Source organism: Enterobacter sp. BNK-13, assembly GCF_048685015.1.
GTDB lineage: Bacteria > Pseudomonadota > Gammaproteobacteria > Enterobacterales > Enterobacteriaceae > Enterobacter > Enterobacter quasiroggenkampii.
This window is the reverse complement of sequence record NZ_JBLQTP010000001.1, coordinates 2,156,635-2,212,672: the sequence shown is the minus strand read 5'-3', so window position 1 is coordinate 2,212,672 and position 56,038 is coordinate 2,156,635. Positions and strand designations below refer to the sequence as shown.

At 49.1% G+C, this 56,038-nt stretch carries 63 protein-coding genes and 2 pseudogenes (2 of these 65 running past the window's edge); 53 read left to right on the top strand and 12 right to left on the bottom strand.

Features of this window, described 5'->3' with window-relative positions; genetic code table 11:
- From ACMGGQ_RS10750 to ACMGGQ_RS10600, 31 genes and pseudogenes are all read left to right on the top strand, one after another.
- Window positions 1-23, top strand: the 3' portion of a protein-coding gene (locus ACMGGQ_RS10750) for a DUF1627 domain-containing protein (RefSeq protein ID WP_420290023.1). 667 nt of this gene lie to the left of the window's left edge; the window shows 23 of its 690 coding nt (coding positions 668-690); the start codon falls outside the window, past its left edge; it ends in the stop codon at window positions 21-23.
- Between the two features lie 3 nt (window positions 24-26).
- The gene (locus ACMGGQ_RS10745) at window positions 27-236 is read left to right on the top strand and encodes a DUF977 family protein (RefSeq protein WP_420290022.1); all 210 of its coding nucleotides are present in this window, start codon (window positions 27-29) and stop codon (window positions 234-236) included.
- Window positions 237-562: 326 nt separating this feature from the next.
- Window positions 563-1,867, top strand: a complete 1,305-nt coding sequence (locus tag ACMGGQ_RS10740) for an N-6 DNA methylase (protein WP_420290021.1) — start codon at window positions 563-565, stop codon at window positions 1,865-1,867.
- Window positions 1,848-4,046 (top strand): sensor histidine kinase, encoded by a 2,199-nt coding sequence (locus ACMGGQ_RS10735; RefSeq protein ID WP_420290020.1) that lies wholly within the window; start codon window positions 1,848-1,850, stop codon window positions 4,044-4,046. Before ACMGGQ_RS10740 ends, ACMGGQ_RS10735 begins: the two co-directional genes overlap by 20 nt.
- 24 nt (window positions 4,047-4,070) lie before the next feature.
- Window positions 4,071-4,703: a hypothetical protein gene (locus ACMGGQ_RS10730; protein WP_420290019.1), complete on the top strand. Its 633-nt coding sequence runs from the start codon at window positions 4,071-4,073 to the stop codon at window positions 4,701-4,703.
- Window position 4,704: 1 nt separating this feature from the next.
- Window positions 4,705-5,331 carry an HNH endonuclease gene (locus tag ACMGGQ_RS10725; RefSeq protein WP_420290018.1) on the top strand — a complete coding sequence of 209 codons (627 nt, stop codon included), beginning with the start codon at window positions 4,705-4,707 and terminating at the stop codon, window positions 5,329-5,331.
- A 154-nt stretch (window positions 5,332-5,485) separates the two neighbouring features.
- On the top strand, window positions 5,486-5,710 hold the full coding sequence (locus tag ACMGGQ_RS10720) for a DinI family protein (protein WP_420290017.1): 225 nt from the start codon (window positions 5,486-5,488) through the stop codon (window positions 5,708-5,710).
- A 106-nt stretch (window positions 5,711-5,816) separates the two neighbouring features.
- A complete protein-coding gene (locus ACMGGQ_RS10715; protein WP_224065701.1) occupies window positions 5,817-6,059 on the top strand; it encodes a hypothetical protein in 243 nt (80 codons plus the stop codon).
- Between the two features lie 39 nt (window positions 6,060-6,098).
- A pseudogene (locus tag ACMGGQ_RS10710) lies at window positions 6,099-6,700 on the top strand (DUF1367 family protein).
- A gap of 207 nt (window positions 6,701-6,907) precedes the next feature.
- Window positions 6,908-7,276 carry a crossover junction endodeoxyribonuclease RusA gene (gene rusA, locus ACMGGQ_RS10705; protein ID WP_420290566.1) on the top strand — a complete coding sequence of 123 codons (369 nt, stop codon included), beginning with the start codon at window positions 6,908-6,910 and terminating at the stop codon, window positions 7,274-7,276.
- Window positions 7,266-8,099 (top strand): antitermination protein, encoded by an 834-nt coding sequence (locus ACMGGQ_RS10700; protein ID WP_420290016.1) that lies wholly within the window; start codon window positions 7,266-7,268, stop codon window positions 8,097-8,099. Before rusA ends, ACMGGQ_RS10700 begins: the two co-directional genes overlap by 11 nt.
- Before the next feature lie 718 nt (window positions 8,100-8,817).
- Window positions 8,818-9,042 carry a class II holin family protein gene (locus tag ACMGGQ_RS10695; protein WP_014884012.1) on the top strand — a complete coding sequence of 75 codons (225 nt, stop codon included), beginning with the start codon at window positions 8,818-8,820 and terminating at the stop codon, window positions 9,040-9,042.
- Window positions 9,020-9,514 carry a lysozyme gene (locus ACMGGQ_RS10690; protein WP_420290015.1) on the top strand — a complete coding sequence of 165 codons (495 nt, stop codon included), beginning with the start codon at window positions 9,020-9,022 and terminating at the stop codon, window positions 9,512-9,514. Before ACMGGQ_RS10695 ends, ACMGGQ_RS10690 begins: the two co-directional genes overlap by 23 nt.
- Entirely contained in the window at window positions 9,511-9,972 is a 462-nt protein-coding gene (locus ACMGGQ_RS10685) for a lysis protein (RefSeq protein ID WP_420290014.1), read from the top strand. The genes ACMGGQ_RS10690 and ACMGGQ_RS10685 overlap by 4 nt, the downstream gene beginning before the upstream one ends.
- 1,622 nt (window positions 9,973-11,594) lie before the next feature.
- Window positions 11,595-12,083 (top strand): hypothetical protein, encoded by a 489-nt coding sequence (locus ACMGGQ_RS10680; RefSeq protein ID WP_420290013.1) that lies wholly within the window; start codon window positions 11,595-11,597, stop codon window positions 12,081-12,083.
- 51 nt (window positions 12,084-12,134) lie between these two features.
- Window positions 12,135-12,386, top strand: coding sequence for a hypothetical protein (locus ACMGGQ_RS10675; RefSeq protein ID WP_420290012.1), 252 nt, complete (start codon window positions 12,135-12,137; stop codon window positions 12,384-12,386).
- 3 nt (window positions 12,387-12,389) lie between these two features.
- The gene (locus tag ACMGGQ_RS10670) at window positions 12,390-13,376 is read left to right on the top strand and encodes a terminase small subunit (RefSeq protein ID WP_420290011.1); all 987 of its coding nucleotides are present in this window, start codon (window positions 12,390-12,392) and stop codon (window positions 13,374-13,376) included.
- The gene (locus tag ACMGGQ_RS10665) at window positions 13,354-14,661 is read left to right on the top strand and encodes a terminase large subunit domain-containing protein (RefSeq protein WP_420290010.1); all 1,308 of its coding nucleotides are present in this window, start codon (window positions 13,354-13,356) and stop codon (window positions 14,659-14,661) included. Before ACMGGQ_RS10670 ends, ACMGGQ_RS10665 begins: the two co-directional genes overlap by 23 nt.
- A 1-nt stretch (window position 14,662) precedes the next feature.
- A complete protein-coding gene (locus ACMGGQ_RS10660) occupies window positions 14,663-16,051 on the top strand; it encodes a DUF4055 domain-containing protein (RefSeq protein ID WP_420290009.1) in 1,389 nt (462 codons plus the stop codon).
- 1 nt (window position 16,052) lies between these two features.
- The gene (locus ACMGGQ_RS10655) at window positions 16,053-17,150 is read left to right on the top strand and encodes a phage minor head protein (RefSeq protein WP_420290008.1); all 1,098 of its coding nucleotides are present in this window, start codon (window positions 16,053-16,055) and stop codon (window positions 17,148-17,150) included.
- 80 nt (window positions 17,151-17,230) lie between these two features.
- The gene (locus ACMGGQ_RS10650; RefSeq protein WP_024907199.1) at window positions 17,231-18,001 is read left to right on the top strand and encodes a hypothetical protein; all 771 of its coding nucleotides are present in this window, start codon (window positions 17,231-17,233) and stop codon (window positions 17,999-18,001) included.
- 11 nt (window positions 18,002-18,012) lie between these two features.
- The gene (locus ACMGGQ_RS10645; protein ID WP_038419633.1) at window positions 18,013-18,966 is read left to right on the top strand and encodes a major capsid protein; all 954 of its coding nucleotides are present in this window, start codon (window positions 18,013-18,015) and stop codon (window positions 18,964-18,966) included.
- The gene (locus tag ACMGGQ_RS10640) at window positions 18,948-19,247 is read left to right on the top strand and encodes an Ig-like domain-containing protein (protein ID WP_165602943.1); all 300 of its coding nucleotides are present in this window, start codon (window positions 18,948-18,950) and stop codon (window positions 19,245-19,247) included. Before ACMGGQ_RS10645 ends, ACMGGQ_RS10640 begins: the two co-directional genes overlap by 19 nt.
- Before the next feature lie 36 nt (window positions 19,248-19,283).
- Complete coding sequence (locus ACMGGQ_RS10635) at window positions 19,284-19,766, top strand: DnaT-like ssDNA-binding protein (protein ID WP_177317563.1); 483 nt, start codon at window positions 19,284-19,286, stop codon at window positions 19,764-19,766.
- Window positions 19,766-20,116, top strand: coding sequence for a hypothetical protein (locus ACMGGQ_RS10630; RefSeq protein WP_420290007.1), 351 nt, complete (start codon window positions 19,766-19,768; stop codon window positions 20,114-20,116). Before ACMGGQ_RS10635 ends, ACMGGQ_RS10630 begins: the two co-directional genes overlap by 1 nt.
- Before the next feature lies 1 nt (window position 20,117).
- Window positions 20,118-20,702, top strand: coding sequence for a hypothetical protein (locus tag ACMGGQ_RS10625; RefSeq protein WP_320732675.1), 585 nt, complete (start codon window positions 20,118-20,120; stop codon window positions 20,700-20,702).
- Entirely contained in the window at window positions 20,699-21,109 is a 411-nt protein-coding gene (locus ACMGGQ_RS10620) for a DUF4128 domain-containing protein (RefSeq protein ID WP_420290006.1), read from the top strand. Before ACMGGQ_RS10625 ends, ACMGGQ_RS10620 begins: the two co-directional genes overlap by 4 nt.
- A 66-nt stretch (window positions 21,110-21,175) precedes the next feature.
- The gene (locus tag ACMGGQ_RS10615; RefSeq protein WP_420290005.1) at window positions 21,176-21,847 is read left to right on the top strand and encodes a phage tail protein; all 672 of its coding nucleotides are present in this window, start codon (window positions 21,176-21,178) and stop codon (window positions 21,845-21,847) included.
- A gap of 64 nt (window positions 21,848-21,911) precedes the next feature.
- Entirely contained in the window at window positions 21,912-22,223 is a 312-nt protein-coding gene (locus ACMGGQ_RS10610; RefSeq protein ID WP_420290004.1) for a phage tail assembly chaperone, read from the top strand.
- Window positions 22,115-22,534, top strand: coding sequence for a DUF1799 domain-containing protein (locus ACMGGQ_RS10605; RefSeq protein ID WP_420290565.1), 420 nt, complete (start codon window positions 22,115-22,117; stop codon window positions 22,532-22,534). The genes ACMGGQ_RS10610 and ACMGGQ_RS10605 overlap by 109 nt, the downstream gene beginning before the upstream one ends.
- Entirely contained in the window at window positions 22,531-25,443 is a 2,913-nt protein-coding gene (locus ACMGGQ_RS10600) for a phage tail tape measure protein (RefSeq protein WP_420290003.1), read from the top strand. Before ACMGGQ_RS10605 ends, ACMGGQ_RS10600 begins: the two co-directional genes overlap by 4 nt.
- A gap of 64 nt (window positions 25,444-25,507) precedes the next feature.
- Here ACMGGQ_RS10600 and ACMGGQ_RS10595 read toward each other — a convergent pair whose 3' ends face one another.
- Entirely contained in the window at window positions 25,508-25,768 is a 261-nt protein-coding gene (locus ACMGGQ_RS10595; protein WP_045371007.1) for a hypothetical protein, read from the bottom strand.
- A gap of 696 nt (window positions 25,769-26,464) precedes the next feature.
- Between ACMGGQ_RS10595 and ACMGGQ_RS10590 the strand changes: the two genes are divergently transcribed.
- From ACMGGQ_RS10590 to ACMGGQ_RS10550, 9 genes are all read left to right on the top strand, one after another.
- A complete protein-coding gene (locus tag ACMGGQ_RS10590; RefSeq protein WP_047958735.1) occupies window positions 26,465-26,812 on the top strand; it encodes a phage tail protein in 348 nt (115 codons plus the stop codon).
- Window positions 26,809-27,564, top strand: a complete 756-nt coding sequence (locus tag ACMGGQ_RS10585) for a phage minor tail protein L (RefSeq protein WP_420290002.1) — start codon at window positions 26,809-26,811, stop codon at window positions 27,562-27,564. Before ACMGGQ_RS10590 ends, ACMGGQ_RS10585 begins: the two co-directional genes overlap by 4 nt.
- Before the next feature lies 1 nt (window position 27,565).
- Complete coding sequence (locus ACMGGQ_RS10580; protein ID WP_047652156.1) at window positions 27,566-28,288, top strand: C40 family peptidase; 723 nt, start codon at window positions 27,566-27,568, stop codon at window positions 28,286-28,288.
- Window positions 28,288-28,878, top strand: coding sequence for a tail assembly protein (locus ACMGGQ_RS10575; protein WP_063440014.1), 591 nt, complete (start codon window positions 28,288-28,290; stop codon window positions 28,876-28,878). The genes ACMGGQ_RS10580 and ACMGGQ_RS10575 overlap by 1 nt, the downstream gene beginning before the upstream one ends.
- Before the next feature lie 60 nt (window positions 28,879-28,938).
- Window positions 28,939-29,505 carry a hypothetical protein gene (locus ACMGGQ_RS10570; protein ID WP_420290001.1) on the top strand — a complete coding sequence of 189 codons (567 nt, stop codon included), beginning with the start codon at window positions 28,939-28,941 and terminating at the stop codon, window positions 29,503-29,505.
- A gap of 62 nt (window positions 29,506-29,567) precedes the next feature.
- Window positions 29,568-32,756 carry a host specificity protein J gene (locus tag ACMGGQ_RS10565; protein ID WP_420290000.1) on the top strand — a complete coding sequence of 1,063 codons (3,189 nt, stop codon included), beginning with the start codon at window positions 29,568-29,570 and terminating at the stop codon, window positions 32,754-32,756.
- Between the two features lie 357 nt (window positions 32,757-33,113).
- Window positions 33,114-33,785, top strand: coding sequence for a hypothetical protein (locus ACMGGQ_RS10560; protein ID WP_046092072.1), 672 nt, complete (start codon window positions 33,114-33,116; stop codon window positions 33,783-33,785).
- 107 nt (window positions 33,786-33,892) lie between these two features.
- Complete coding sequence (cor, locus tag ACMGGQ_RS10555; RefSeq protein ID WP_046092073.1) at window positions 33,893-34,126, top strand: phage exclusion lipoprotein Cor; 234 nt, start codon at window positions 33,893-33,895, stop codon at window positions 34,124-34,126.
- A 61-nt stretch (window positions 34,127-34,187) separates the two neighbouring features.
- The gene (locus ACMGGQ_RS10550; protein ID WP_420289999.1) at window positions 34,188-35,396 is read left to right on the top strand and encodes a tail fiber domain-containing protein; all 1,209 of its coding nucleotides are present in this window, start codon (window positions 34,188-34,190) and stop codon (window positions 35,394-35,396) included.
- On the opposite strand, the gene ACMGGQ_RS10545 is transcribed toward ACMGGQ_RS10550, so the two are convergent.
- Window positions 35,371-35,934 carry a tail fiber domain-containing protein gene (locus tag ACMGGQ_RS10545; protein ID WP_420289998.1) on the bottom strand — a complete coding sequence of 188 codons (564 nt, stop codon included), beginning with the start codon at window positions 35,932-35,934 and terminating at the stop codon, window positions 35,371-35,373. The genes ACMGGQ_RS10550 and ACMGGQ_RS10545 overlap by 26 nt on opposite strands.
- 196 nt (window positions 35,935-36,130) lie before the next feature.
- On the opposite strand from ACMGGQ_RS10545, the gene ACMGGQ_RS10540 reads away from it, so the two are divergent.
- The 4 genes from ACMGGQ_RS10540 (at window position 36,131) to ACMGGQ_RS10525 (ending at window position 39,949) form a co-directional block, all read left to right on the top strand.
- The gene (locus ACMGGQ_RS10540) at window positions 36,131-36,688 is read left to right on the top strand and encodes a recombinase family protein (protein ID WP_420289997.1); all 558 of its coding nucleotides are present in this window, start codon (window positions 36,131-36,133) and stop codon (window positions 36,686-36,688) included.
- A 171-nt stretch (window positions 36,689-36,859) separates the two neighbouring features.
- Window positions 36,860-37,279: a translesion error-prone DNA polymerase V autoproteolytic subunit gene (locus ACMGGQ_RS10535; RefSeq protein WP_420289996.1), complete on the top strand. Its 420-nt coding sequence runs from the start codon at window positions 36,860-36,862 to the stop codon at window positions 37,277-37,279.
- Between the two features lie 2 nt (window positions 37,280-37,281).
- Window positions 37,282-38,550: a Y-family DNA polymerase gene (locus ACMGGQ_RS10530; protein WP_420289995.1), complete on the top strand. Its 1,269-nt coding sequence runs from the start codon at window positions 37,282-37,284 to the stop codon at window positions 38,548-38,550.
- Window positions 38,551-38,785: 235 nt separating this feature from the next.
- Window positions 38,786-39,949 carry a RelA/SpoT domain-containing protein gene (locus ACMGGQ_RS10525; RefSeq protein ID WP_420289994.1) on the top strand — a complete coding sequence of 388 codons (1,164 nt, stop codon included), beginning with the start codon at window positions 38,786-38,788 and terminating at the stop codon, window positions 39,947-39,949.
- Window positions 39,950-40,152: 203 nt separating this feature from the next.
- Here ACMGGQ_RS10525 and ACMGGQ_RS10520 read toward each other — a convergent pair whose 3' ends face one another.
- From ACMGGQ_RS10520 to ACMGGQ_RS10505, 4 genes and pseudogenes are all read right to left on the bottom strand, one after another.
- Window positions 40,153-40,824: an SOS response-associated peptidase gene (locus ACMGGQ_RS10520; protein WP_420289993.1), complete on the bottom strand. Its 672-nt coding sequence runs from the start codon at window positions 40,822-40,824 to the stop codon at window positions 40,153-40,155.
- A 312-nt stretch (window positions 40,825-41,136) separates the two neighbouring features.
- Window positions 41,137-41,226, bottom strand: a pseudogene (locus tag ACMGGQ_RS10515) (hypothetical protein); the annotation flags it as partial.
- A 38-nt stretch (window positions 41,227-41,264) separates the two neighbouring features.
- Window positions 41,265-41,675, bottom strand: a complete 411-nt coding sequence (locus ACMGGQ_RS10510; RefSeq protein WP_420289992.1) for an ASCH domain-containing protein — start codon at window positions 41,673-41,675, stop codon at window positions 41,265-41,267.
- Window positions 41,669-41,974 (bottom strand): hypothetical protein, encoded by a 306-nt coding sequence (locus ACMGGQ_RS10505; protein ID WP_420289991.1) that lies wholly within the window; start codon window positions 41,972-41,974, stop codon window positions 41,669-41,671. Before ACMGGQ_RS10505 ends, ACMGGQ_RS10510 begins: the two co-directional genes overlap by 7 nt.
- Before the next feature lie 405 nt (window positions 41,975-42,379).
- On the opposite strand from ACMGGQ_RS10505, the gene ACMGGQ_RS10500 reads away from it, so the two are divergent.
- The 8 genes from ACMGGQ_RS10500 (at window position 42,380) to ACMGGQ_RS10465 (ending at window position 47,952) form a co-directional block, all read left to right on the top strand.
- A complete protein-coding gene (locus tag ACMGGQ_RS10500; RefSeq protein WP_420289990.1) occupies window positions 42,380-43,903 on the top strand; it encodes an EAL domain-containing protein in 1,524 nt (507 codons plus the stop codon).
- A gap of 440 nt (window positions 43,904-44,343) precedes the next feature.
- Window positions 44,344-44,688, top strand: a complete 345-nt coding sequence (locus ACMGGQ_RS10495) for a DUF1294 domain-containing protein (protein WP_252073226.1) — start codon at window positions 44,344-44,346, stop codon at window positions 44,686-44,688.
- Between the two features lie 72 nt (window positions 44,689-44,760).
- A complete protein-coding gene (locus ACMGGQ_RS10490) occupies window positions 44,761-45,201 on the top strand; it encodes a VOC family protein (RefSeq protein ID WP_420289989.1) in 441 nt (146 codons plus the stop codon).
- A gap of 152 nt (window positions 45,202-45,353) precedes the next feature.
- Window positions 45,354-45,803 carry a hypothetical protein gene (locus ACMGGQ_RS10485; RefSeq protein ID WP_048029806.1) on the top strand — a complete coding sequence of 150 codons (450 nt, stop codon included), beginning with the start codon at window positions 45,354-45,356 and terminating at the stop codon, window positions 45,801-45,803.
- Window positions 45,804-46,061: 258 nt separating this feature from the next.
- Entirely contained in the window at window positions 46,062-47,093 is a 1,032-nt protein-coding gene (locus ACMGGQ_RS10480) for a methyltransferase (protein ID WP_420289988.1), read from the top strand.
- Between the two features lie 89 nt (window positions 47,094-47,182).
- Window positions 47,183-47,380 (top strand): hypothetical protein, encoded by a 198-nt coding sequence (locus tag ACMGGQ_RS10475; RefSeq protein ID WP_023616678.1) that lies wholly within the window; start codon window positions 47,183-47,185, stop codon window positions 47,378-47,380.
- 3 nt (window positions 47,381-47,383) lie between these two features.
- A complete protein-coding gene (locus ACMGGQ_RS10470) occupies window positions 47,384-47,806 on the top strand; it encodes a GFA family protein (RefSeq protein WP_262808360.1) in 423 nt (140 codons plus the stop codon).
- A gap of 68 nt (window positions 47,807-47,874) precedes the next feature.
- On the top strand, window positions 47,875-47,952 hold the full coding sequence (locus ACMGGQ_RS10465; protein WP_223239581.1) for a hypothetical protein: 78 nt from the start codon (window positions 47,875-47,877) through the stop codon (window positions 47,950-47,952).
- A gap of 337 nt (window positions 47,953-48,289) precedes the next feature.
- Here the strand turns inward: ACMGGQ_RS10465 and ompC are convergent, their stop codons facing one another.
- Entirely contained in the window at window positions 48,290-49,429 is a 1,140-nt protein-coding gene (gene ompC / locus ACMGGQ_RS10460) for a porin OmpC (protein ID WP_420289987.1), read from the bottom strand.
- A 388-nt stretch (window positions 49,430-49,817) separates the two neighbouring features.
- Window positions 49,818-53,342 carry a pyruvate:ferredoxin (flavodoxin) oxidoreductase gene (gene nifJ / locus ACMGGQ_RS10455; RefSeq protein WP_420289986.1) on the bottom strand — a complete coding sequence of 1,175 codons (3,525 nt, stop codon included), beginning with the start codon at window positions 53,340-53,342 and terminating at the stop codon, window positions 49,818-49,820.
- 271 nt (window positions 53,343-53,613) lie between these two features.
- Between nifJ and ACMGGQ_RS10450 the strand changes: the two genes are divergently transcribed.
- A complete protein-coding gene (locus ACMGGQ_RS10450; RefSeq protein WP_023312003.1) occupies window positions 53,614-53,880 on the top strand; it encodes a DUF333 domain-containing protein in 267 nt (88 codons plus the stop codon).
- Here the strand turns inward: ACMGGQ_RS10450 and hslJ are convergent, their stop codons facing one another.
- From hslJ to ACMGGQ_RS10430, 4 genes are all read right to left on the bottom strand, one after another.
- Window positions 53,881-54,318, bottom strand: coding sequence for a heat shock protein HslJ (gene hslJ, locus ACMGGQ_RS10445; protein ID WP_048029814.1), 438 nt, complete (start codon window positions 54,316-54,318; stop codon window positions 53,881-53,883).
- 129 nt (window positions 54,319-54,447) lie between these two features.
- Complete coding sequence (locus ACMGGQ_RS10440; RefSeq protein ID WP_008501283.1) at window positions 54,448-54,576, bottom strand: DUF2474 domain-containing protein; 129 nt, start codon at window positions 54,574-54,576, stop codon at window positions 54,448-54,450.
- Window positions 54,576-55,586 (bottom strand): cytochrome d ubiquinol oxidase subunit II, encoded by a 1,011-nt coding sequence (gene cydB, locus ACMGGQ_RS10435; RefSeq protein ID WP_048223450.1) that lies wholly within the window; start codon window positions 55,584-55,586, stop codon window positions 54,576-54,578. Before cydB ends, ACMGGQ_RS10440 begins: the two co-directional genes overlap by 1 nt.
- A protein-coding gene (locus tag ACMGGQ_RS10430; protein ID WP_063621811.1) for a cytochrome ubiquinol oxidase subunit I crosses the window boundary here: on the bottom strand, window positions 55,586-56,038 show its end. It continues 948 nt past the right edge of the window; 453 of the gene's 1,401 nt are visible here — the last part of the coding sequence; its start codon lies beyond the right edge, outside the window — the gene reads right to left on this strand; the stop codon is at window positions 55,586-55,588. Before ACMGGQ_RS10430 ends, cydB begins: the two co-directional genes overlap by 1 nt.

Here is a 56,038-nt window from a genome sequence, read left to right as displayed (position 1 = left end):
AGCAGCTGATAGGGAGGGAATAACCTATGGCCAGAAAGAAAACCGACAAAGAACGCGCCCTGATCATCAACCGGATTATCGAGATGGTGAAAGAGCAGGGGAGTATCACGACGAAAGAGTCGTTGCGATGTTCGACCTTACCGCAGCACTGCAGAGAAATATCTGCGCATCGCTGTAGAACAGGGCGGCCTGGTTCGTTAAGGTCGCTGCGGCATGTACCGCGACCAGCGGAATAATCGACTTTAACTTGTTAGGGCTTGGGATGGTGCCAAAGGCAGTGTCAGGGATGAATTACAGCTTGCTTGGTAGCCCTGCATTTCAGCATTTCCTCGATATTCAGGAAGCCATTTTTTACCTACCTGCCAACATCGTCAAGCCGGTAGCATTATGTCAATCGCAAAAAATGAGTGAGGACATTCAAAAGAAGAGCATAAACACTCGCATTCTAATTTATTGATTTTTTTGCGATTTTATGATTGTATTTTACTTGTTGATAAGGACCGTACTTGGTAAGATCCTAAGATCTTTCAGCTCTATCACATGGTAACGCAGGCAATTATTGATGAATAGTTTTATTAAATACAATGAACAACTAAGAAACTTATATTCATCATATATTAATGAAGCAAATACAGACCATTTTGAAAAATTTTTTAAAGAAAATGATCCGCATGAGTATTTGCGGTTGAATGAAAGTATTAACTCCTTAAGAGATTTGGGGATTTTCTTTACAGGAGAAGAACTGTCAGCAGAATGTGCGAAGATTATAGCAAGTACTTTGAATGAGCATTCAAAAGTCATTGACCCATGCTGTGGTGCTGGAAATTTGTTAGTTGCACTCACAAAGTTTTTGCCAGTTTGCAAAACACTTACAGAAACTCTTGCGAAATGGAATGTGCTGCTCCATGGATTTGATTTGATTGAAGATTTTGTCGATGCCGCGAAAATAAGGATAATATTTCAGGCATTAAATCGTGGTGTTCATATTGATGAAAAAAATCTTCAAGAAAATATGAAAATCCTCACCAATATAAAATGTAAAAATGGTTTGGATGATGATGTTTCGCTGGATGCTTTTACGCATATTCTTATTAATCCTCCTTATAATCAATCTCTTTTGAATGAGTATAAATATTGGAGTGGCGGTAAAGTAAACCTTGCAGCAGTGTTTGTTGATAAGTATATAACTGATGCTAAAAAAGGTATGCATATTGTTGCTATACTTCCTGATGTTCTAAGAAGTGGTACACGCTATGAAAAGTGGCGTTGTGCGATCGATCAGTTAGTATCTGGTGAAATAAAATTAAAAGGGAGATTTGATAAAAAGACTGATGTTGATGTGTTTATTTTAAATGGTTTAATTAATGATATTAATTTAGGCTTAAATTGGGTTTCAGAAAAGAAGAAATACCAGCAATTATCTGATTATTTCTCTGTTTCAATTGGAAAAGTTGTTCCATATAGAGATCCGCAAGTGGGTGAACCCCATGCCTATATATACCCTGGATTATTAAATTCTTGGGATGAAATTGATAGCAGTGATATCGTTTCAATCAGGAGACATAGAAGTATACCTATTTTGCCACCTTTCATTACCATTAAACGAACCTCTTCACCGAAAGATAAAAATAGGGCCGGGGCGCATTTAATTTATGGTTCAAAACCTGTTTTTGTTGAAAATCATCTTATCGTTGTAAAAGCTAATGATGACAATATAAGTAAATACAAGAAATTACTAGACCACTTGAAATCAGACGAAGTTAATTTTTTCCTTAATGATGTCATTAGATGTAGACATCTTACGGTAAAGGTTGTTAAGGAAATTCCATTTAAATTAGAGGAATATGATGAAGAAACTCTTAAATAGTTATGCCTTTGATTTGTCACCGAGAGTTCCATTGCAACTTGGCCGAGAAAGTATTGCGAATTCCACAACAGCAATTACTGAATTGGTAAAGAACTCATATGATGCAGATGCATCTAAAGTAAATATAAAAATTTTCAAATTAGATAAACCAATATCCGTCATGATGATAGAGGATGACGGAAATGGAATGAATCCTGAAACATTGATATCATCTTGGTTGAAGATTGGCACCGATAATAAGGTTTATAATAAAAAATCTTCTAATGGGCGAGTCTTAACAGGCGCTAAAGGGCTCGGAAGGTTAGGTATTGATCGTTTATGCAGGAGATTGATTTTACAAACTAAAACAGCTGATTCTGAACAATTATTACAGTTGGATATCGACTGGAAAAAATATGAAGTAAGAGATAAAAGTTTTTTTGATATTAAGCACAATGTTTTTACATTAGATTATCCAAATGCAGACAAGTACGGTCAAATCTTACCTGGAGGGCACGGTACTAGAATGATTTTACTTGGTTTGAAAGATGATTGGGGAGGGTATTTATATAAAGATTTAGCTAAAGAATTACGACTTTTAGTGTCTCCATTTTTTGCTAATGATGAATTTAAAATTGAAATGGCAAGTGATACCAATGAAACTCAAGATCTAAATTCATCGGAAATTTTAGATTATTCGAGATGGTCTGCAGAAGCAAGTATAAATGATGATGGCAGCGTTAGTGCAGTGTATCGATATAAAAGTGAATTGATCGATTCATTTACGCTGCCATGGGTCGAATGTATTAATAATAGAAATACATTACCCACTTGTGGTCCTTTAGATTTTAAATTTTACTATATACCTCGAGAATCTGTATCGGATTTAGATCTTAAAATCAAACAAATAAGATCATTCCTTGACGCTAATCAAGGCATTCGCATATATAGAGATAATTTTAGAGTTAGACCATATGGCGAACCCTCAGGGAAAGGTGATTGGTTAGACTTGGGTTTAAGAAAAGTAAGAAATCCAGAAGGTATGAAACAAGGGAATTGGAAAGTAGGACCCAACCAGGTAGTTGGTGCAGTATTTATTAATCGTGATAAAAATAGCAGTCTAAACGATCAAGCTAACCGGGAAGGAATTGTTGAAAATGATTCTTTCTATGATCTGAGAACGTTCATTTTAAAAGTGATAGAAAAATTTGAGAGTTTAGCAGTACTTCAGGCTAGAAAAGAAAGTGCGCCCGAAAAAAAGATAGTTATTGATGAGCTCAAAGAAAAAAATAATAAAACTAGTGATGTAATTTTAGAAATACAGAAGAGACTTAATGTTAACATAAAAAATAAAAGCACTAAAAAAAGTGACTTAAAACACATCGCAAAAAACATGTTGAAAGTTGTTGAACAACAAAAATTGGAAACTGAAAAAGTTGATCAATTATTAGTACAGGTCGAACAATTAAAAGATACTATGGCAAATTTAGCCTCGTTAGGTATCTTAACCGTCTGTTTAGGACATGAGACTAAACAGCATACAAGCATGTCGGCAACTAATATTTTAACGTTAAGAGAAATGCTTGAGGACGATATTGATAATTTTAATGCTGCCAATGCATTGAAAAGAATCGATTTACTTGAAAATAGCATAAAGTATATTTCTGATTTTGCTGGGTTTGCTTTGAGTAATGTCAGGCCTGATAAAAGAAATATGAATAAAATCCAACTTAACAATGTAATTAATGATGTAATTAAAATATTTAATCAGTCTTTGGTTAAAAGTAATGTGGTGGTTACTAAAGAATGGGATGCTAATATAACCTATCCTATACGAGGTTACAGAATACATTGGGAAAGTATAATAATAAACTTCCTAACAAACTCTCTTTGGGCTCTTGAATCAACTAAAGAGGGTGATAGGGAAATTAAAATCAAGTTATCTTTAGATCGTGAAGTAAATAGAGTCGAAATGCGTTTTTTAGACAGTGGTCGCGGAATCGAGACTGGTACTGAAAACAGAGTGTTTGACACTGGATTTAGTACAAAAACTGATGAGAAAGGAGATCAGGCAGGTACCGGTATGGGTTTGTCGATTGTCAAAAATTTTGTTATTGATAACCATAAAGGTGATTTGCAAGTGATACCTAAAGGTGAACTCGGTGGCGCTGAGTTTGTCATTACGGTGCCTGTATATTGATATTCAAGGTTAGAGGTGGTGAAAATGAAAACTGTAATTTATATAGATGATGATTTTGAGGCGAGAGAAACGTATCTAGAACCATTGCAAAAGTTATTTGGTAATGATTTTGATTTGATAGCTATAGAGCCTGAATTCGAAATAGAAGATATGATGAAAAGCTTACAACAATATAATGATGTTGTGGCATTTATTCTTGATGAGAAAATGAATCAACTTGGGAAAGCAAAATATCTTGGTCGAAATCTTGCGGAGCAATTAAGAGTAATTAATTCTAAAATACCTATTTATATATTTACTGCATATAATGATGAGTTTGATAGTTTATATGGTCCGGCTGATGTTGAATATATTATTGCAAAGGAGTGTTTGTCTGATCGAGAAAAAAGGAATTCGCTATCTGCCAAAATTAGGAGACACCAAGATATTTTTTCTGATATCAAAACACAGAGGGCTCAAAGATTAGACGAATTATTGTTGAAATCAATGACAGAAGAACTCGACGAACAAGAGGCGGAGGAGTTTAGAATGCTAAATTATTTGAGAACTAAGAGTGTAAATCTACAGGAAGCGGAATTTGTTGAAGAGTTATCTGAAAAAATAAAAGAAAATGATAGTAAGATTTCTCATATAGAAAAGCTATTTAAGGAATTATAATATGTTTTATCCAAAATTAGTTAGGAGACAAAATTATTTAAAGAAAAAAAATGGTGAGTATTATAGATATTCTCACTACAAAGACGAGATTTTAAGTGATTGTCAAAATCGTTGTGTTTACTGTGATCTATTACTTGAAGAACATGCATATGAGGGAATGCATTTAGACCATTTTAGACCTCAGGATTATTTCAAAGCAATAATTAATGATCCTACCAATCTGGTTATCAGTTGTCCTAAGTGTAATATATTAAAATCTAATCACTGGCCTTGTGATAAACTGCTTGTTAATGCGCCAAGCTATAATGGCAAGGTTGGATTTGTAGATCCATTTACAGAAAACCTCTCTGATTATTTCACAGTAAGTTTAGATGGTGTATTAAAACCATTGAAAGACCCTGCGCTATATATGATGAAAATATTTGATTTGAATCGTCAAGCTCGCGTGTTTTCAAGACAAAAAAGAATACAGCAAAATACTTTGAGAAGCCTATTTAAAAAACTTGATGATAAAACTGATGAGTTGTTCCAACTTATGATAAAGAAGGAGATTTCTGAAGAGATGGCAAAAGAAAAATATAATATACTATTGAATATAAGGGAAAGTCTTAGGGAGTTGTTAAAATAATATTAAACACTCATGTCCAATTTTTCAATCCCGCTACGGCGGGTTTTATTTTTAGTGACTGACATGGAATTAGCATTTTGTGCTCTTAAGGCGTTGACCATTTTTCCATGTAGGTATACTGTATAAAAACACAGTATATGCAAAGGAGGCCACCATGAAAGTTGAATTAACCATTGATCGCATGAAGAAACTTCCTGATGGAGCTATACCTGCGCTCGAGTCAGAACTGCTCAAAAGACTCAGCAAACAGTTAGATGATTGCCAGCTTACGATTAAGCGTGCCGGCAATGATGGGTTGACTGTTTTCGGAGGCGACAAGAAAGAGGTCGAGCAGATACTTCAGGAGACCTGGGAAAGCGCGGACGAGTGGTTTTATTAATCGCGTAATTTTAACTGGAGCAGTTTCAAAGAGTATCGCTGTTTGCGTTCCCCTGGCTGTTCCCGATTACTGTTTACCGCGTCAATAAGTCGCTCTGGGGGAAATAGTGTGTAGTGCAGATGCCTTTAATGCAGATGATCAATGGTACGACGTGGTCAGAAGGGCCGATAAAGCAGTTATCTATAGCTTCCCGGCGGAAGGGAGATATCTGGTTTATCGAGTAAATGGAATAGTTTCATTACGACCGTTACTCGAAGAGGAAGAAATATTCACTCTCAACGGGTTTATGCAATTTGCAAAACGACTGGGGTACCGAGTTACACCACCGTCTGATATTATTCTTTCATAGGCCTGAACAACCTATACCTGATGCGCCACGGAGATAACCATGGCGCTAGAATTACAACTTATAAAACACCACTCAGGAATACTGATCCCGGCTACGCCCGAGACCAGCAATATCCTGCAATCCAAAACCCGGCTCGGCGATGTTCTTGTTGCCGAGTTCAGGCGGGTACGAAACCCGGCATTTCACCGGCGCTTTTTCGCGCTTCTCAATCTCGGTTTTGAATACTGGGAACCAACCGGCGGGGCTATCTCTAGCAACGAGCGGAAGCTGATTACCGGCTACGCCAAGTACCTCGCTTCTTATGGCGGGAATGAGGGCGCGCTGATTGATGCTGCTGAGCAGTATCTTGAGCAAGTTGCACACCGGCGCGTCACGAATGGCATTAGCCTGTGCAAATCCTTCGATGCTTACCGTTCATGGGTGATTGTTGAGGCAGGGCACTTTGATGCCATTCAACTGCCAGACGGAACACTCAAAAAACATCCTCGAAGCATCTCGTTTGCCAACATGGACGAACTCGAGTTTCAGCAGCTCTATAAAGCTGCGCTCGATGTCCTCTGGCGCTGGGTCCTGTCCCGTTCATTCCGCAGTCGCGATGAGGCCAAAATGTCGCCGCGCAGCTGCTTGGCTTTGCGGGGTGATGGAATGAAGAAGACCTGGTTCCACCACACCAATTGCAGCACCGAACAGGCCGACGAACTGGTTAAGCGTTACAAAGCGCGCGGCGTTCGGGTTGAGCGCAGCCTTAACCCGGATTATGTGACATGGACTGTCAGTGCATTCTTGCCGACCTCAAATACACCAGCGCGCCCGGACAGCCGCTGGCGAAACCGGATGTGGGGGTGAACGTGAAGACATATCAAATCACTTTGCCCTGGCCGCCGAGCAACAACCGGTATTACCGGCACAACCGCGGGCGCACTCACATTAGCGCTGATGGCGTAGCGTATCGCTATGCGGTCGCCAGTGTCATTCGAAGCGCCCGGCTTAATATCCGCACGGCCGCACCACTAAAAATCCGAATTGAATGTCACATGCCCGACCGCCGGCGCCGCGATCTGGATAACCTGCAGAAAGCTACATTCGACGCTTTAACCAAGGCGGGATTCTGGCTGGATGACTGTCAGGTTGTCGACTATCGCGTTGTGAAAATGCCTGTCGTTAAGGGCGGGAAATTAGAACTCACCATTACCGAGCTGGAGACCCATGAATCTTGAAAACACCCTCAAATATCACTTCGCCAAATCGACAATGATTAGCGACTCTCCGCGTGCTACTGCGTCAGACTCATTAACCGGAACGGATATCATGGCCGCTATGGGCATGACGCAGGAACGGGCAGCCTTGGGTTACAGCGCTTTTCTCGGGAAGATGGGTATCAGCAAGAATGACCGGGAGAGGGCGATCGAATTGCTTGCCCAGTATGCGCTGACCAGGTGCGACCATGTTGCGGCATTACGTAAGCTTAATGCAGAGATTAAACCACTGGTGATGCACCAGCTGGCCTCTTTCGCGTTTGAGGACTATTCCCGCAGCGCCGCCAGCGTGAAGCATTGCGATGGCTGCAATGGGGAAGGGTTTATTGACGCTGAGGTTTTCAGCATGAAGTCTCACACTCCGGCAAAAGAGAAGAAGTTCGTGAAGATGTCTTTGCATATGGGCGCAGAGGATATTCGTCCTTCTGAGTATGAGGTGCGCAGGCATGTCAGGGAGGTTGCACGCGTTGTCTGCCCTCAGTGTAAGGGCAAGAAGGTTGTAAGTTGCGCCTGTAAAGATTGCCATGGACGCGGGACAGCCGTTAATCAGGCCCTTACAGAACAGCAGGGTGTTCCGGTTATGGCCGATTGCAAGCGCTGCAGCGGGCAGGGGTATGAACGAATTCCTTCCACTGAGGCTTACGCCGCGGTGTGTCAGATAACGGATGCAATCAGCCTCGATACTTGGAAGAAGTCTGTTAAGCCATTCTACGATCAGCTAATCACCAAGTTTGATATCGAAGAAGCTTGGGCTGATGCGCAGCTCAAGCAGATAACAAAATAGGGTATGAATTTATCGTGAGCTATTTACTTTTCCCGAATCTGTGGTAATTTTGCCCTAACGATGGGTTATTGCCTTCGTTTAAAGCCCTGCGGTTAACCCCGTGGGGCTTTTTGCTTCTGGCGATTTATGAATTATTGAAGAGCTAGCGCTGTAACGGAAAAAATAAGCGATGCTTCGCCAGCTGCGAGCCTTTTAGTATCCATGGAAGAAGAAGCGAATCTTCAAACCGATAAACTTCAACACTGGCCAGACATAATGCTGGATTAAATATAGGACCGGTGGAACAACCAATGTCGCACCAGTTGCGCAGAGTGCGTATACCGCCGAGTCCTTTGCGATTAATGAATAATTTAGGTTAAGCGTTTCAAGATTAATTGCATTGGCTGTACTCGAACCTACAAATCCAGAGCCAAAAACAACCAGAAACACATAAAGTGATACTGTTATGAGCTTTAAAATTAACCGAATGTATTTCACGATAAACACCTTCTGATTGATGTCATCGTTTTACACAAATGCCATCTGTTTAGCTAGCTTATAGGTCGCTTGGTTCTAAATAATATCCTGTTCATTGCCTTACCCTCACATCGCCAGCCTGTCGCTGGCTTTTTAATTTCAGGCTCCAGGAACCATCATCGACACGCCTTCTTGTTAAATCGTCCCGACGGACAGACCCTTTTCAAACACACAGCACCCGCTAACTACGCGAGGTGAGAGTATGTATCGCATGGACAAACTAACCACCGGTGCTGCTTACGGCGCTTCAGCCGGTAGCATCCTAAACGGCATGCTGAATGCCTACAGTCCCGAGCAGTGGAACGCTATCGGCGTGCTGGTGGGCATCATCATCGCTGTACTGACGTATCTGACGAATCTCTATTTCAAAATCCGCGAAGACAACCGCCGCAGCAGGAGCCGAGATGAACCCGACACTCCGAAATAAGCTGGTGGGCGCCGTTGTTGGCGGAGTCAGCGCAATCACTATTGCAGCTGTGATGCTGGGCAATGCGGATGGACTTGAAAGAAGACGCTATTACGCTTATCAAGACGTCGTTGGTGTCTGGACTGTTTGCGATGGGCATACCGGCGCTGACATTCGCCGCGGTCACAGATACACCGATAAAGAATGTGACGCTTTGCTTCAATCCGACCTGCGCAAGGTAGCTGCAGCTATCGACCCGCTGATTAAAGTCCATATTCCCGAAACCACTCGTGCCGCACTTTACTCTTTCACCTACAACGTAGGAGCTGGAGCGTTTAGCAGATCGACGCTGCTGAAAAAATTAAATTCCGGCGAGGTTCCGGGTGCATGCAAAGAACTGCAGCGCTGGACGTATGCCGGTGGCAAACAGTGGAAGGGGCTGATCACTCGGCGCGAGATTGAGCGTGAAGTTTGCGAGTGGGGCCAGAAATGAACCGATTAACAGCCATCATTTGCGCTGTCGTTATCTGCCTGCTTGGTTCCATGGCCTGGGCGGTTAACCACTACCGTGGCAACGCAATCATCTACAAAGACCAGCGCGATAAAGCAACTGAACAGCTCAGCCTGGCGAACGCCACCATCAAAGATATGCAGGTGCGTCAGCGAGATGTGGCTGCGCTGGATGCCAAATATACGAAGGATTTAGCTGATGCGAAAAAGCAGCTTGAGGATCTGCAGCGTTGTGTTCGCGATGGCAAGTGTGGGCTGCACGTCAACGCCAGATGTTCCGCTAATGGAACGGCCAGCACCGGCGGCCTGGGCGATGCTTCCAGCCCCCGACTTACTGACTCCGCTGAACGGGATTATTTCACCCTCAGAGAACGAATCGTCACAGTGACGAAGCAGGTTGGCTATCTGCAGGACTACATCAAAGAGCAGTGTCTTAATTAACAAATATTGTTAAGGAAACCTCCATCTTTGCCGATATTTCCATGGAGCAAAATTGAGAGGTCAACATGCAAGTAGATATTTACAAAATTCACCACTCTAAATGGGGCTACATTATCGTACCAGCGGGCAGCGACATTAAATCTACCATAGCCTCCCTGCCTGGTTTCTATAAGTCTTCATTCACTACTCATCGAAGGGTGCCAGGTCCACACGATACCTTTAGCCCGAACTCTGCCCTAAACAGTGATGTGGTGCGTGATGATTTGAGAAATAATGGTTACAGATTTGCATTTAAAATAAGAAAACCCTAAATCGCCTACGGGCGGTTTTTTTATTCCCATATGAATCGTGTCGTTTGTGGGGTGAAAGTTATAGTGGCTTGGTTCCAGTTTTTTCCGGCAAGAATTTTCTCTATGCATTGTGTAGCGTAAAGGGCATCTGGTGGAGTGAAAGATATATAGTCGCTTTCGCTGGTTAACTTGAAGTCATGTATAGCTGCGATTGCTGTACGTCCGTCATAATCAATTCTCCGAAAACAGGTAATCCTCGCTTCGTAAAACGTGTCGGGTAAACCCTCTAGCATGCATCCAGTGGCCCATTGCAAAAGCTGTTCATCTGAATACTCCGGCTGAATGGTGGGAGCTTCATGCTGCTTACTTATGAGCCGCTTAAATGTATTGAGAAAGGAAAACATGTCACCTCCGTGGTTTTTATAACAAGCATACTATTGCAATCCACCCGGAGAGATCCATCTTTAGGGTAACATCCATGATAAGGGATAACGACAATGATATCCCCACATGAGGATAAGCCCATGAAGCACTGAAGCGGATAGTCCGTAGCCGAAAGGCAATGCAGCATTCATTAAGCTGCCCCGAGTCGCGTAAAGGCGAGCAGGTATAGCAGACCGTTGTGAGGGTTAATTAAAGGATATGCTTTGGTAAGGCAGCGCGAAGGCCAGACGCGCACTGGTTATGAACGGCGATGATGCGGCAGCTACCCAAGGGCATGAGCGCAGCCATTGCGAGAGTGTGGCTGGCATTACAGCAGGCATTCATGAGTGCCTGTGATATGGCCTTACTTCTGGTTATATCCAGGGAAGTGCTCATCAAAAACGGTTTGGGGAACTCTTTCTTTTGCAAACTCAGCGATTCGTTGATTTGTTAGCATGAAGCTACTCCCATGGGGCAACTTCAACAGATCACTGGCCGCAACCCTTCTAACATTGCTGCCTTGTAAAAACAGGACTGTTACTTGTCTAATGAAATATCGCTCGCACATAGGGCAATCAATCATCCATGAGGTATCCCGATTCTGCCATGTGGCATTTGAGCTGCAGACAGGACAGTCTTTTTCTTCAATGTGACCAATAACCATTTTTTGCACTCACGCTGCGAAAATTAACGAAATCATAGCTGATGCGGAAAAATCATCCATTCAATAACACTCACTATTAGATCGATAATGCCTTAACTGCATCGACAGCGCCCCATAGTTGACAGCGGACGTCTGTGGATTTCGAGCAGGAGGAACAGAACCGCTTGGAGAGGGTGTTTGGTCGATAGGGTATCGGCAGTTAAGTGTTTGCCAGGTTAGAATGACCACCTTACTCAGGAGGTGTTATGAATCTGGCAGCATTTTGGGAGAATTGGTTAAGTGGTAAATTTTCTAATATTTTTCATGCGATAGCATATGCCACTTGGGCAAATGTTTGGTCTGCGGTTACAGGAATCTCAACCTTTCTGGCTGTAGTTTTTGCAGTATGGGCGATGATACGCTGGCGAAAGCAGGATGAGCTGAAGGTTAAGCTAGCGTTTAAACAAGCCATCTCTCACTATGCATACTGCCTCTACAATATGCCTGGCATGCTTCAATCAAACACGGATGATGTGCTAATCAGAGACAAAAAAGCAAAATTGGAGTCGGCTTTGGAAGCCTGTAGTTACGCGTGGTTTAACATGGAAGGGCTTTTAGCTAAAAATGAAACAATAAAAGTTGCGTGGCAGTCGATAAACGACAAGCATCCCAAGTACTTAAACGGGCAACTTCCAGCAAAAGATATTGGTGGACACTGTGCAACTATTATGACGGCAAAGTTCATTTTCAAATAAAAGCCGGGTTTCCCCGGCTCTGCATTAGAACCTGTCTAGCTGCGGTGTGGCGTGGGGATTATACTCTTCAACAGTAATCCCCAACTCCTTCCTGAACCACCGCGCAACTGGCTGCCGATGGCGAAACTCTCCCGGTGGCTCCCAGCACAAGAGTACAGGCTCACAGCCTGTCAGCAGAAGCAGTTCATTCCATGTCTGCTCAGGATTCAGTTTCGCCAGTATTTCGCGCTCTACAAACTCGCCCGGGAAGGTGATGCGTTTGCGCTGCGCGGACAGCTGAAAGTGGAGAAGAACCAGGAATAGCAAATGAGTAAACCGGATTGGGGATCACTACAGCAACAGTACATCGCTGCACACTCCCGGACCGGCATATCTCCGGCGGACTGGTGCGAAGAGAACGGACTGAAATACGCCACAGCCCGTCGATATATCAAAAAACCTTCTGCGCAAACTTCGCAAAAACCTGCGCAGAAAAAAATGCGCACTGCGCAGAAAGATAAAAGCGCAGAAGAGCTGGTGGACATAAAGCTAAGCGCGAAGGTAAAGCGCTTTATTGCTGAATATCTTAAGGACAATAACGCCACCGCAGCCGCTGCACGTGCTGGTTATAGCGACCCAAATTATGGTCGTCAGCTCATAGCGAATCCTAACGTTGCGCAGGCTATTGCGCAGCAGCAAAAAGCGTCCATTGTGCGCACGCTTGGCAGTGCCGATGAAGTCCTCGCGCAGATGTGGCAGCTCGCCACCTTCGATGCAAACCAACTCTCACAATACCGCCGCGGCGCGTGCCGTTATTGCTGGGGATTCGGCCATCAGTACCAGTGGCGCGATGCCGTTGAGTTCGAAGAGAAAAGACTCGAGGCGCTTGAGCGTGACAGACGTGAACCCGAAGATTCCGGCGGTTACGGTTACAACCACACCCGAGAGGCCAATCCAGAATGCCCGCGCTGTAATGGTGACGGCATCGGCCAGCCTTATTTCCCTGATACGCGCAAACTCCCGGCTGCTTCCAGGCTCGCATATTCAGGCGTGAAGGTCGGCAAAAATGGCGTCGAAATTACAGCAATCAGCCGTGAGCGCATGTTCGAAGCTGTTATGAAACGGCTTGGCCTAGCTGATAGCGAGTTCGCGCAGCGCCTGCAGCAGATTGAAATCGAACGCCGGCTGCTGGAGGTTGAGAAACTCCGCAAGGAGCTGGCCGGTGATGGTGATGACGATGAACCAACCCCAGTGCAGATCAGTATCAACGTAGTGGATGCGAGGGCAGACGATGGGGATCAGCCCGACACTTAACATTCCTCAGGCGCGTTTCCTCGCGATGCAGTACAAATTCAAAGCCTATGTTGCCGGATTCGGTTCCGGTAAGACGTGGGTGGGTTGTGGCGGTATCTGTAAGGGAATGTGGGAGCACCCTAAGATTAACCAGGGCTATTTCGCGCCAACATATCCACAGATCCGTGACATCTTCTACCCGACGATTGAAGAGGTAGCCTTCGACTGGGGGCTGAGCGTCAAAATCAACGAAGGGAACAAAGAGGTTCACTTCTACGAAGGACGGCGCTACCGCGGGACAACCATCTGCCGCTCGATGGAGAAGCCCGGCTCGATAGTCGGTTTCAAAATCGGTAGCGCGATGGTGGATGAGCTGGACGTCATGGCGGCTGCTAAAGCACAGCAGGCATGGCGAAAAATCATCGCTCGTATGCGTTACAACATCCCGGGCCTGAGGAATGGAATTGATGTAACGACCACACCAGAAGGGTTCAAATTCGTCTACCAGCAGTTCGTGAAGGCGGTACGTGAAAAGCCAGAGCTTGCGGCCCTGTACGGTTTGATACAGGCCAGCACATTCGATAACGCTAAGAACCTTCCGCCTGATTACATCCCGTCGCTGATGAGTTCTTACCCTGACGAACTGATTCAGGCATACCTGCGAGGAAAGTTCACCAACCTTAACAGCGGGACCATTTACCACACCTTTAGCCGCAAGCTAAATAACTGTTCTGACGAGATTCAGGACGGGGATCCGCTATTTATTGGTATGGACTTCAACGTAGGGAAAATGGCCGCGATTGTTCACGTAAAGCGTAATGGCCTGCCGCGTGCGGTTCGTGAACTCGTGAAGGTCTACGATACTCCGGCGATGATTAAGCGCATCCAGGAAGAGTTCTGGCGCTACGAGGATGGACGCTACGTGATGAGCCGGGAGATTTACATCTATCCGGATGCCTCTGGTGACTCACGCAATTCGCAGAATGCCAGCAAAACCGATATTGCTCAGCTCAACGATGCCGGATTCAACGTCATTGTTGATGATGCCAACCCGCCGGTTAAGGACCGTATCAACTCGATGAATGCCATGTTCTGTAACGCCAACGGCGAACGCCGCTATCTGGTGAACGTCCAGAACTGCCCGGTTTATACCGAAAGCCTCGAACAGCAAATCTGGGCGGCCAATGGAGAACCGGATAAAACAGCAGATAACGATCACCCCAATGATGCTGGTGGGTACTTCATCGTGAAGGATTATCCGATCGTGAAGCCGGCATACTCAATCACAATGGACACAACTTTCTGATATGGCAAACGACGATATCACCTGGGTTCGACCAGAACACCGGGCGGCTTCTGCTGCCTGGCGGAAATACAGGGACTTTTGCAAAGGAGCTGAGGCCGTAAAAGCGGCGGGTAATAAGTATCTGCCTTATCTCGACCCAGCCGATAAATCCACACGTAACCGCAAACGCAACGAAGATTATCTGAGCCGAGCGGTGTTCTACGCCATTGCCGGCAATACGAAGATCGGCATGCTTGGGATGGCGTATCGCAAAGACCCCACATTTAACGGTCCGGACAAGCTGAAGTACCTGCTGGACAACGCTGACGGGGCCGGAACCAGCATCTATCAGCAGTCGCAACTGGTGGCCGAGAATGTGCTGGAAGTTGCGCGAGAGGGGCTTTATGTCGATTACGCTGAAGCCTCCGATGAAGCGATCATCCTCCGCTATCCGGCAGAGAACATCATTAACTGGCGAACTAAGCGAATTAACGGACGCGATCAGCTGGTGCTGGTGGTCCTGCGCGAATGCGTAGAAGAGCCGGATGGTTATGCTTACAAGGATGAAATACAGTACCGCGAGCTGGCGCTGGAAGAAGGGCGGTTCATATGCCGCGTATGGCGCCGGGCTGGTGGCACTGCAAGCGGAACCTACACCGTTGACAGTGAATATCATCCGAAGCCTAAAGGAAAGGACTACTGGGATGAAATTCCGTTTACCTTCGTCGGCGCTCAGAACAACGATCCCACTATCGATGATTCACCGCTGGCTGCACTGGTGGAGATAAACCACGGTCATTACCGAAACAGTGCTGACTATGAGGACAGCGTGTGGTTCTGTGGCCAGGTGCAGCCGTACATGACTGGACTCGATACCGGCTGGCGCGATCACCTCGAGAAGAAGGGCGTGAAAATTGGTTCCCGATCACCGCTTTTGCTTCCCAAGGAGGGCTCGTTTGGTTATGCCCAGGCACAGCCGAACATGCTGGCTAAAGAGGCCATGGATAGCAAACGTGATTATATGGTGCAGCTTGGCGCCCGGCTGATTGAGCAGAACGCCACGGCTAAGACGGCGACGCAGGCTAGCGGTGAGCAAACATCATCAACCTCTGTGCTCGGTATCTGCGTTTCAAACGTTTCTGAGGCCTATACGCTGGCGCTTGGCTGGTGTACGAAATACCTCGGCATCAAGGGCGAAACGACGAGTTACACCATCAATCAGGAATTCATAGCTAAGGTTGCCGAGTCGGGCATGGTGACGGCAATCGTCAATGCCTGGCAGTCCGGTGCGCTGCGCGATAGCGATATGATTCGCGCGCTGCAGAAGCTCGATCTCATTGACCCGGCCGACAGTCCGGACGAGGTTATTGATGCGCTTCGCAATCAGGCACCAACGTTGACGGGAGGCTGATATGCCCACCATTAACGAAAGCCTGCGTGATGAATCGATCGCACATTCCGTCTGGTTAAGCCGCTTCGCCACTGGCGTGGCAAACCGGATGGTCAAGTTGCTTAACGAGACGGACGCGGACCTTTCGGCGCGGCTACTGGATGCGCTGGATAGATTGCCGCCGGAGAGCTTCACAGTTAATCGCCTGCAGAGTTTATTGGGCAGCGTGCGTGAGCTTAACCATCAAGCCGTAGCGTCCATGCAGGCAGGGCTCGAGAGTGAGCTGGTGGCGCTGGCAAAGAACGAAGCAAATTATCAGCTGAGCCTGTTCGATTCCCTTTTGCCATCACAGGTCCTGTCTCACTATCCGTTGCAGGGCATCACCGCCGATATGGTGTATGCCGCGGCGATGGCGCAACCCTTTCAGGGGCGGCTGCTGAGTGAGTGGGCGGAGAATCTGGAATCGGACAGGCTGGCGCGTATCGTGAACGCCGTCCGCAGGGGGTATCTTGCTGGCGACACGGTAGAAACTATCGCGCGCAGTGTTCGTGGCCACGCCAACAAAGACTATAGCGACGGGGCGCTGCAGATGAGCAGGGCAAACGCCGCCAGCATCGCTAAAACAGCTGTGAATCATCTGGCTGCCACAGCGCGCAACAGCTTCACCAGTGCCAACAGCGATATCGTGAAAGGCAAACAGTGGCTGTCTACGCTGGACAATAAAACCAGCCACGACTGCATTATTCGTGACCTGCTGCGTTACACCCTGGATAACAAACCGGTCGGGCATAAGGTGCCTTACCTGCAGGGACCCGGGAAGATTCATTTCTGCTGCCGTTCTACTGAAACTCTGATTCTCAAGTCTTGGCGCGAACTCGGCATTGATATTGATGAGATGGACGAGGGCACTCGTGCCAGCATGGATGGCCAGGTACCGGGGAAAACTTCGTATCTGGAATGGCTCGCGCGCCAGCCAGCACAACGCCAGGATCAGGTTCTGGGTGCCGAGCGTGGCCGTTTGTTCCGCGCGGGTGAAATCGACCTGGCTGATATGTTCACTGACAAAGGCGAATGGATATCCCTGGAACGTCTGAAGCAACTCTCAGGCACTGACAACTAACAACCACTTCTTACTTCACGCCTTGGCATCCGCCGGGGCTTTTTTATGGGCGAGGCCCGGCAAAATCCCGAGGGGAAAATATGTTAATTCGAAACATGCTTCTGAAATTCTATGCACCAGAAAGCGGCGGAGAGGGCAGCGGTGGCGGTGGTATCGAAATCACTCCTGAAATCCAGAAGCTGATTGATGAGCGTGTGACCAGCGAAGTCACTGGCCTGAAATCAAAAAACTCAGAACTGCTGGGCACCATCAAGCAACAAAAAGAAAACCTGTCTCGCTTTGATGGTATCGATCCTGATGCAGTGCGCGGGATCCTCCAGCGTTTTTCCGACGACGAAGAGGCAAAGCTGATTGCCGCCGGAAAAATCGATGAGGTGCTCGATAAGCGCACCGAGCGTCTGCGTGCTGATGTCGATAAGCAGATTAAAGCCGCAAATGAACGCGCGGACAAAGCCGAAGCGTTCTCCAACAAATTCCGGGATCGAGTTCTGGGCGATGCAATCCGTGCAGCAGCGTCCAAAGCTGGCGCGCTGCCGGAAGCATCCGACGATCTGATTCTGCGTGCCAAAGGCACATTCCAGCTCAACGACGAAGGCGAGGCCGTAGCAGTTGATGCAAATGGCGATGTTCTGTTCGGTAAAGACGGCAAAACTCCACTAAGCCCGCTTGAGTGGGCTGAGTCTCTTAAGGAGACGGCTCCGCATCTGTTCCCACGCGCAGAAGGCACCGGCGCGGGCGGACACAAACCAAACGGCGGTGGCAGCCTGAAACGTTCCGAAATGAGCGCCAGCGACAAAGCGGACTACATCCGCAAGCATGGCCAGCAGGCCTTCCTCAAACTTCCGAAATAAGGGATTAACCCATGCCTACCACTGTTAATAGTGACCTGATCATTTATGACGACCTGGCGCAGACTGCTTTCCTCGAGCGCCGCCAGGACAACCTGGCTATTTTCAACGCGTCCTCCAACGGAGCGATCTTGCTGGATAACGAGCTGATTGAAGGCGACTTCCGCAAGCGTGCTTTCTACAAGGTGGGCGGCTCTATTGAATCGCGTGACGTTAACTCCACCGAAAAGGTGACGGGTAAGAAGATTGGCGCCGGTGAAGCCGTATCCGTCAAAGCGCCGTGGAAATACGGTCCATACGAAACTACTGAAGAAGCGTTCAAACGCCGCGGCCGCTCGGTTGACGAGTTTTCCGAAGTGATCGGCACTGACGTGGCTGACGCGACGCTGGAAGGCTACGTGAAATACGGCCTGAAGGCGCTGACGGCTGCTATTGGCGCTAACGCTGACATGGTTGTCACCGCTGATATCGAAACTGACGGTAAGAAGACCCTGACGCGCGGTCTGCGTAAGTACGGCGACAAGTTCAACCGTGTCGTGCTTTTCGTTATGCACTCCGCCACTTACTTCGACATCGTGGATGAGGCGATCGCCAACAAAATCTACGAAGAAGCTGGCGTGGTGGTTTACGGTGGGCAGCCGGGCACGTTGGGTAAACCTGTACTGGTGACCGACACCATGGACGCAGATGCGATTCTTGGGCTGGTAGCCGGAGCGGTTACCGTCACCGAGTCTCAGGCGCCGGGGTTCCGTTCCTACGACATCAACGATCAGGAAAACCTGGCGATCGGATACCGTGCTGAAGGCGTAGTGAACGTCGACTTGCTGGGCTACAGCTGGGACACCTCGAAAGGTGACAACCCGGACCTGACTAAAATCGGCACCGCAGGTAACTGGAAGAAGCACTTCACCAGCAACAAATCTACGGCTGGCGTGCTCATTAAGCTGGGATCCGCAGCGGGGGAGTAACGCTGTCAGCGGATAAAACCTCCGCAACTGCTGACAGCACAGACGCGGTAACTGTTTCTCTGAAATACACGCTAAATGGCTCCGGTGTATCCGGTAAAACCGTTGCCTGGAATTCAACCGGCGGCACGCTCAGCACTGCCAGTTCTCAAACCGGCTCTGCTGGTGGGGCGACGGTCAAACTTACCTCTGATACGGCAGGTACTTTCACAGTCACTGGTACTGTTGATGGTATTGCTAAATCGAGTGAGGAAATCACCTTCACCGCACCTGCTGCAGGCTAACCGATGGGGCGTAAGCCCCATTCAACGGATGCTCAGATGATTATTACTGATATCACCGCCGCTGACGTTAACAGTTACGCCAGCGAAGATGAACTGGCGTCATTTGCCACGCTGAGAGGAGTTGAGCTGCCTGAAAAGCTCGCGCCTTTACTGATTAAGGCGATGGACTATCTGGAGGGGCTTGATTGGGTAGGTTCCAAAGCAGACCCTCGACAGCCGCTGGCATGGCCACGCGTGAATGTCGTTCTGGATGAACATGATTTCCCGCCGGATGAAGTACCACGGCAGGTTATCACCGCACAATGCATGCTGGCTATCGAGGCAATTGATGGCGATTTGCTTTCAAGCGTTCGTGAGGCCGCGGTGAAAACCGAACGTGTCGAAGGCGCCGTTACCATGACCTATGCGGTTGCCGATGGAGAGGCGTTTACACCTTCTTACCCGGCGGTAATGGCTATTCTCGGCGACCTGGCTGGTGGGCGTGGATATGCAATCAATGCTTTCGCGGAGCGCGCGTAATGGCCATCAACTATCAGCGAATGCAGGCGATAACGACTCGGATGCTCAAGCAGAACGGAATTGCATACAACGTCACGCGTAAGGGCACGTTAATCGTCATGGGTGGTGTGGAGCATCGTTCCGAGGATATCCAGTTCACCGCCACAGGAGTGAAGACGGATTACGTACCTGGAGAAATTGACGGAACGGTCATAGAAAACGGCGATGTTCGGATTGTCTTCACTGCCGAGCAGGAAATCAAAACCGGCGATCTTATCGACGTGGACGGCGTAAGGCATCGAGTGGTTAAGCCTAATCCGGTGAAACCGGGCGGTGTGGTGCTCTGCTACAATGCTCAGTTGAGGGCATAACATGAACGATAATAAGGCGTTCACGGTTGCCGTCAGCGCGTTTGTGGACAAAGCCAAAGCGAATCAGGAAGCAGTCGTACGCGCAGTCGGCATTCGGATCCTTAATCAACTGGTGATGATGTCTCCTGTCGGCAACCCCGAACTCTGGGGTATCAACCAGACGGCAGCGTCTTACAATCAGGCGGTATACGACCATAACGAAGCGCAAAAATCGGACCCTAATAATCTGACTAAAACCGGGCGACTTAAGAAGAAAGCTCGGCTGGTGGATGGGATGGATATCAAAGCGCCGCCCGGGTATACCGGTGGACGGTTTAGGGGCAACTGGCAGGTGTCTTTTGATGCACCGACCACAGATGAAACGGGCCGTGTCGATAAAACCGGAAATCTGACAAAAGCCGCAGGCAATTACACGCTGTCGCTGTTCAAAGTCGGGATGAAGGCTGTTTATTTCTGCAACAACGTCCCTTACGCGTATCGACTGGAGATGGGGCACTCTTCCCAGGCTCCGGGAGGGATGGTACGCATTACTGCTGCTGAGTTTCAGCGATTTTTTGAGGAAGCAGTAAGGGAGGTGACTAAGTGATTCCCGATATCGCGGCGGCGCTGGCCGCAAGGCTGGGCGAGTGGGCTGATGCCGAAGGGATCCCAGTTGCCTGGGAAAACGTGCCTTTCACACCGCTATCTGATGGGCTATATCTTGCTGTCCATGACATGCCCGCCACGCCGCGTACGGTAGACCTTGGATTGAGCTGCCGCATCTATTCAGGTGTATACCAGATTAACGTTGTGGCCCCAGCCGGCACAGGCCGTACCGATGTTGTGGCCCTGGCTGATCGCGTGGCTGAATTGTTCCCCGAGGGGCGGGAGATTGAAGGCAGGGGTTTTACATGCTGGATAGATCAAACGCCTGGTGTTTTCCGCGGGATCACTACATCTGTCGCTTATACCGTTCCCGTTAGTCTCAATTACCGGGCTGATATCTCCAGCTAATCCTTGCAACCTTCTAAACCTGACCGGCACTTTGCCGGTATTCCCGTTTCTAAAGGAGTAACCAATATGGGCTTTGCATTGCCTAACGGCGCTCACGTCTATCTGGCATCGGGTTATGGCCCAGCCATTACTTTCACCGGGGCGACGAACGCCGAAAATATGGTGATCACCGTGAGTGAAGCGGACGCACTCAAGGTGGGTGATATTGTTCATGTGAACTGCAACTGGTCCGGTGTTGATAACGTCATTGCAAAAATTGATGCGATTGCCGAAAGCGCCGTAACTCTTCGCAATATCATTACCACCAACAAAAACAAATATGCCGCTGGTGGCGGTACCGGTTCGATCCGCAAGGTGCTTGAATGGACCGAGCTGCCGCAAATTACTGAGGTGTCAAAATCTGGTGGCGATCAGAACACCACACAGATTCAGTTCCTCAGCGATGATCGCCAGCGTAACCTGAATACCTATAAATCCGCAGTCTCCCAGACCTACTCGATCGCGCATGACTCAACGCTCCCGGTATATCCGTTGCTGCGCCAACTGGACGAAGACGAAGAGACGGTTGCGGCTTACATGTACGTGCCGAAGGCGAAGGAGAACCGTTATTGGGCGGCCACGGCGTTCTTTGACGATACGCCAACTACTGCGGTTAACGAGGTAGAGACAGTAAGTGTGGTGCTGAACCTGCAGTCACCGGCGATGACGTTCTACAAGGTGACTGACGCTGCCGCCTAGTCGTCAGAACTTTCACTATTCCATGCCTCCCATTGTGGAGGCTTTTTTCCGTTAAGAGGTATCGATGGCGACAAAATTCAATCTTCAGCCCAAACCAACATTTAAGGCCAATGTCTCGATCCCCCGAGCCGGCGATGAGGATGGCGTGCTGACGTTCACATTCAATCACAAGCCACTCAAAGAACTGGCGGATCTGGAGAAAATGGAAGGCAAAACCGCCACTGATTTTCTGATGGAAATCATTTCTGGCTGGGCACTTCCCGATGCATTCAACGCGGAAAACCTGTCGGTGCTGCTGGAAAACTATCCGGCGGCGATGAAGGCCATCCCGGAAACCTACTACCGCGAGCTGATGGGGCAGCGCGAAAAAAACTGATAGCGGTTGCCTCTGCGTTCTATACGTCTGAACCCACCGCGGCAGATCTGGCGCCTTACGGGCTTACGCCGGATGACTATGACGATAATTTCGTAGATGTCTGGCCCGATATCTGGCCTTCATTCCTGGTATTTCAGGCTGTCAGCACGCAATGGCGAACGGGAATGGGCGGCGCGTCTGGGCTCGACTATAACGTTTTGCCCTGGGTAATGCGTCTGCACAACATTGACGACGAGGCAACCGCGCTTTCGGACATCCGAATCATGGAGAGCGCCGCACTAAAAGTTATGCATAAAGAGAGGGCGGAATGAGTAACGACATCGCCACGATTTCCCTGCGCGTAAATACCAGTGAGCTGGAGCGTGGTAATCAGGCACTTGATCGCTTTCAGGAGACTGCGTCCGCCGCGGCAGGTAAAGCGGATGACCTTAACAGTACGTTCCGCACCGGCATCGATAACCAGAAGAAGAACAGCGAAAGCATGAAGCAGCAGCGTCAGGAACTGCAGAACCTGCTGAATAAAATTAGTCCGGTAAACAAGGCGCTGGATGAGCTGGACACTATCCAGGAGAGCCTGGCGAAATTTCGCGGTAAAGGGCTGGTGGGAGACGAGGACTTTACTCGTTACAACAGTGTGCTTGAGATAACGCGGGCTAAACTGGCACAGGTAATGGAGTCTGAGACCGCAGAGGGGCGGGCTCGCATTGAACAGGCTCAGGCAGCGCAGCGGGCAGCTGCAGCGGGCAAAACCTTTATCGATTCGCTGGAGGAGCAGGTCACAGCAATCGGAAAAACGCGCGCAGAACTGTTAGAGCTAAAAGCAGCCCAACTTGGTGTTTCCGATCGTGCTGCACCGATGATCGCCCGACTGAAAGAGCAGGAGGAAGCGTGGAAGTCAGGAGCGATCAGCGCGGGGCAATACCGCAACGCGATGCGTTATCTTCCAATGCAAATGACCGACATCGTAACTTCATTGGCGTCCGGTATGCCGGTTTATATGGTAGCCATTCAGCAGGGCAGCCAGCTGCGCGATTCGTTTGGCGGTGTAAGCAATGCTCTGAAAGCGATGTTGTCGATGGTGACTCCTGCCCGAGTGGCCATTGGTGGCTTGGCTGGTGCCGTTCTGATTGCGGCAAAAGCGGGAGCGGACTACTTCACCGCCTACGACGAAATTAACAAGGCCATTATCAGGACAGGCAACATTGCTGGCACTTCAGCGCTCCAGGTTATGGCTTCCTCCCAGTCTATCGCTGCCTCTACTGGCGCTACTGTAGGAACCGTTCAGAGTTTGATGACTGAGTTGGTTGGCATGGGATCGCTGACACAGCAGCAACTTGAAAAAGCAGCAGGCTCCACGGCGCTGGCGGTTCAGACCGGTATAGTCTCAGCGCAGGACATCACCAAAGCCTATAAGGACATCGAAAAAGACCCTGTTAAAGCCCTTCAGAGCCTAAACGAAGAATACAACTTCCTGACTGTTTCGCAGCTTAAGCATATTGATGAGCTTGTGAAGCAGAAGGACCAGACTGCTGCAGTTACACAGGCCATGGATTTGTTTGGCGACACAATGGCTGAGCGCGGAGAGCAGGCTTATGACTCGCTGACACCGTTTGGTCGCCTGTGGCTGGATATCAAAGGCTGGGCATCTGAGGCCATGCAGAATATCGGTCAGTGGGTAGCAGAGCTGGCATCAAACACACTGAAGGAATTCAACGCAATTTATTACAGCGTAGCGATCGTTTTCCAGAAGTTGAACCAGATCATTTCTTCCTCTATCGCGGCTGCGATTAATCTCATTCCTGACTGGGCGAAAACGGATACTTTGCAGGGATGGCAGGACTATAACGAACAAATGGCCAGCGCTTATGGCGACAGCGTCTCTCAGTTGAAAAAAGACTGGGATGCCGCTGATATCAGTGCAGGTAAATACCTCGATACGACCAGAAAAATAAGTACTGCAACCACCCAGAAGGATCGGGAAGAGGTTGCTGCTTTTGGTAAAAAGACGAAAACCGGAAAGCAGGGCACTTTATCGGCTGGCGATCGCAGCACGGATGCTGCCCAGGCCGAGTTGCTGGCGCTTCAGTCTCAGTTACGCGCGCTGCAGCAGCATAAAGGGCTGAACGACACTATCAGCCAGCAGCGCAAAGATCTGTGGACGACTGAAGCGAAATTTCAGGTGCTGGAAGAGGCCTCCCGGTCTCGCTCTCTGACAAAGCAGGAGCAATCCCTGCTGGCGAGTAAAGACCAGGTGCTTCAGTTGGCACGGCAGAAAGCCCTGTTAGGTGATCAGATTACCGCACAGGAACAGCTGAACAAGCGAATGGATACCTCGCAGAAATACGTCACGCAGATGGCTGAGAAACAGGCCGCATTACTGGGTGGCGCGGGGATGAGTGACCGTCAGGCTCAACGTGAGCTGGCAAAGAGCCAGCTTTCCTCTGGCTGGTTCAACTCCGGCGGCACGCTTTACGACGAGGGCTATCAGAAGCAGCTTAAGGCGGCGAATGATTACTATGATGCAGAGGACAGGTTGCGTGGCGACTGGTTGACCGGCGTGAAAAAGGGTTGGGCTGAATTTGAGGACAGCGCGACTAATGTTTACTCGCAGGTGCAGACGATTACCAGCAATGCGTTCACCGGGATGGCCAGCACGCTCACCGACTTTTTTACTACAGGTAAATCTAACTTCTCAGACTTCCTTTCTACTTTCCTCAAGGGCATCGCCCAGATGCTGACACAACTGGCTTTGGTTAATGGAATGAAGTCAGCGTTTGGTGGAACGGGTATCGGTGCGTTCTTTGGTTTCTCTGGTGGTGGTCTGGTGCCGGGATTCGATAGCGGCGGTTACACCGGTGATGGCGGTAAATACCAACCGAAAGGCGTAGTTCATGGTGGTGAGTTTGTATTTACGAAGGAAGCGACCAGTGCACTTGGTGTTGGCAATCTCTATGCGCTTATGCGTGGAGCTCAGGGGTATGCAAACGGCGGCTACGTCGGAAACGCACCGATGTTCGGGTTACAGGGAGGTAGTTCCGCTATAAATGTTAATGTCGGTGGTGTTGTGATTCAGGGACGTGAGCAACCAACGACAAGGTCGGCTCCAGCAAATAATGTGGATATCATCAAACAGCTCAAGCCGGCAATAGTTAACGTAATATCTGAGCAGGCGCAGCGGCCGGGGACGCCTTTATGGAATGCAATAAAAGGAACGCGATGAAGCTTAGTCAGTCCTTCGAAATACCGTTCCATGGCTCTAACGATTAGCACGACAAACAGCCTACTCAGGTGGGCTGTTTGTCGGTGATCAGTTGTAATAACTTACAATGCTCGTCAATTGCATCCCATATCATATCCTGCTGATCTCCATCCCACTCTTCAACCATCGCTAGTTCAGAGCGGAACTGTTTGAGCCTGATGTTAATGGCGGCTATTTCATTGCGGCCACATTTCTTAGCCATTTTAATCAATGATGCTTCAGGTGTCTTTTCATAGGGAGACAGCCCGGCACGCGCTTTAATATATAGTGTCGTCAGTCTGTTCATAGGACTTCAATCGCGAATATTGGGTTGCTCTAACCTAAATTTATAGTGGGGTATTTTTAACTGCCTGAGACAGGTATCTTTCCATAACCCGCATTTTGCTAGATATGTGAAGGGGTGACCGCTTCGACTTTTTTTGAGTTTCTTTATCAAATCACAAAAACGCACGGTTCGTCGACAACATTTCAAAAGATTAATATTAAACGAATCCCACTACTGTTCTTTGTGATAACTAACCCTTCAATCGTAGGTATTTAGCATTCTTTCTATGCGATAATAGTGTTAATGCAATGAATGGATGAAGGGCGATGGGATTTTCATATTGGTTTACCGTATGTGCTTGTTTTTTGATTGGTCCTATAACATTGGTTCAGTCTTTCGGCTACCTGCGCAAGGGAATCTATACCAAAACATTCAAGGGAACGAGTCGAAAGGAGTACATTCATAAGGATGCCAGGCCCTTTGAATACTGGTTCAGCATTATCTTTGAGTTTGGAGCGAGCTTCTTGCTAATTGGCGTAGGATTCTGGCTCTTAAGGGATATCCCCGCTGTCAACGAATGGTATGCTGAAATCCGCGCGATGTTACCTTATTGATTTTATGGCCAGACAGCACTTCAACGTTACTCCATTTAAGAACACATCATTTTTGTTAAGCAATTGATCCGCTTCGGCGGGTTTTTTTATACCCGGAGGAAAGTTGGCGATCGAAACATTTATCTGGCGAACCCAGATTCAGGCGGGCATGGAAGGGGAGTTTACTTACGTAACGCGCTCTGCTTCCTTTGGAGACGGCTTTGAACAGATCGCCGGTGAAGGCATCAATCCTGAAAAACAGTCATGGCCGATGACCCTAACGGGAAAAAAGGCAGAGATGCTCGATGTGCTGAGTTTTTGCCGCAAGCACATCACAAAATCCTTTATCTGGACGTCTCCTGTTGGCGAAACCGGTTTATACCGGATTGAAGCTGATTCCATTAAAGCCCAGCCGCTATCCAGCAAAGTGATGACCATAAAAGCAACCTTCAAACAGGCATACGCACCATGATTACTGAAGATTATCAACGCCTCGAACCGGGTGAAAAAATACGTCTTCTTGAGGTAGACGGTTCTGCGTTTGGTCTGGACGATGTTCTGCGCTTTCACGCTTATAACCTCCCGCATACTGAAGAAGAGATTGCGGCTGCTGGTGGCGACGAATCAAAGTTAAAGGCGAAGAGTATCTGGTGGCAGGGCGAAGAGTTTGGTGCCTGGCCATATAAGCTAGAGGGACTGGAAGCTTCAACCGATGGCAGTAGCGCCCAGCCGACTCTCACCGTTGCCAACATTGACAGCTCTATCACTGCACTCTGTCTGGCCTATGACGATATGCTGCAGGCCAAAGTTACGATTCATGACACTTTTGCGCATTACCTGGATGCGCGCAATTTCCCGGATGGAAATCCCACAGCAGATCCCTTGCAGGTGAGGAAGCGGGTTTTCTATATCGACGGTAAAAATAGCGAGCTTCCCGGTGAAAGTATCGAGTTTGCTCTTACCAGCCCGATGGATCTGCAGGGGTTGATGATCCCGACCAGACAGTTGCATTCCCTTTGCACATGGTGCATCCGGAACAAGTACCGCACCGGCGATGGGTGCGATTATGCCGGCACGCTTTACTTCGACAGAAACAACAATCCGGTAAGCGATCCCTCATTAGATGAATGCAACGGCACGCTCACCGCCTGCAAGCTTCGGTTTGGTGAACACAATGAACTTCCTTTCGGTGGTTTTCCAGGAACATCTTTGATCAGGAGTTAACATGCGTCAGAAAACAATTCAGGACATCCTGGCGCATGCTGCGAAAGACTATCCCCACGAATGCTGCGGCGTGATAGCGCAGAAAAGCCGGGTGGAACGCTATTTCCCATGCCGTAATCTGGCTGCTGAACCAACGGAACAGTTTCACCTTTCACCAGAGGATTACGCTGCTGCTGAAGACTGGGGGACGATAACGGGAATCGTACATAGTCACCCTGATGCGACGACCCAACCAAGTGAACTGGACAAGGCTCAATGCGATGCAACGTTGCTGCCCTGGCATATTGTCAGTTGGCCGGAAGGAGACTTTCGTACCATTACTCCCCGCGGAGAATTGCCGCTGCTCGGGCGCCCGTTTGTGCTCGGACACTACGACTGTTGGGGGCTGGTGATGAGCTATTTCCGGCAGGAGCATGATGTCGAACTTCAGGATTACCGTGTTGATTATCCGTGGTGGGAGGACTCCTATCCGGATAATTTCTATCAGGATTGCTGGTACGAATGTGGGTTCCGAGAATTCAGTGGATCACCAATGCCGGGCGATTTGATCATCATGCAGGTGGAATCGAATAAGTGGAACCATTCAGGGATCTTGCTGGAGGGGAACATGCTTCTCCATCATCTTTATGGTCACCTCAGTCAACGTGTGCCATATGGAGGTTACTGGATGGAGAGAACCATGAAAATTGTCAGGCATAAAAGCCTAATCATGCAGGAGGGATAATGTGCGAATCCGTCCGTACTGTTCGTCTATATGGTGTTTTGGGTACTACGTTTGGCCGCGAATTCCAACTTTCGGTAGCCTCACCAAAAGAAGCCATCCGCGCATTGTGCGTTATCGTGCCAGGCTTCGAGCGTTTTTTGAATACCAGCAAGCAGCGCGGCCTAACCTACGCTGTTTTCAGCGGTAAGCGTAACCTGAACGATGACGAACTCTCTATGGATCAGAGTAGTGCTGATATCCGTATCGCGCCGGTTATCCTCGGGAGTAAACGTGGTGGAGTATTCCAGACCATCTTAGGCGTGGCTTTGGTCGCAGTAGGTGCTGTGGCGTCATACTTTGGCGGTGGTGCTGTCGGCGTTCCTCTAATGCAATTTGGCGCTGCGATGGCCCTTGGCGGTGTCGTACAAATGCTCTCTCCACAGACAACCGGACTTGCCAGCAAGCAATCGGCAGACAACAAGGCCAGTTATGCCTTTGGGGGAGTAACTAATACGACTGCCCAGGGTAATCCTGTGCCGCTCCTTTACGGCAAGCGCCGCATCGGTGGAGCGATCATTTCTGCTGGCATTTATGTTGACGATCAGCAGTAGCTATAGTGCCAAACTAAGAGTATCTTCTTGAAAGAACGCATTATAAGACTGGAAATGCTTATGGATGGTTATGCGATAGACTTTCAAGATTTGCTTGGATTAAGAAAATTAAACGAGCCTGGTTTGGACAGAAGGGCGTTCACAGACTGGGCTGAAAACCAGATTTCTGCCGGCAATGAGTCTTCAAATCTTTTGATTTTGGCATCTTTGGGATTAGATAAGGAAATCTCGAAAGATGAGGTGTTTCGCTATTTTGATGGCTACGTTGATGAGATTGGAGAAGTGATGCCAACTGAACGAGTCGCGTTCATATTGGCAATGAGACTAACATTTAAAAAGCTCGCCTATTCTGAACTTGAGGATGATGTCTGGAGTGAATTAACTAGAACTTTTGTTAAATGGTATGACTTACCAAATGGCCTTTTATATAGAGTAATGACGTACTGGAGCGCATTGCATGATGATTTTATAAATCATTATGAATATGAGGTTGGGTATTATTACCTGAACTATCCGCGACACGGTGACATTCCTCGCTCGAAACAATTAGAGTACGTTCGTAATTGTGCAATTCGCTTTCTCCGTATTTTCGATGAGCGCTATTATTTTGGTTTGCTTATCAAATAATATTTAATTCAACGTTGTTCTAATCATGGTCACCTCCGGGTGGCTTTTTTTATGGGCACAATATGGCTACAGCAATCGCTATTAAAGGCCGCAAGGGCGGCAGTTCAAGCTCAAGAACTCCTACAGAACAGCCAGACGATCTGCAGTCAGTAGCCAAGGCAAAAATCCTTCTCGCGCTGGGAGAGGGGGAGTTTGCTGGTGGCCTTACTGCGCGCGATATTTATCTCGATGGCACCGCACTTGAGAACGCAGATGGTTCACAGAACTTCAGCGGTGTGGCGTGGGAGTTTCGTTCTGGAACTCAGGCGCAAAACTACATTCAAGGGATCCCGGGGACCGAAAATGAAATCAATGTAGGCTCCGAAGTTTCCAGCTCTACAGCGTGGACGCGCACGTTCACCAATACGCAGCTTTCAGCTGTTCGCCTGCGTCTAAAATGGCCTTCTCTCTTCAAACAGGAGGATGATGGCGATCTGGTTGGCTATTCGGTCAACTATGCAATTGACCTGCAGACAGATGGCGGCACCTGGCAGACGGTGCTGAATACCAGCGTGACCGGGAAAACCACCTCTGGTTATGAACGCAGCCATCGTATTGATTTACCTCAGGCGGGCAGCACCTGGATAATAAGATTGCGCAAGATTACAGCCGATGCCAATAGCGCGAAGATTGGCGACACGATGACGCTGCAAAGCTTCACCGAAGTAATCGACGCCAAACTGCGCTATCCGAACACTGCGCTACTGTACATCGAATTTGATTCGAGCCAGTTCAATGGCTCAATACCGCAAATTTCCTGCGAGCCTCGCGGGCGTGTTATTCGTGTGCCCGATATCTATGACCCCGAAACAAGAACGTACAGCGGCACCTGGAAGGGCGCATTTAAGTGGGCATGGACGGATAACCCTGCGTGGATATTTTACGATCTGGTGGTCACTGACCGCTTCGGCCTTGGTAATCGGCTAACGGCAGCCAATATCGACAAATGGACGCTTTATCAGGTCGCTCAGTATTGTGATCAGCGGGTACCTGATGGTAAGGGTGGTAGCGGAACAGAACCGCGTTACACATGTAACGTTTACATTCAGGATCGGAATGACGCTTACACTGTCCTGCGTGACTTCGCAGCCATTTTTCGAGGCATGACCTACTGGGGTGACGACCAGATTGTTGCCCTTGCAGACATGCCCAGAGATGTCGATTTTACCTACACGCATGCTAACGTCGTCGACGGCAAATTTGTGTATTCCAGCAGCACAACCAAAAGTCGCTACACAAACGCTCTTGTTTCCTGGTCTGATCCGGCAAATGGCTATGCTGATGCAATGGAGCCCGTCTTCGAACAGGCTCTGGTGGCACGCTATGGTTTCAACCAGCTTGAGATCACCGCCATCGGTTGCACCCGGCAGTCTGAGGCTAACAGAAAAGGGCGCTGGGGGATACTGACCAACAATAAAGACAGGGTTGTAACGTTTGACGTTGGCTTGGACGGAAATATTCCTCAGCCGGGCTACATAATTGCTGTTTCTGACCGAAATCTTTCAGGGAGAGATTTAGGCGGTCGATTATCCGCGGTTAATGGTCGTGTACTCAAACTTGACCGGGTACCAAGTGCTAAGGCCGGTGACAGGATAATGGTAAACCTGCCGTCGGGTATTACCCAAACCCGTACGATTCAGTCCCTGTCCGGCGAAATGGTCACCGTGACAACCGCCTTTAGTGAATTTCCGCAGGCTGAGGCGGTATGGGTTATTGAATCTGATGAACTCTATGCACAGCAGTACAGGGTAATTAGTGTCACTGATAACAATGACGGGACATATACCATCACGGGGGCAAATCACGATCCGGATAAATATGCCCGTATTGATACAGGTGCCGTCATAGATCAGCGGCCGGTTAGTGTCATTCCTCCCGGTAACCAGTCGCCGCCTGCCAACATAGTGATTAGCTCGTTTTCATTAGTTCAGCAGAATATCAGCATCGAAACCATGCGCGTGAGCTGGGACCAGGCTCAAAATGCTATCGCCTATGAGGCGCAATGGCGCCGCAACGACGGGAACTGGGTTAACGTGCCGCGCAGCTCCACCACGTCATTCGACGTTCCGGGAATTTATGCCGGACGTTATCTTGTGCGCGTGCGGGCCATCAATGCTGCCGAAATATCTTCAGGATGGGGATATTCAGAAGAGAAGACGTTGACCGGCAAAGTTGGCAATCCACCTAAGCCAGTAGGATTCACAGCCACGGGCATTAACTGGGGGATTCGTCTTAACTGGGGTTTCCCGGCAAACACCGGCGATACGCTAAAAACGGAAATTCAGTACACAGCAAACAGTGACTTTTCAGATCCATTTTTGCTCTCAGACGTGCCTTATCCATCTGCGGAATACACCCAGCTCGGCCTTAAAGCAGGGCAGGAATTCTGGTACCGCGCACAGCTTGTCGACAGAACGGGTAACGAGTCCGGGTATACCGACTGGATCCGGGGGATGTCTAACGATAACGCCGATGATTATCTGGGTGATATCGCTAACGATTTTCTTACCTCTGCTGATGGGGAGCGCCTCACTGGTGACATAGATACAAACATTGAGGGAATACTACAAAACGCCCTGGCGAACCACGGAACAGTTGAGCACCAGTGGGCACAATACGGGGAAGTGCGCGCCGATATTCTGGTTGTTAAAACGACGATTGCTGAAGTTGATAAGGCAATGGCCGAACTTTCGACGCAGGTACAGGCGCAGATAGAGGACGTCACCGCTTCCCTGGAAGACAAGCTTACAGCCGTCGTAGATGCCTCCGGTGCTTCGGCAATCTACACCCTCAAAACAGGTGTGAGAATAAACGGGGTGATGTACAACGCCGGGATGTCTATTGCGGTGCTTGCAGAGGCGGGGAAGCCGGTAGTCACCCGAGTTGGTTTCAACGCTAACCAGTTTGTACTGATGAGCGGCAGCGGTGATACCCAGTACTCTCCATTCGCTGTCATCAATGGTCAAGTCTTTATGAGCTCCGCATTTATTCAGGATGGCACGATCACCAATGCCAAAATCGGCGACTTCATCCAGTCCAATAACTACGTTGCTGGGTCTGTCGGATGGAGGCTGGATAAATCAGGAACATTCGAGAACTACGGTTCGACAGTTGGAGAGGGGGCCATGAAACAGACAAACCAGACAATAAGTGTGCGTGACGCCAACAATGTGTTGAGGGTGCAGATCGGGAGAATCACGGGAACATGGTAAACATTGGGCCTCAGGTGGGGTCCTTTTTTAGGATGAACAGCTATGGCTCAGTACGGAGTTGAAACCTGGGACACCTCAGGCAGGGCGAACAACTATGGGATTAAGCCAGTCAGTGTAAGTGGATATCTTCAGCTGGCTCAGAACCAGAAAACAGGCTTTTACTCAGTCGTGCTTCCACCGGGGTGTAAGCTTACTTATTTTCAGATCATGAACGGTGATCAGTGGGGAACGAGCCGGAGGAAGATCACTATTTCAGGTGGCACCGCAACGGTATCGGCAGTAGGCGATACCGACTACTCCGCAGGGACTGAGCCTGCGGCTGCGGCGTATCTCATTTTCCAGATAGAGAGGGCATAAATGGCGCAGTATGGCGTTTTACTGACGACTACGGCCGGAGAAGTATGGGTCACCGCTAACAGTTCGCCTATTTCGTTGCAGGCACGGAAGACAGCAGAACTACAGGGGACATCGGGTTTCAATACCAAAGTGACGCACACATTTCCCTCAGGGCAGCCCGTTGCCGCCTTCGTTCATTGCACGGTTGAGGCGGAAATCACCCAGACGATAAGCGGGAACACTATCTCGGTTGATTTCCTCAGACCAAATGCAACCGGCACAGCGTACGTTTATTTTTTCTCTATTTTCCCACAGACAAAGCCTGACTACGGGCTGGCCGTCTGGGATGCGTCAGGGACGCTTATTTTGACAAACGAAACGCGCACACTCAGTGATGTGGTAACCCTCGGTACTGCCGGAGTAGATGCAAGTTCAGGTTATAACATCAATACCACGCTGGCGGGGAAATGGGCCTGTATGCCTGCCATGCTGGGTCTAATTACTGGAGTTATATCGGCCGGTGGCCAGCCGCAGCCCTACTCGGCGATTTACAAGAGCATGGCAAAACTTGAGGGAGGCAATACGCGAATATTCGCCAGACCACAAACAACGCCCAGCGGAAACCTTCAGAACGTCTCGTATTCAAATCTGAGAAACGTGATTATGGCCATCAACTGCGCCAACTACGATTGATCGTTTTCAGCGATCAATCTTATGAAATTGATCTACAGAATCAATTATATCCCTTTAATTCATCTTGTTATTGTTTAACCTCTTGAATACCCTGGGATATAACCACTATGAAATACATGATTCTTTGCCTGGCGGTGGCTGCATTGCTCTCTGGTTGCGCTGGCGTTCTTCAGAAGCAGCATCCCATATGTACCGGAACGGCCCTGATCGGCGGACAGGAGAACATCGTCCAGATTTACGGAGTGCGGAAGCAAAGTAATCAGACCCAGTACCGCGCCGGTTACCCATTTAACTGGTCATGGGTCAGCGCAAACACGTTCAGTAGTACCACCTGCCAATAGGCAGTCATATTTGAATAAACCTCGCTCCGGCGGGGTTTTTTATTGCCCGTAAGGAGCACAGATGTCTGCAGGAACTATCACCCTGACAAACGGATCCGCTATTGTTGGCGGTTCCGGAACCTCATTCGCAACAGAACTCGCCGCAGGTGACTTTATTGTCTCTACTGTGGGCGGTGTACCGTATACATTGCCCGTAAAATCGGTTGAGAGTAATGCGCAACTTACGCTGGTCAGCAACTTTACTGGGCCAACGCAATCGGACACTGCCTGGTCAGCAGTTCCCCGCGTGGCGCTGAACATGGTCACTGCCGCGCTGGTGGCGCAAAGTGCTGAAGCACTGCGTGGACTGAATTACGATAAACAGAACTGGCAAAGCATTTTTTCTGGAAACGGCAATATAACGATAACTCTGCCTAATGGAACAACATGGACGGGCCCAGCCTGGAATAGCATTACCACTTCTCTCGCAGGCAAGGCGGCAAAAGGTGCAAACAATGACATCACCTCGCTCAGCGGACTGTCTACAGCGCTGTCTGTAGCTCAGGGCGGTACCGGTTCGACAACCGCGTCAGGCGCTCGCACAAACCTCGGTTTGGGAGACAGTTCCACGAGGAACGTCGGAACAGTGTTAGGAACTGTGGCCGCTGGTGACGATTCTCGCTTTGACAGCATAAATGGAAAAACAGGCGGGGTTATTTCAGGACAGGTTAAAGCCGGAGGTGCATCTCCAGCTAGCACCCCGCCAGCAGGAACAGTAACAAACGCTGAACTTATTGGCTCCAGATTCAGATCAGGAGTTTATAACGGGATTGATTTCTCATTATATGCTCAGGTTGTACAGGGAACGGGAACCTTCGGCTATCTTCAGCTTGCGTTCGGTGGCACTCCGGCCTATTGGTCATTCAGACAAGATGGAGTGGCCCAGGGGGTAGCATGGTCACCGACTTGTGACGAACGACTTAAAGATATTGATGGCCCAATTAGTGAGCCGCTTGAAAAAATGCGTCTAATACGCGGGCAAACCTGGAAATGGAAATCAACCGGCTCATTTGGGATCGGATTTACAGCTCAGGAAGTACAAAAAGTATTTCCTGAGGCTGTTTCTAAGGGGCTGAACGTTACTCTTTCAGATGGCTCTGTAGTCGAAGGTGTTCTTTCACCAGATACGTACGGAGTTGCTGCAGCGCTTCACCATGAAGCGATCCTTGCTCTCATTGACGAAGTAAACGAACTGAAAAGGATGCTCAGTGTTGAGATGAAAGGGAGCTGACTTGTTTTTTTAGCTCAGCGATCTCTTCCATAAGCTCCAATATAGCTTCATGGTGGAGAGCCGCAGCCACATCACCAGGTGATAGCGCCAATGGTTGCTCTATCACTTGGCCATCTACTGTCAAAGAACCCTCCTGGGCATGTGATACAGCCTCAGGAAATACCTCCTGCACCTCCTGAGCCACAAAGCCAATCCCAAAAGAGCCTTTCATCTGGTCATCTTTCCGCACCCACGTATAGCCGCGTACTTTTTTCATTTTTCCCAGCGGGTCGTCAATCGGGTTGAGGTCATCTTTAATCCGGCGATCTGAGTTATTTACCCATGACGCTGCAGCATAAGCATTTCCGCTGGAATGGTCGAAGTACCAGTCTTTAAATGTCGAAGAATCCCATACGCGAAGGAATCCATAGCGGGTATTACCAGCCATCTGAGTAAACATGTGAAACTGTGAAAGAGCAGCACCGCCAGAGTTTTGCAGAACGGACTCAAGCTCACCGCCTGATGCAGGGTTGGAATCAGAAGTTCTTTTAGCAATCACCGCCCCTTTGATTGACCCTCCCGTTTTACCTTCAAGAGTGCTGAGTCGATCGTCATCCCCGGCGGCAACCGTTCCCGCCGCGGTTCCGACGTTCCTCGTGGAACTGTCTCCCAAACCGACGTTTTATAGATTGCTCTTGAGCGGCCCGGCCGATACCTTCACCTGATTTTTTTGCAGAAATAACTGGGTGAAAAATATGCAAATTGGCTATGTAAGGGTGTCAACAAATGACCAAAATACGGATCTTCAGCGGCAAGCACTCGTTCGCGCAGGATGTGAACAGATTTTCGAAGAAAAAATGAGCGGAACAGTGGCAAACCGGCCAGCACTCAAACAGCTTCTCAAGGCATTAAATGAGGGTGATACGCTAGTGGTCTGGAAACTTGATCGACTCGGTCGCAGCATGCGGAATCTGGTGCTGCTGGTGGATGAACTCCGGCAGCGCGGCATCCACTTTAAGAGCCTCACGGACAGCATCGACACATCAAGCCCGATGGGGCGCTTCATCTTTCATATCATGTCAGCGCTGGCAGAAATGGAGAGGGAGTTGATAGTGGAGCGCACCCGGGCAGGGTTGGCCGCAGCTCGTGAGAAAGGACGAATCGGCGGGAGGAGGCCAAAACTCACCCAGGAACAATGGGCGCAGGCAGGGCGGTTGATAGCGAACGGTGTGGACAGGAAGCAAGTTGCAATCATCTATGATGTGGCGGTGTGTACGCTGTATAAAAAATTTCCAGTTTCAAAATCGGCTTAAATCTGTTCACTCTGAGTTGCGGCCATAAAATTTACAAAACTCATAATTCGAAGCTGCGTAGAAACTTAGAAACGAAACGGCGAAGCTTTAAGCAGTGACGGTAGGGCCTGCATCTTGCGGACACTTATAAATAAAACTACTGTATATAAAAACAGTATTTGGGTATGTGTCATGGAATTCATCAGGCCAACAGAACTGAGAGAAATTATCGCTCTCCCGCTTTTCAGTGACTTAGTGCAGTGTGGTTTCCCGAGCCCCGCGGCTGATTACGTTGAACAGCGCATCGATCTCAATGAGTTACTTGTTGCTCACCCGAGTTCAACATACTTCGTCAAAGCAGCGGGTGATTCAATGATCGAAGCCGGGATCAGCGACGGTGATTTGCTGGTGGTGGACAGTTCTCGCACGGCTGAGCACGGTGACATTGTCATCGCCGCGGTGGAAGGGGAGTTCACTGTTAAACGCCTGCAACTGCGCCCGACCGTACAACTCAATCCTATGAACAGCACTTACTCGCCGATAATTGTCGGCAGCGAGGACACGCTTGATGTGTTCGGTGTCGTGACTTTCATCGTTAAATCTGCGAGCTGAATATGTTTGCTCTCTGTGATGTGAATTCATTCTACGCATCATGCGAGACGGTATTTCGTCCCGATTTGAAGGGGCGGCCAGTGGTCGTTCTCTCGAACAATGACGGCTGCGTAATCGCAAGAAGTGCCGAGGCAAAGGCTGCTGGAATTACCATGGGCGAGCCGTTCTTTAAGCAAAAGGAATTATTCCGGCGTGCTGGCGTTGTCTGCTTCAGCAGTAACTACGAGCTTTATGCAGACATGTCGAACCGTGTGATGACGACGCTGGAGGAAATGAGCCCACGCGTAGAAATTTACAGCATCGACGAAGCTTTTTGCGACCTGACAGGTGTTCGCAACTGCCGGGACCTGACGGAGTTCGGCAAAGAAATCCGCGCTACTGTTCTGAAGCGTACGCATCTGACTGTTGGGGTTGGGATAGCCCAGACAAAGACACTGGCCAAGCTCGCAAACCACGCCGCCAAGAAATGGCAGCGGCAGACGGGAGGGGTGGTGGACCTGTCAAATATCGATCGCCAGCGTCGGTTGCTCGCCATCGTGCCGGTAGAGGACGTATGGGGCGTCGGAAGGCGCATCAGTAAGAAGCTGAACGCCATGGGCATCAAAACGGCTCTGGACCTCTCAGAACAAAGCACCTGGATTATCCGGAAACACTTTAACGTGGTACTTGAGCGAACGGTCAGGGAGCTGCGTGGTGAGCCATGCCTCGATCTTGAAGAGTTTGCACCAGCAAAGCAGGAAATCGTGTGCAGCCGGTCATTCGGCGAACGCGTCACGGACTATGAGCAGATGCGTCAGGCGATCTGCAGCTATGCGGCCCGTGGTGCCGAAAAGCTTCGCGGCGAGCATCAGTATTGCCGCTTTATTTCTGCATTCGTGAAAACCTCTCCCTTTGCGCTTAACGAGCCGTATTACGGGAATAGTGCGTCCATGAAGCTTCTCACCCCCACTCAGGATTCCCGCGACATCATCAACACCGCGGTAAAGTGCCTGGACAAAATCTGGAAGGATGGCCACCGCTATCAAAAGGCTGGAATCATGCTGGGAGATTTTTTCAGCCAAGGTGTGGCCCAGCTCAACTTGTTCGATGAAAACGCTCCGCGGGCCGGTAGTGATAAACTGATGGAGGTTCTGGATCAACTCAATGCCAGAGACGGCAAAGGAACGCTCTACTTTGTCGGGCAGGGCATTCAGCCACAGTGGCAAATGAAGCGAGAAATGCTGTCGCCTCGATATACGACGAGATATTCAGATCTGCTTAGAGTCCGATAAATTTTTCTGATGTCTTGGTCCGCTTTGTGCCAACAGCAGACATTAGAAACATCTTTTATGGCATCTAGTACCAACTAGTGTAATGTCTAGGCTCATTGGCTCACAAGATCCTGTTACCGGAAAAAGACCTGGAGAGCTAGAAATGTATAGACTTAAAGGTTAATATATCTGTTGTTGTAACTTACTCATATCAAGATGATATAATTAATTATAATTCCATAGCGGAACAATACAAATGAAAAATGATTCAGTGAATATCAGTGCCCTTACACTAAATGAATTCTTGGATAATAATTGCTTGACTGCAGAGCAATTTGAAAAAGCTGATTTTTCGTGGGAGGAATTGCAAGAAATTGGATCGGCGCACTACAATAACATCCCCGCCCTCTCTGAAACTGCAGGACTTATATCTTCGATACTACAGCAAGGAGAAGATGTACACTCTGTTCGCTGGAGAATTAAAGATCCTGAGCATCTAATGGCTAAAATAATCAGAAAAAGAAATGAAGATGAGATCAGTGAAAAGTATCGTTCTATAACAAAGGATAACTACACCGATGTAATCACTGATTTAATTGGTATTAGAGTGCTGCATCTTTTCAAAGAAGACTGGGAAACAATTCATAATTATCTTGATTCAAAATGGGAATTTCAAGAATCGCCAATAGTTTACATTCGCGAAGGCGATGCTCCAGATATAAATATAGAAGGCAGCGTTGAGAAAACACATCCAGCGGGGTACAGATCTGTTCATTATGTAATATCAACTAGACTTCTCAAAAACCGTATTTACACAGAAATTCAAGTTAGGACAATATTTGAAGAGGCATGGAGTGAAATAGACCATCGTGTTAGATATCCAAATTTTAAAAACAATGAAATATTAAACTATTTTCTATTGATTTTTAATCGATTAGCAGGCAGTGCCGATGAAATGGGTACATTCGTTCTTTCTTTAAAAAATGAACTTAAAGAATCAATTGAACGAGGCATCAAAATATCCGAGATTGAAAAAGAAAAAGAAACATATCTTGCAAAAATTGATGAATTAGTTAGTAATCTTGAGGCTGATCAAAAAATCACCTCACAAACAAAAAATGAATTAAAACAAGTGAAGGCAAAACTTGATTCCTTCCAAAGGAAAGAAAACGAACTTTACAGAAAGTCATTACTTCAAAGGTTAAATGCTGATGGCTCTTTAGGTTCTATTCAGGACTTGTCATCCAAGCCTCATGGTTTATTCGGTAATTTAGAAGGCAAAACCTTTAGGAATAAAACTTCAAGAGGATTGATTGACTCTCTCACAAATAGTAATGAAGCGCTCAGAAAAATGAAAATCACAATCGAAGACCTTAATTTAGATGGTAATGGAATGCCAAGAAAACCGCCTAAAAAATAAATGAATATCAAGGGAAGAATATGGTAGATGATTTTGTGGTATCATCTACCGGATTTATTGTTATTTGAGTATTAATAAGTCATTTGTTCGAATCAAAAAAGTAGATTATTAAAAGATTTGTCCTACCCGCGCTATGTGGACATGGCTCTAAAGATATTCTGATGCTCGCTCATTTTGGACGTGCAAAATCTCTTTTGACCTTACTATTGTGATATCTCGATGAGCTCAGGACCTTGGTTTTTTACATTACCCACGGAGCGCGACACAGCGTGCCAGATAAACTTGTCGGCGTCCACTGTGCCGTCGGCAACTATCTCTTCCGCTTCTTTCCCGCCTATATCCTGACGCATCCACTCCCTTGCAGCTTCCGGCGACAGAACAAGTGGCCGTCGGTCGTGAATATCGACCAGTCCTTTGTCAGCTGCAGACGTCACAATCAGAAAACCTTCTGCTTCATCACCACGCTCAAATGGTGTACTGCCGATCGCAGCCATGAATATCGGCTGGCCGTCGGCGCGGTAAATGAAGTAGGGCTGTTTCTTGTCGCCTTCCTTCTTCCATTCGAACCATCCATCCGCAAAACAGATAGCTCGGCCATGCTGCCAGAGAGGTTTAAACATTCGGCTTGCGGCCGCGGTTTCGACGCGAGCGTTAATCAGTGGCGGCTTATCCCACCACCCGGGCGCATAACCCCAGAAAACCGGATCAAGATGCATCTGCTCGTCTCGTTCGCTCAGAAGCAGAACTTTTGTACCGGGTGCAACGTTGTAGCGTCCAATCGGCTCCGGGTCGTATGCGATGTCACGATCGGCTTCATCGGCTAGGTAAGCCAGATATTCTTCACGAGTTTGGGCTTGTGCAAAACGTCCACACATAGAAACCTCCAGCCAGATGTTAGACCTAAAGTATAGGGCAGGGAGAAGAAGGGGGCGCACTGGCTAAAGTTAGGGGCAAATTTAGGGGCAAAAATGCGAAATAGGGGCAAAAAAAGGGCACAAAAAATGTAGTTCTGGGTAGCTTTAGGGAGAAGTTACTATGCTATAACTAATTGAATTAAATGATAAAATAAATGATATCAATGGGTTGGCAAAATCAGCGTAGCTTATTAAGATTGTATTGCTCTTTTTTGTTAATCTCTTGATTCTCTTGCATTGAGTACTACCTTCGGAGCCAGCAGGGGCAATAATTGTATGCCGCGTATGGTACGGATTCCGGCGGCGAATGCCAGCACGTTTTACAGCTGCGCGAAATCTGGCGCCGATACGTGATAAAGGGTAGCTAAGTAACAGATACACCTCTGCCACTTTATCTCCGCTTACAGCACCTCAACCAATTCAAATTCTTCTGCGACCAGTTCCATATCTTCAGAAAAATGGCCTTCGCGGAAGAAAAATCGCTGATGCTCTGTCTGCCAGTATTCAAGGCTTAAATCACCTTCACCCTCTTTACGAGCGAATTCCTCATTAACATCGCAAAAACGTACCAGTCGCATGGAAACCAGCCGGATCACACAGACCGGGACATTCTGACCATCAAGGATTATGTTGTAGCTTCCTATCCGTGGAGCAGACACCTCCTGCAAGTACGAGGCAAAAGATCCGCAGGTGGCCGTTTTGAGCCCTTTTTTAATCAGGTCCGCAAGCTCGTTTGCCAGTGCCGGGCTGTCACCCATTTGCCAGGCCTGTGCGCCCGGGTATTTCATTTTTAATTCCTCAACCGTCACCATTCAACTTCCCTTATAACTTTTATCAAAAGAAACATACCAGCGGTTTTAGCATAAACATCGTCGATACCAGAAGCGTACTCTGCTTTCCTGACACCTTTTTTCACTGGTGGTGTGCATGAAAACACGGCGTTGCGCTTATTGCCCGAGTAAATATATCCTTGTGGGGTTATCTGTGTGGTGAATCTATGGCCGGTAGCCAGCCGAGTGATGTTGTATAACAAAGAAAAGTCACCGGGATAGAACCGACACCACGCTTTTTCTGTAACTTTTATCCCATTGGAAGGGGTTAACGTGTTCAAGCTTAATTCATCGCTACTGGTGGCGTTGCTACTGTCAGGCTGTAGCGCCGATCTGGTTCTCAGCCCACCTCAGCAACCTGAATACAAGTCGATGCCTGAAATAACGCAGTCTGTGACGCCATCACAACAGCGCGCAATCATGGCAGGCGAGCGGCCTGACTGGTCAGAAAGAACGCCGGTCAAGACAATAAAGCAGTACTAAGAAGCACGTATCAACCAGGGCTGCCGTTCGGCGGCCTTTTTATTTCCCCATTTGAGAAGGTGCAACGATGGAGGCTGGTTTGCGGGAAAATTTCTGACGCATGACATGGTATTTCTTTCTTTATCAACCATGCTTAAGACGAAGACAATTCAATCACTTCAGCATCACCGAAGCGGCAACGTCACTCGAGTCGAGAACCCTGAATGCGCCATGCACCTATCTCCTTAGCTGCAGCCACGGCAATTTTTATGCTGGGCGTTTTTATCATCAATTTACAGGTTTGGTATTCTGCACGGGCTGACAGCCTTGCAGGGGCGCACTATGTCTTGCGAAACATGAACGTCATTCTTAAAGAAGCTCGTCATGCGACCCAGATAGCAATGCAGCTTGCTGAGAATGAGTGTGATGCTGAAGGGCAGTATCGGCTCGGTACTGAAGCGGCATTACAACCCCATCTGAGAACGATCGTTATTCTGAAACAAGATGCGGTCTGGTGCTCCTCTTTACCGGGAAATCGCGTGTTGCTGGTTAACGGCTCAGCGCTGCCTCAGGCATCATTGCTACTTGTTCCATCGAAAAGTACGGTCAACGGCCTGCCGGTTCTCTTATACCAGACAAACCATGCCGGAAGCCGAATCATGGTGAGCATCAGCGACAGCCATATCCGGGATGCGCTGAATATGCCATTACGTGGCGTGGCGTATTCACTGCAAGTCGGCAATCGTCGTTTAGGCCAATCCGGCGATGTGTTGACGGCACCCCATGCAAACAAAGATGTACTGACGGTAAAAGACGCTGATTATCCCTTCGCGATTCAATTTAACGCTCCGCCTCTTTTTAGCCTGACGAGATTATTCGACCAGGCCGGTGGGGTGCTGTTATTTCTGCTGCTCATTTCCTCTCTTCCTGCTTATCTTCTGCAACGCTATCTCTCTAAGGATATATCGCCTGAAGATTCACTGCGCACTGCCATCTACAGAAATGAAATTATTCCCTATTACCAACCCGTCGTGAGCGGAAAAGAGGGCACCTTGCGCGGTGTCGAGGTGCTGGCCAGATGGAAGCATCCGCAATCCGGGTTTATTTCTCCCGCGTCGTTTATTCCTCTTGCTGAAAAATCAGGGTTAATTATTCCATTAACCCAAAGCTTAATGCGTCAGGTTGCAATGCAGATGAATTCAATTTCTTCGCTACTGCCGGAAGGATTCCATGTAGGAATTAACTTCAGTGCATCTCATATCGTTTCCTCTACCTTTTTTGAAGAGTGCCTGAATTACAAGCGCAGCTTTGTGCAACAGGATCTTAACCTTGTCGTTGAGGTGACCGAGCGCGAGCCCCTCCACGTAGATGAACATCTCGTTAAGACCCTGAATGAGCTGCATAACAACGGATTTGCAATCGCGCTGGATGATTTTGGAACGGGCTATTCTGGCCTGTCCTACCTGCAGGACCTGCACATTGATTACATCAAAATCGACCAAAGCTTTGTTGCCAGAGTGAATGCCAATGAGGATTCCACCCTGATCCTGGATTCGGTACTGGAACTGGCAAAAAAACTGTCAATCCGTATTGTTGCGGAAGGGGTTGAAACCCAGCAACAGCTTGATTATCTCATCCGCAATAACATCACGTTTTTACAGGGCTACTTCTTCTACAAACCTGTTCCTTTTAAGGAGTTGATAAAAATCCTTTTGTCGAAGCCAAAGGTTAAAGTGAGGGTGGAGTGACGTTTTCCCCGGAATTGCGATAAAGAAAAAAAGGGGGGCATCATCCCCCAAATAAAATGCAGACCGTTATTGTTTTAACTACGGTGCTATTTTGTTATCTGAGTGCTTTGTGGTCAATTTAATTGTTTTCAACCTTTGCTGTAGAGATTACATACTAAAAAAAGAATGAAGAGTCTAAGGTAAAATTTTAAAGCTGATCCTGGTCAATATTACCGCCTTCACGGCTGAATAATAGATGCAATCATGTTTAACTTGTTAAGCAACTGCTCTGGCGGTGGGTTTTGGACGTTAGGCGTTTCCGTATAATTTTTTAAGAAAAAAATGCTGACTGCGAAATGACGATGCAGTCATGCTTACATATTAACCTGGCTTGAAGATGCGTCAGCAAGATAGGGTATAATGCGGCTTCGTAATTGCTAAACAACCCGGTGGTTGGTGCTATGACCCTCAATCGCTTTTTTTATTTACTCCTGATCTTTGCTGCAATCGGCAGCCTTTTTGCCTCTAACCCTTTGGCTATGTGGTTTCTGCTGATCAATGTGCTGACGATGGCTATGTATGGCGCCGATAAACGGGCGGCGCGTAAGGGTATGCGCAGGGTACCGGAAGCCACGCTGCTGGTATTTGGCGTAACCGGCGGCTGGCCTGGCGCGATTGTGGGCCAGCAACTCTTTCGCCATAAAACGCAAAAGCAGCCCTTTAAAACCTACTTTTTCTTAAGCATTGTCGTTAGCATTGCCGTGATGGCGGCGGTTTACCATTTCTCGCCTGTTTCTTCTTTATGAGCGTATTGACATCAAGTTAACTTGAGCTTTTAAGATGTCAGCACCACGTTGATAAAGGAGTAACATCTTAAAATGAAAGACATTGATGTAGGTTTCACTCATGTCGCGTTTATGGTCAGGGACCTGGAAAAGAGTATCGCGTTCTATCGTCGCTATGCCGGTATGGAGGTCATTCATTTACGTGAACCCGACATGCCTGATGCAAGAAAAGTCGCATGGCTTAGCGACCATACCCGTCCTTTTGCACTGGTTCTGGTACAGGCCGATTCCGTGACCGATACGCCGCTGGGCAGCTTTGGTCATCTGGGAATTGCCTGCGCGACCCGCGAAGAAATTGACAGAAAAACCGCGATGGCCACCGCTGAAGGTGTGCTAAGGAAAGCGCCTGAGAATGTAGGCGACCCCGTCGGATACTATGTCTTTTTTGCCGATCCCGATGGAAATACGTTAGAGCTGTCATTCGGACAGCGCGTCGGTCTGGAAGCGATCCGAACGGCCAGTCGGAATAAATAAAGCGAAGATACGTTAGCAACAGGAAACAGACCGCGTCGCGCGTCGTTAATTGTTCCTCCATCACTGCCAATAGTAGTAGGACTATTCTTAAGTTGTTGCTGTTTTTTGCACAATCTGAATAATACGTGCAACACCACGGACGATAACATTCCATGAAAATAGTCTCTATTACGCTGGCAGTGCTGGCGCTTTTTTCTGCGCCTTGCTGGTCCGCTTTTCAGGAGCGGGAATATAATACCTGGTATATGAAAAATGCGGTGCTTTATGATATGACGCAGACCTCGGAAGGTTATCCCGTCATGGTGAGCGTATCCCAGCCCGGGAGGAAATCCGCTAATTTGCTGGTGTCATATATTACGGAAGGGCGCTGTGGTGAGAATAAGCTGCCACTCAATGTGAATGGTACAGTGCTTCCCGCCAAATATGCTTGTGTTCAGATAGGGAAGAACAGAATTGAACATTTTTCAGTTGTGGATGCGGACAGCGTCAATGGCATGGTGACGCATTTGAAATCTGATTTCACTATTCTCCTGCAAAACGATATCAAAATTTGGGCGGCAAATATCAAAACGCCAAAATACGGGCTGGCACCGAGATTCTGACGATGAAATGTCTGTCTCACGACAGGTATTATTTCTATCATGGTAATCATTTATGAAATAATAGTGTCATGGTGTTATTAATCAAAATATGGAGTAAGTGGCCCTGTTTTTTTACGTATTGAAATGGACTGTATGCTAAACGGTACGAAACCGCACAAATAATCCTTACTGACATTATGGATAAAGCTCGCTACCAGACTTACGCTTGCTAACGGCGTTTTAGTTGTTCAGCACATCTTTATTGGTAAGGAGTAGAAAATGTCACATCCTAATAGTCTGGATTTGCTAAGCCGTAAAGAAGGAATGTGTTTGTTAGAGCAAAGCATGGGTTTTGTCTGGCAGGCAGCACTTCGGGCTGTCGCAGTATTAGGCGTTGCAGATCGTCTGGTTGAAGGAAAAAAATCCGTTACGCAACTGGCGGAGGAGCTTAATGTCGATGGCGACTATCTTCATCGGATCATGCGCGTATTATCCTCTCGTGGAGTGTTCAACGAACTGTCCGAAGCTGAATACAGCCTTAGCCATTCAGCACAGTTCCTGTGTTCTGAGCATGAATTTTCATTGCGTGCGGCGGTGCTCATGCTGACAGACCCAACATTCTGGCAGCCAGCGGCTAAAATGGATGAGATATTGCAAGGCAAACCTGTTTTTAATGATTTGTTTGGCAAGCCTTTTTACGACTACTGGCAGCATGATGACACGATGACTGACAGCAACATTTTTCATGCGGGTATGGCCTCTATGTCATCCGTAGAGAATGAAGTCATCGCCGATAGCTATTCGTTTCCTCAAAATGCTATCGTTGCCGATATTGCCGGTGGGCTGGGTAATTTATTGCTGGCTGTTTTACGCCGAAATCCGACCTTAACAGGGATCCTGTTCGATCAAAAAGACGTGCTTGCGCGGAATCGACTGTATCTGTTAAATGACAATCGTCGATGGAAGGCAGTTGAGGGTGACTTTTTTGAAGCCTGTCCTGTAGCGGATATTTACCTGCTTAAATATATTTTGATGGACTGGCCTGATGAGAAAGCGGTTCAGATACTTCAATCGTGTAGAAATGCAATGAAAGAAAATTCCCGATTATTAATTTTTGAACCACTTATAAAAAAAGAAAATAATGAGCAGGGACGATTTGAAATTGACCTTCTTCTTTTAACAAGCTTTGATGGAGGGCGGGCAAGAACGGAGTCTGAGTATCAGATCTTGTTTGAAAAGACCAGTCTGAAGCTAAACACTATAATAGACACCCGTTCGTATCTGTCGATTTTAGAAGTCGTACCTGTCTGAACTACGTAAATTATATTCACAAAGCGAGTGTCCTCATTCCGTTTTACCGGATTCCTGCTACGCTTGTCTGTTGTATCAGGAGCATGAGCATGATGAACAAAGACGAACAAACAGGTTTAGTGGGGCTGGCGATTGGGGCCGCCGTCATTGGGCTGGTTTCAGCGCAGAAACCGATCCATCGCAACAGTATTGTCGATGAACTGGTCAGGCTCGGCAGGCAAAAAGGCGATGGTGTAGAAGACGAGGTTTTCGTCAAAGCCGCCGAGCTGGTGAGAAAAGGGGTATAGCCTATGGCTGAATGTCGTAATGCGCAGTGCCATTGCGGTGCGGTGGCCTTTACCGTTGCGCTCAAGGATGGCCTGAATACCGCGCGGCGCTGCAGCTGTTCCTTTTGTCGCATGAGGGGCGCGGTCGTCGTCTCTGCGCCGCTGTCAGGGATTACAGTGACTAAAGGTGAGGATAAGCTCACGGAGTACCGCTTTAACACGGGAACGGCACGGCACTTCTTCTGCTCGGTGTGCGGGATCTACACGTTCCATCAGCGGCGTTCCAATCCAAACGAATACGGCGTGAATGTTGCCTGCTTCGAAAACGTCTCACCGTTCGATTTCCCTGAAGTGACGGTGATGGACGGGGTTAACCATCCCTCGGATGGAGACAGCGGGGTGTTTGGCTACCTCTCTTTTCGCAAGAAAGGGACAGTTAAGGCGTAATTGGCGCCTGGCCACTCTGTAATCATCCTGGCTATAGTGGAGGGTGGTTATCTGAAACAGGAGAAACTATGCTCTGTGTTGAAAAAGACGATCCGCGTGAGGCCCCTGAATCAGGTGATAAAAAGCCTCAACCCGTGAAAAAATAACGCGAAGTGCGCGTTTACCCGCCACCGGCACTGCTGGTGGCTTTTTATTTCCGCGGGAGCAATATTAAACGCCATCGAGGTGGTTCAACACCGCGCCCAGATGACCGACAATACCAGCAAAATCAAAAATTAACGCTATCCAGATAAGCGCTAAAAGAGTAAGTAGGGCAACGGATACACGACCAAACAACGCTGTTATCCCTGGTGAAGAAAAGGTTATCACCTGAGTTTAACCAGCTTTCCCTCAACTTATCCTCAACCACATGATTCCTGAACCTGTTTTTTGTGACGAGCTTCAAAAAGGGGTGAGCCCGCATCATCATGCGGGCTCTGGCAATCAGAACTGGTAAACCAGGCCCAGTGCAACGACATCATCCGTGCCGATGCCGTTGTTTTTGTAGAAGCTGTCATCTTCATCCAGCAGGTTGATTTTGTAATCAACGTAGGTGGACATGTTTTTGTTGAAGTAGTAGGTCGCGCCGATGTCAGCGTATTTAACCAGATCCTGGTCTCCCTGGCCGTTGCCGAGGTCCTTACCTTTAGACTGCAGGTAGGAAAGAGACGGACGCAGGCCGAAGTCGAACTGGTACTGTGCGGTCACTTCGAAGTTCTGGGTTTTGTTGGCAATACCGCCGCCTGAAGTGCTGTCAGTGGAACCGTATGGCGTCATATTGCGGGTTTCAGAGTACATGGCTGCCAGGTAGATATTATTAGCGTCATATTTCAGACCCGCGGTCCATGCGTCCGCTTTATCGCCGCCCGCATATTGAGATGCAGCACCAGTGCCTGCGATCACCTGGTCATTAGTACGGTCAGAAGAGGTGTAGGCTGCACCTGCGGTAATCCCCATGCCGAAGTCATAGGTGGTAGAGATACCGAAGCCGTCGCCGTTCTCGTGACGCATGTCGCGGCCGTTGTTGGTGCCTTCCTGATTGTTGCTGGCATCTTCATTTTTGCCCTGATACTGCAGCGCGAAGTTCAGACCCTGCACCAGACCATAGAAGTCGGTGTTACGGTAGGTGGCCACGCCGTTGGCACGGCCGGTCATGAAGTTATCGGCTTTGGTGTAGGAGTCCCCGCCGAACTCAGGCAGCATATCGGTCCAGCCTTCCACGTCGTACATAACACCGTAGTTACGACCGTAATCAAACGAGCCATAATCACCCACTTTGATACCGGCGAAGGCCAGACGCGTCCAGGACTGGTTATCAGACCCTTCGGTGTTATTAGCCTGAATGTTGTATTCCCACTGCGCGTAGCCGGTCATCATGTCGTTGATCTGGGTTTCGCCTTTGAAGCCCAGACGCATGTAGGTTTGATCCCCGTCAGCGCCTTTATCGTCGGAGAAATAGTGCAGACCATCTACTTTTCCGTACAGATCTAATTTGTTGCCGTCTTTATTATAAATCTCTGCTGCATGAGTTGCGCCAGCCATTAACAGAGCTGGAATCATCAGGGCCAGTACTTTTCTTTGCATTATGATATTCCTTTGCGGTTGTTTTTATTTAATTACCTGTTGAACTTCCTGAGTGAGAAAGTTGTCTCATGCTAAATCACTCCTGAGTAAGAGTAATAAATTATAATTGTTACGAACTAAGTAAAATCTAAACCGAATAAATCAACGGTAATAGTCATTGGTTTGATGAATGTCTTAATGCAAAGTATATAAAATTAAAATTATTAATCAGGCGTTAAGTAAGCTATTCTTGGCGGCGTTATATGCCTTTAAGATTATTTATCCATAATTCGCGTGAATATTATTTAGGAAACTAAATAGATATTTAATGATTATCTGGATTCGCCCGGTGTGAATACACCGGGTTTTTTTATGGCAAAAAAAAGCCCGGACACGCCGGGCTGAGACACTAGTCGCTGGTCGATTTTTCGGCTTTACCCGCCAGCTGCGCCAGGAAGTCATACCGTTTCTGCAGATCGGCCGCGGCGTCTTTCCATAGCTGTTCGGCCACTTCTGGCTGCTGCGCGTTAAGGCGACGGAAGCGTTGTTCCTGCATCAACGTCTCGGCCAGGGCATCTGACGGTGGACGAGAGTCCAGCGCCAGCGGTAACTTACCTTCGTCCGCACGGCGCGGGTCGAACCGGTACAGCGGCCAGAAGCCGGTCGCGGTCAGCTGTCGCATTTGATCGTGGCTGAGTGCCAGGTCGTAGCCATGCTCTTCACACGGACTGTAGGCAATGATCAGCGACGGGCCTGGATACGCTTCCGCTTCCTGGATAGCCTTCACCGTCTGGTTAAGCTGTGCCCCCAGCGAGATTTGTGCGACGTAAACGTGGCCGTACATCATCATGCTCACGCCGAGATCTTTACGTGCCTTGCGTTTGCCGTGTTCACCGAATTTCGTGACTGCGCCAAGCGGCGTCGCTTTCGATGCCTGGCCACCGGTGTTGGAATAACACTGCGTATCAAGAACCAAGATATTGACGTTTTCGGTCAGGCTCAACACGTGATCCAGTCCACCGAAGCCGATATCGTAAGCCCAGCCGTCACCGCCAATCAGCCAGATTGATTTCTCAACCAGCGCGTCCGCGTCGGTCAGCAGTTGTTCAGCGCCCGCCACGCCCTGAAGCGCCTGACGTAGCTCAGCAACCTGCTCACGACGTACCTCTGGCGTCGCGTCCGCGTGAAGCGCGTCATTGAGCCCGGCGGGGATCTGCCCGGCAAACTGTTCCAGCAGGCGCATCACGCGTGCGCGGTGCTGGTCAACGGTCAGGCGGAAGCCCAGGCCAAATTCGGCGTTGTCCTCGAATAGCGAGTTTGCCCACGCGGGACCGCGACCGTTGGCGTCAGTGGTGTACGGCGTGGAGGGCAGGTTACCGCCATAGATAGACGAACAGCCGGTAGCGTTGGCAATCAGCATCCTGTCGCCGTACAGCTGGGTGAGCAGCTTGATGTACGGCGTTTCACCGCAGCCTGAACAGGCGCCGGAGTATTCAAACAGCGGCGTGATCAGCTGTGAAGTGCGAATATCAATGCGTTCCAGTTTGCTGCGATCGATTTCCGGCAGATTCAGGAAGAAGTCATAATTGACCTTCTCCTCTTCAACATGCTCCAGACGCGACATCATATTGATGGCTTTGATCTCCGGGTTCTGCCTGTCTTTCGCCGGACAGACCTCGACGCACAGATTACAGCCGGTGCAATCTTCCGGTGCGACCTGCAGAACGTATTTCTGTCCGCGCATATCGCGTGATTTCACATCCAGCGAATGCAGGCTGGCCGGCGCGGCCTCCATCTCTTCCGGTGACACCACTTTGGCGCGAATGGCAGAGTGCGGGCAGGCCGCTACGCAGTGGTTGCACTGGGTACACAGCTCTTCCTTCCAGATGGGGATCGCTTCGGCGATGTTTCGTTTTTCCCAGCGGGTGGTGCCCATCGGCCAGGTGCCATCTGGCGGCAGCGCAGAGACGGGCAGGGCATCACCCAGCCCGGCCAGCATCGCCGCCGTCACGGTCTTCACGAAATCAGGCGCCGCATCGGACACGACCGGAGGGCGGTTCGGGCTTGCGGCATTGACCGGCTGCAGCGGCACCTCGAACAGCGACTCGCGCGCCAGCGCCAGCGCCTGCCAGTTACGTTCGACCAGCTCCTGGCCCTTGCTGCTATAACTTTTGGCAATCGCGCCCTGCAGTTCCGCCAGCGCGCTGTCGCCTGGCAGGATATTCGTCAGATGGAAGAAGGCCATCTGCATAACGGTATTGATACGCGCGGCAAGGCCACATTCGCGGGCAATTTTCGCCGCGTTCACCACAAAGAAACGGGCTTTTTTCTGGTTCAGCACCGCCTGCACTTCCTGCGGCAGGCGCGACCAGACCTCATCTGCGCTGTATGGCGTATTCAGGAGGAAAATACCGCCAGGCTTCAGGCGCTCGGCCATCTGGTATTTATCGATAAACTGCAGCTGGTGACAGCCAACAAAATCAGCCTGAGAAATAAGATACGCAGAGCGGATGGGCTGTTCGCTCACCCGCAGATGGGAAACGGTCAGACCGCCGGCTTTCTTGGAGTCATAGACGAAGTACCCCTGGGCGTACCACGGCGTGGAGTTCCCGATGATTTTGATGTTGTTTTTGGTCGCAGAGACGCTGCCGTCACTGCCCAGACCATAGAACAGCGCCTCGAGTTTGGCGGTTGAGGGCAGGGTGTTTTCCGGCAGCGACAGGGACAGATTGGTCACATCATCATAAATGCCGACGGTAAAACGCGGCTTGGGCTTCGCTTCGCTGAGCTCGTTGAATACCGCCAGCACGCAGTCCGGTCCGAACTCTTTGGAGGACAAACCATACCGCCCTCCGATAACGCGCGGCAGCGTTTCACGTTCGCCATGATTAAAGGCTTCGGCCAGGGCCGTCATCACATCCAGATACAGCGGTTCCGCCTGCGCCCCCGGCTCTTTGGTGCGATCGAGCACCGCAATGGTACGCGCGCTCTCCGGCAGAGCAGAGAGGAGATGTTTCGCCGAGAACGGCCGATAGAGACGCACTTTAAGCACGCCAACCTTTTCGCCGCGCGTCAGCAGCTCGTCAACAACTTCCTCGCAGGTGCCAATGGCAGAGCCCATCAACACAATGACCCGTTCCGCCTGTGGATGGCCGTAATACTCAAAGGGTTTGTATTCCCGACCGGTCGCGGCGGCAAAGTCATTCATCGCCTGTTCAACATGGTCGTAAACCGCGTTGTACCACGGGTTCGTGGCCTCGCGGGACTGGAAATAGGTATCCGGGTTCGCCGACGTGCCGCGAATCACCGGGTGTTCCGGATTCAGGGCGCGGGCGCGATGCGCGTCGATATCCGCCTGCGGGAGGAGATTCAGGATTGTCTCGTCAGCCACCGGGACGATTTTGTTAATTTCGTGAGAGGTGCGGAAACCGTCAAAAAAATGAATAAACGGCACCCGGCTTTTGAGCGTGGCGATATGCGAGATTAAAGCAAAGTCCTGGGCTTCCTGAACGCTGCTGGCGCACAGCATCGCGCAGCCGGTCTGGCGTACGGCCATCACGTCAGAGTGATCGCCAAAGATAGAGAGCGCGTGGGTGGCAACGGTCCGCGCCGCGACGTGCAGAACAAAGGGGGTCAGTTGCCCGGCGAGTTTGTACAGCGTCGGGATCATTAACAACAATCCCTGAGAAGAGGTGAACGACGTGGAAAGCGCGCCGGTCTGAAGCGCGCCGTGCACCGTGGCAATCGCACCGGCTTCAGACTGCATCTCAACCACTCTCGGGACATCGCCCCAGACGTTTTTTAACCCGTTACCCGCCCAGGCGTCCGCCTGCTCAGCCATGGTCGAGCTTGGCGTAATCGGGTAGATGGCGATAACTTCACTGGTGCGAAACGCGACTGAGGCAACTGCACCATTACCGTCAATAGTTTGCATAGGACAACACCCTTACATTGCGCAAAAAATAGGGGTCTGTATTACGACGACAAACCCTGAATATTATCTGTGTATTCTAGCAAAAGGGGGATTTTACGATTTTCGCTTTTGTGTCCTCGGTATTCTCGCCATCAATGAGTAGATCAAACTTTTGGCGAAAAAATTGCGAGAAATTGTTTCTGGAGCGCATAAATACGCACTTCCGCTCTCGACGACACGGGATGGGATGCCTATTATGCATAGGTTTCGCATTATTCATGGGGGAGAGAGCATGCGCTCAGCATTTTGGGTAGGGTGTGCCGCATTATTGTTGTCGGCATGTAGCAGTGAACCCGTTCAGCAGGCAACGGCAGCCCACGTGGCGCCGGGAATGAAGGCGGCGATGTCCAGCTCGGGTCAGGCTAACTGCGCGATGATTGGCGGCTCGCTGTCGGTTGCCCGCCAGCTTGATGGTTCTGCGATTGGGATGTGCGCCTTGCCAAACGGCAAACGCTGTAGTGAACAGTCGCTTGCCGTTGGAAGCTGCGGTAACTACTGATTATTCTACACGCTTAAACATCAGCGTTTTATCGGCTGTCGCCAGCGTTAACTGGTCTTCCGTCAGGTCGACCTGCGCCCCTTTGCGCAGCATGTCGCCGATGGCCTGATCCAGCTCATTCAGCTGCGGTTCAGTACAGAGCTTACGCGTCATGGCCAGCGTTTTCACTTTAAGCTCGCCTTCGGACAATTTCCCCTGTCCGTTGAAGCGGTTACACATCTGGCCAGAAACGCTGATGTTATTCACCAGGCTGATATCAGGCAGGGCACTAAAACTGATCTCAGGTTGCGTTGTCGCGGTCTTAACCGCCTTACCGTTCACATTTTCCAGCACAAAGCGGTGGTTCTGAAGTTGCTCCGGCTGAACGGAGGCTTTACCCGGATTAACGCACCCGGTAAGGACAAGACTGATAACACTTAACGCAATGAGCTTTTTCATTTTTCTTCTCAAACTATAAATACTGTGAATCTTTTTCCAGTGTAACGATACTCTGCCGTGCGTTAATGGGGTTTATCTGAAAGTGCGGGGGGAAGGAGACGGGCAACGCTGCGGTTGCCCGGGATGAAGTTAATGCGATTTAAACCCTGCTGCCGTCATCAGCATACGGAAGAGCATACTGACCGCAGCCAGCGCCAGTACGCTGCCGCCCCAGATAATGGCCAGCCACAGCAATCTTTTCCAGACCGGTTGTTGCATCAGTGATAACCCTCCCCATGCTGAACTTTGCCGCGGAAAACGTAGTAACTCCAGAAGGTGTAGACCAGAATTACGGGAATGATCAACAGCGCGCCGACCAGCATAAAGCCCTGGCTTTGCGTCGGTGCGGCGGCCTGCCACAGGGTGATCGACGGTGGAATAATATGCGGCCAGATGCTGATCCCCAGCCCGCTAAAGCCGAGGAATATCAGCCCCAGCGTCAGGATAAACGGACGGCTATGGCTGGCTTGATTATTCAGGCAGCGCCACTGGTACAGGCTAAAAATCACCACCAGAGCAGGGACGGGCAGCAGATAAAACAGGTTCGGCAGCGTAAACCAGCGCGCGGCGATGGCCGGTTGCGCCAGCGGCGTCCAGAGGCTAATGGCGGCAATAAACGCCAGAAGCACGATTAACAGTGTTTTCGATACTTCACGCATCCGCTGTTGCAACGCGTTTTCGCTTTTCATCACCAGCCAGGTGGAGCCTAACAGCGCGTAGGCTACCACCAGGCCCGCGCCGCAAAACAGGTTAAACGCGGTAAACCAGTCAAAGGGGCCGCCGGTATAGGCCCGGCCGGTGACGGTAAAGCCGTTAATGACGGCGCCCACCGTCACGCCCTGGGTAAACGTCGCCAGAATGGAACCACCTATAAACGCCTTATCCCAGAACGGACGGTGCGCCGGCGTGGCTTTAAAGCGAAACTCAAATGCCACCCCGCGGAAAATAAGTCCGATCAGCATTAATGTCAGCGGAATGGTCAGGGCATCAACGATGACCGCATAGGCCAGCGGGAATGCGCCGAACAGGGCGGCACCGCCCAGCACCAGCCAGGTTTCATTCCCGTCCCAGACCGGCGCGACGCTGTTGACCATCACGTCGCGATCGTCGGCGTTTTGCGTGGCCGGGAACAGAATGCCGATCCCCAGATCAAAACCGTCCATCACGATATACATCAGCGTGGCAAAGACGATGATCACAAACCAGATAATGGAAAGATCGATACCCATTATGGCTGCTCCTTATATTCAGTTGTGACGGCAGAAAGCGGGCGCGCCGGACGTCCATCGGACTCGGTGGCGAAAGACTCATGCGGCTGCGGGCCTTTTCGGATGAGGCGCACCATATAGCTGTAACCCACGCCGAATACCGAGGTGTAAACGATGAAGAAGGCCAGCAGGCTCACGCTCATATGCAAATCACCATGGGCAGAAACCGCATCCTTCGTTCGCTGAAGCCCATAGACCACCCACGGCTGGCGGCCCACTTCGGTGGTGATCCACCCGGCCAGAATGGCAATCAGCCCGGATGGCCCCATCAGCAGCGCAAACCACAGGAAAGGGCGCGATGAATAAACGCGCTTTTTATAGCGCAGCCAGAGTGCCGTTACCCCAAGCAGCAGCATCAGCATGCCCAGGCCCGCCATAATGCGGAACGACCAGAAGACGATGGTGGAATTCGG

Bases quoted from the DNA above. Each gene is read 5' to 3' on its own strand.
- ACMGGQ_RS10745 (WP_420290022.1), top strand. From the start codon at position 27: ATGGCCAGAAAGAAAACCGACAAAGAACGCGCCCTGATCATCAACCGG.
- ACMGGQ_RS10740 (WP_420290021.1), top strand. From the start codon at position 563: ATGAATAGTTTTATTAAATACAATGAACAACTAAGAAACTTATATTCA.
- ACMGGQ_RS10735 (WP_420290020.1), top strand. From the start codon at position 1,848: ATGAAGAAACTCTTAAATAGTTATGCCTTTGATTTGTCACCGAGAGTT.
- ACMGGQ_RS10730 (WP_420290019.1), top strand. From the start codon at position 4,071: ATGAAAACTGTAATTTATATAGATGATGATTTTGAGGCGAGAGAAACG.
- ACMGGQ_RS10725 (WP_420290018.1), top strand. From the start codon at position 4,705: ATGTTTTATCCAAAATTAGTTAGGAGACAAAATTATTTAAAGAAAAAA.
- ACMGGQ_RS10720 (WP_420290017.1), top strand. From the start codon at position 5,486: ATGAAAGTTGAATTAACCATTGATCGCATGAAGAAACTTCCTGATGGA.
- ACMGGQ_RS10700 (WP_420290016.1), top strand. From the start codon at position 7,266: ATGAATCTTGAAAACACCCTCAAATATCACTTCGCCAAATCGACAATG.
- ACMGGQ_RS10695 (WP_014884012.1), top strand. From the start codon at position 8,818: ATGTATCGCATGGACAAACTAACCACCGGTGCTGCTTACGGCGCTTCA.
- ACMGGQ_RS10690 (WP_420290015.1), top strand. From the start codon at position 9,020: ATGAACCCGACACTCCGAAATAAGCTGGTGGGCGCCGTTGTTGGCGGA.
- ACMGGQ_RS10685 (WP_420290014.1), top strand. From the start codon at position 9,511: ATGAACCGATTAACAGCCATCATTTGCGCTGTCGTTATCTGCCTGCTT.
- ACMGGQ_RS10680 (WP_420290013.1), top strand. From the start codon at position 11,595: ATGAATCTGGCAGCATTTTGGGAGAATTGGTTAAGTGGTAAATTTTCT.
- ACMGGQ_RS10670 (WP_420290011.1), top strand. From the start codon at position 12,390: ATGAGTAAACCGGATTGGGGATCACTACAGCAACAGTACATCGCTGCA.
- ACMGGQ_RS10665 (WP_420290010.1), top strand. From the start codon at position 13,354: ATGGGGATCAGCCCGACACTTAACATTCCTCAGGCGCGTTTCCTCGCG.
- ACMGGQ_RS10660 (WP_420290009.1), top strand. From the start codon at position 14,663: ATGGCAAACGACGATATCACCTGGGTTCGACCAGAACACCGGGCGGCT.
- ACMGGQ_RS10655 (WP_420290008.1), top strand. From the start codon at position 16,053: ATGCCCACCATTAACGAAAGCCTGCGTGATGAATCGATCGCACATTCC.
- ACMGGQ_RS10650 (WP_024907199.1), top strand. From the start codon at position 17,231: ATGTTAATTCGAAACATGCTTCTGAAATTCTATGCACCAGAAAGCGGC.
- ACMGGQ_RS10645 (WP_038419633.1), top strand. From the start codon at position 18,013: ATGCCTACCACTGTTAATAGTGACCTGATCATTTATGACGACCTGGCG.
- ACMGGQ_RS10635 (WP_177317563.1), top strand. From the start codon at position 19,284: ATGATTATTACTGATATCACCGCCGCTGACGTTAACAGTTACGCCAGC.
- ACMGGQ_RS10630 (WP_420290007.1), top strand. From the start codon at position 19,766: ATGGCCATCAACTATCAGCGAATGCAGGCGATAACGACTCGGATGCTC.
- ACMGGQ_RS10625 (WP_320732675.1), top strand. From the start codon at position 20,118: ATGAACGATAATAAGGCGTTCACGGTTGCCGTCAGCGCGTTTGTGGAC.
- ACMGGQ_RS10615 (WP_420290005.1), top strand. From the start codon at position 21,176: ATGGGCTTTGCATTGCCTAACGGCGCTCACGTCTATCTGGCATCGGGT.
- ACMGGQ_RS10610 (WP_420290004.1), top strand. From the start codon at position 21,912: ATGGCGACAAAATTCAATCTTCAGCCCAAACCAACATTTAAGGCCAAT.
- ACMGGQ_RS10600 (WP_420290003.1), top strand. From the start codon at position 22,531: ATGAGTAACGACATCGCCACGATTTCCCTGCGCGTAAATACCAGTGAG.
- ACMGGQ_RS10595 (WP_045371007.1), bottom strand. From the start codon at position 25,768: ATGAACAGACTGACGACACTATATATTAAAGCGCGTGCCGGGCTGTCT.
- ACMGGQ_RS10585 (WP_420290002.1), top strand. From the start codon at position 26,809: ATGATTACTGAAGATTATCAACGCCTCGAACCGGGTGAAAAAATACGT.
- ACMGGQ_RS10580 (WP_047652156.1), top strand. From the start codon at position 27,566: ATGCGTCAGAAAACAATTCAGGACATCCTGGCGCATGCTGCGAAAGAC.
- ACMGGQ_RS10575 (WP_063440014.1), top strand. From the start codon at position 28,288: ATGTGCGAATCCGTCCGTACTGTTCGTCTATATGGTGTTTTGGGTACT.
- ACMGGQ_RS10570 (WP_420290001.1), top strand. From the start codon at position 28,939: ATGGATGGTTATGCGATAGACTTTCAAGATTTGCTTGGATTAAGAAAA.
- ACMGGQ_RS10565 (WP_420290000.1), top strand. From the start codon at position 29,568: ATGGCTACAGCAATCGCTATTAAAGGCCGCAAGGGCGGCAGTTCAAGC.
- ACMGGQ_RS10560 (WP_046092072.1), top strand. From the start codon at position 33,114: ATGGCGCAGTATGGCGTTTTACTGACGACTACGGCCGGAGAAGTATGG.
- cor (WP_046092073.1), top strand. From the start codon at position 33,893: ATGAAATACATGATTCTTTGCCTGGCGGTGGCTGCATTGCTCTCTGGT.
- ACMGGQ_RS10550 (WP_420289999.1), top strand. From the start codon at position 34,188: ATGTCTGCAGGAACTATCACCCTGACAAACGGATCCGCTATTGTTGGC.
- ACMGGQ_RS10540 (WP_420289997.1), top strand. From the start codon at position 36,131: ATGCAAATTGGCTATGTAAGGGTGTCAACAAATGACCAAAATACGGAT.
- ACMGGQ_RS10535 (WP_420289996.1), top strand. From the start codon at position 36,860: ATGGAATTCATCAGGCCAACAGAACTGAGAGAAATTATCGCTCTCCCG.
- ACMGGQ_RS10530 (WP_420289995.1), top strand. From the start codon at position 37,282: ATGTTTGCTCTCTGTGATGTGAATTCATTCTACGCATCATGCGAGACG.
- ACMGGQ_RS10525 (WP_420289994.1), top strand. From the start codon at position 38,786: ATGAAAAATGATTCAGTGAATATCAGTGCCCTTACACTAAATGAATTC.
- ACMGGQ_RS10520 (WP_420289993.1), bottom strand. From the start codon at position 40,824: ATGTGTGGACGTTTTGCACAAGCCCAAACTCGTGAAGAATATCTGGCT.
- ACMGGQ_RS10510 (WP_420289992.1), bottom strand. From the start codon at position 41,675: ATGGTGACGGTTGAGGAATTAAAAATGAAATACCCGGGCGCACAGGCC.
- ACMGGQ_RS10500 (WP_420289990.1), top strand. From the start codon at position 42,380: ATGCGCCATGCACCTATCTCCTTAGCTGCAGCCACGGCAATTTTTATG.
- ACMGGQ_RS10495 (WP_252073226.1), top strand. From the start codon at position 44,344: ATGACCCTCAATCGCTTTTTTTATTTACTCCTGATCTTTGCTGCAATC.
- ACMGGQ_RS10490 (WP_420289989.1), top strand. From the start codon at position 44,761: ATGAAAGACATTGATGTAGGTTTCACTCATGTCGCGTTTATGGTCAGG.
- ACMGGQ_RS10485 (WP_048029806.1), top strand. From the start codon at position 45,354: ATGAAAATAGTCTCTATTACGCTGGCAGTGCTGGCGCTTTTTTCTGCG.
- ACMGGQ_RS10480 (WP_420289988.1), top strand. From the start codon at position 46,062: ATGTCACATCCTAATAGTCTGGATTTGCTAAGCCGTAAAGAAGGAATG.
- ACMGGQ_RS10475 (WP_023616678.1), top strand. From the start codon at position 47,183: ATGATGAACAAAGACGAACAAACAGGTTTAGTGGGGCTGGCGATTGGG.
- ACMGGQ_RS10470 (WP_262808360.1), top strand. From the start codon at position 47,384: ATGGCTGAATGTCGTAATGCGCAGTGCCATTGCGGTGCGGTGGCCTTT.
- ACMGGQ_RS10465 (WP_223239581.1), top strand. From the start codon at position 47,875: ATGCTCTGTGTTGAAAAAGACGATCCGCGTGAGGCCCCTGAATCAGGT.
- ompC (WP_420289987.1), bottom strand. From the start codon at position 49,429: ATGCAAAGAAAAGTACTGGCCCTGATGATTCCAGCTCTGTTAATGGCT.
- nifJ (WP_420289986.1), bottom strand. From the start codon at position 53,342: ATGCAAACTATTGACGGTAATGGTGCAGTTGCCTCAGTCGCGTTTCGC.
- ACMGGQ_RS10450 (WP_023312003.1), top strand. From the start codon at position 53,614: ATGCGCTCAGCATTTTGGGTAGGGTGTGCCGCATTATTGTTGTCGGCA.
- hslJ (WP_048029814.1), bottom strand. From the start codon at position 54,318: ATGAAAAAGCTCATTGCGTTAAGTGTTATCAGTCTTGTCCTTACCGGG.
- ACMGGQ_RS10440 (WP_008501283.1), bottom strand. From the start codon at position 54,576: ATGCAACAACCGGTCTGGAAAAGATTGCTGTGGCTGGCCATTATCTGG.
- cydB (WP_048223450.1), bottom strand. From the start codon at position 55,586: ATGGGTATCGATCTTTCCATTATCTGGTTTGTGATCATCGTCTTTGCC.